At 55.7% G+C, this 57,671-nt stretch carries 44 protein-coding genes, 1 pseudogene and 1 riboswitch (2 of these 46 cut by a window edge); of the genes and pseudogenes, 37 read left to right on the top strand and 8 right to left on the bottom strand.

Annotation, left to right across the window (positions count from 1 at the left end; all coding sequences use genetic code 11):
• The 4 genes from PSTEL_RS22790 to PSTEL_RS22775 form a co-directional block, all read left to right on the top strand.
• Positions 1–948, top strand: the 3' portion of a protein-coding gene (locus PSTEL_RS22790; protein WP_038698919.1) for a WD40 repeat domain-containing protein. Its footprint begins 234 nt before the window's first position; only the last 948 of its 1,182 coding nucleotides appear in the window; its start codon lies beyond the left edge, outside the window; the stop codon is at positions 946–948.
• Positions 949–993: 45 nt separating this feature from the next.
• Positions 994–1,704: a stalk domain-containing protein gene (locus PSTEL_RS22785; RefSeq protein ID WP_038698917.1), complete on the top strand. Its 711-nt coding sequence runs from the start codon at positions 994–996 to the stop codon at positions 1,702–1,704.
• A 200-nt stretch (positions 1,705–1,904) separates the two neighbouring features.
• Positions 1,905–2,351 (top strand): MarR family winged helix-turn-helix transcriptional regulator, encoded by a 447-nt coding sequence (locus PSTEL_RS22780; protein WP_038698915.1) that lies wholly within the window; start codon positions 1,905–1,907, stop codon positions 2,349–2,351.
• A gap of 58 nt (positions 2,352–2,409) precedes the next feature.
• Complete coding sequence (locus PSTEL_RS22775) at positions 2,410–3,636, top strand: epoxide hydrolase family protein (protein WP_038698913.1); 1,227 nt, start codon at positions 2,410–2,412, stop codon at positions 3,634–3,636.
• Between the two features lie 140 nt (positions 3,637–3,776).
• Here the strand turns inward: PSTEL_RS22775 and PSTEL_RS22770 are convergent, their stop codons facing one another.
• The 3 genes from PSTEL_RS22770 to PSTEL_RS22760 form a co-directional block, all read right to left on the bottom strand.
• Positions 3,777–5,525: a methyl-accepting chemotaxis protein gene (locus tag PSTEL_RS22770; protein WP_038698911.1), complete on the bottom strand. Its 1,749-nt coding sequence runs from the start codon at positions 5,523–5,525 to the stop codon at positions 3,777–3,779.
• A gap of 162 nt (positions 5,526–5,687) precedes the next feature.
• Positions 5,688–6,266, bottom strand: coding sequence for a YdeI/OmpD-associated family protein (locus PSTEL_RS22765; RefSeq protein WP_245625010.1), 579 nt, complete (start codon positions 6,264–6,266; stop codon positions 5,688–5,690).
• A gap of 99 nt (positions 6,267–6,365) precedes the next feature.
• Positions 6,366–7,040: a FadR/GntR family transcriptional regulator gene (locus tag PSTEL_RS22760; protein ID WP_038698909.1), complete on the bottom strand. Its 675-nt coding sequence runs from the start codon at positions 7,038–7,040 to the stop codon at positions 6,366–6,368.
• Positions 7,041–7,331: 291 nt separating this feature from the next.
• Here PSTEL_RS22760 and PSTEL_RS22755 point away from each other — a divergent pair, with 291 nt between their 5' ends.
• The 13 genes and pseudogenes from PSTEL_RS22755 to PSTEL_RS22695 all read left to right on the top strand — a co-directional run bounded on the left by PSTEL_RS22755 (position 7,332) and on the right by PSTEL_RS22695 (position 25,638).
• Complete coding sequence (locus PSTEL_RS22755; protein ID WP_038698907.1) at positions 7,332–8,288, top strand: sugar kinase; 957 nt, start codon at positions 7,332–7,334, stop codon at positions 8,286–8,288.
• Between the two features lie 42 nt (positions 8,289–8,330).
• On the top strand, positions 8,331–8,993 hold the full coding sequence (locus tag PSTEL_RS22750) for a bifunctional 4-hydroxy-2-oxoglutarate aldolase/2-dehydro-3-deoxy-phosphogluconate aldolase (protein WP_038698905.1): 663 nt from the start codon (positions 8,331–8,333) through the stop codon (positions 8,991–8,993).
• A gap of 4 nt (positions 8,994–8,997) precedes the next feature.
• Positions 8,998–10,146, top strand: coding sequence for a galactonate dehydratase (gene dgoD, locus PSTEL_RS22745; RefSeq protein ID WP_038698904.1), 1,149 nt, complete (start codon positions 8,998–9,000; stop codon positions 10,144–10,146).
• A 125-nt stretch (positions 10,147–10,271) separates the two neighbouring features.
• Positions 10,272–13,274: a glycoside hydrolase family 2 TIM barrel-domain containing protein gene (locus tag PSTEL_RS22740; RefSeq protein WP_038698902.1), complete on the top strand. Its 3,003-nt coding sequence runs from the start codon at positions 10,272–10,274 to the stop codon at positions 13,272–13,274.
• Between the two features lie 246 nt (positions 13,275–13,520).
• On the top strand, positions 13,521–15,242 hold the full coding sequence (locus PSTEL_RS22735; protein WP_052098886.1) for a cache domain-containing sensor histidine kinase: 1,722 nt from the start codon (positions 13,521–13,523) through the stop codon (positions 15,240–15,242).
• Complete coding sequence (locus PSTEL_RS26505; protein ID WP_052098879.1) at positions 15,209–16,615, top strand: response regulator transcription factor; 1,407 nt, start codon at positions 15,209–15,211, stop codon at positions 16,613–16,615. The genes PSTEL_RS22735 and PSTEL_RS26505 overlap by 34 nt, the downstream gene beginning before the upstream one ends.
• Positions 16,616–16,768: 153 nt before the next feature.
• Positions 16,769–18,103 carry an ABC transporter substrate-binding protein gene (locus PSTEL_RS22725; RefSeq protein WP_052098875.1) on the top strand — a complete coding sequence of 445 codons (1,335 nt, stop codon included), beginning with the start codon at positions 16,769–16,771 and terminating at the stop codon, positions 18,101–18,103.
• Between the two features lie 42 nt (positions 18,104–18,145).
• Positions 18,146–19,027 carry a carbohydrate ABC transporter permease gene (locus PSTEL_RS22720; protein WP_038698900.1) on the top strand — a complete coding sequence of 294 codons (882 nt, stop codon included), beginning with the start codon at positions 18,146–18,148 and terminating at the stop codon, positions 19,025–19,027.
• A 14-nt stretch (positions 19,028–19,041) separates the two neighbouring features.
• Positions 19,042–19,920, top strand: a complete 879-nt coding sequence (locus tag PSTEL_RS22715) for a carbohydrate ABC transporter permease (RefSeq protein WP_245625009.1) — start codon at positions 19,042–19,044, stop codon at positions 19,918–19,920.
• A gap of 121 nt (positions 19,921–20,041) precedes the next feature.
• Positions 20,042–22,303, top strand: a complete 2,262-nt coding sequence (locus tag PSTEL_RS22710) for a beta-galactosidase (RefSeq protein ID WP_052098872.1) — start codon at positions 20,042–20,044, stop codon at positions 22,301–22,303.
• Positions 22,304–22,393: 90 nt separating this feature from the next.
• Positions 22,394–22,672 (top strand): hypothetical protein, encoded by a 279-nt coding sequence (locus PSTEL_RS22705; RefSeq protein ID WP_038698898.1) that lies wholly within the window; start codon positions 22,394–22,396, stop codon positions 22,670–22,672.
• 36 nt (positions 22,673–22,708) lie between these two features.
• A riboswitch (purine riboswitch) is annotated at positions 22,709–22,805 on the top strand.
• A 66-nt stretch (positions 22,806–22,871) separates the two neighbouring features.
• The gene (locus PSTEL_RS22700) at positions 22,872–24,278 is read left to right on the top strand and encodes an 8-oxoguanine deaminase (protein WP_038698896.1); all 1,407 of its coding nucleotides are present in this window, start codon (positions 22,872–22,874) and stop codon (positions 24,276–24,278) included.
• Between the two features lie 245 nt (positions 24,279–24,523).
• Positions 24,524–25,638: pseudogene (locus tag PSTEL_RS22695) on the top strand (MFS transporter).
• Positions 25,639–25,727: 89 nt separating this feature from the next.
• Here the strand turns inward: PSTEL_RS22695 and PSTEL_RS22690 are convergent.
• Positions 25,728–26,171 carry an Lrp/AsnC family transcriptional regulator gene (locus tag PSTEL_RS22690; protein ID WP_038698894.1) on the bottom strand — a complete coding sequence of 148 codons (444 nt, stop codon included), beginning with the start codon at positions 26,169–26,171 and terminating at the stop codon, positions 25,728–25,730.
• 326 nt (positions 26,172–26,497) lie between these two features.
• On the bottom strand, positions 26,498–26,866 hold the full coding sequence (locus tag PSTEL_RS22685; protein ID WP_038698892.1) for a DUF488 domain-containing protein: 369 nt from the start codon (positions 26,864–26,866) through the stop codon (positions 26,498–26,500).
• 262 nt (positions 26,867–27,128) lie between these two features.
• Here PSTEL_RS22685 and PSTEL_RS22680 point away from each other — a divergent pair, with 262 nt between their 5' ends.
• From PSTEL_RS22680 to gtfA, 6 genes are all read left to right on the top strand, one after another.
• Entirely contained in the window at positions 27,129–28,106 is a 978-nt protein-coding gene (locus PSTEL_RS22680) for a LacI family DNA-binding transcriptional regulator (RefSeq protein ID WP_038698890.1), read from the top strand.
• 132 nt (positions 28,107–28,238) lie between these two features.
• Positions 28,239–29,564: an ABC transporter substrate-binding protein gene (locus PSTEL_RS22675; protein WP_038698888.1), complete on the top strand. Its 1,326-nt coding sequence runs from the start codon at positions 28,239–28,241 to the stop codon at positions 29,562–29,564.
• 84 nt (positions 29,565–29,648) lie between these two features.
• Positions 29,649–30,533, top strand: a complete 885-nt coding sequence (locus PSTEL_RS22670) for a carbohydrate ABC transporter permease (protein WP_038698886.1) — start codon at positions 29,649–29,651, stop codon at positions 30,531–30,533.
• Positions 30,533–31,360: a carbohydrate ABC transporter permease gene (locus PSTEL_RS22665; RefSeq protein ID WP_038698884.1), complete on the top strand. Its 828-nt coding sequence runs from the start codon at positions 30,533–30,535 to the stop codon at positions 31,358–31,360. Before PSTEL_RS22670 ends, PSTEL_RS22665 begins: the two co-directional genes overlap by 1 nt.
• A 37-nt stretch (positions 31,361–31,397) precedes the next feature.
• Positions 31,398–32,354: a carbohydrate kinase family protein gene (locus PSTEL_RS22660; RefSeq protein ID WP_038698882.1), complete on the top strand. Its 957-nt coding sequence runs from the start codon at positions 31,398–31,400 to the stop codon at positions 32,352–32,354.
• 11 nt (positions 32,355–32,365) lie between these two features.
• Positions 32,366–33,835 (top strand): sucrose phosphorylase, encoded by a 1,470-nt coding sequence (gtfA, locus tag PSTEL_RS22655; RefSeq protein WP_038698880.1) that lies wholly within the window; start codon positions 32,366–32,368, stop codon positions 33,833–33,835.
• A gap of 291 nt (positions 33,836–34,126) precedes the next feature.
• On the opposite strand, the gene lacZ is transcribed toward gtfA, so the two are convergent.
• Positions 34,127–37,237, bottom strand: coding sequence for a beta-galactosidase, LacZ type (gene lacZ, locus PSTEL_RS22650; RefSeq protein ID WP_038698878.1), 3,111 nt, complete (start codon positions 37,235–37,237; stop codon positions 34,127–34,129).
• A gap of 118 nt (positions 37,238–37,355) precedes the next feature.
• Here lacZ and PSTEL_RS22645 point away from each other — a divergent pair, with 118 nt between their 5' ends.
• Positions 37,356–38,177 (top strand): AraC family transcriptional regulator, encoded by an 822-nt coding sequence (locus PSTEL_RS22645; protein ID WP_038698876.1) that lies wholly within the window; start codon positions 37,356–37,358, stop codon positions 38,175–38,177.
• A gap of 72 nt (positions 38,178–38,249) precedes the next feature.
• Here the strand turns inward: PSTEL_RS22645 and PSTEL_RS27760 are convergent, their stop codons facing one another.
• Positions 38,250–38,483 carry a hypothetical protein gene (locus PSTEL_RS27760; protein WP_156995942.1) on the bottom strand — a complete coding sequence of 78 codons (234 nt, stop codon included), beginning with the start codon at positions 38,481–38,483 and terminating at the stop codon, positions 38,250–38,252.
• On the opposite strand from PSTEL_RS27760, the gene PSTEL_RS22640 reads away from it, so the two are divergent.
• The 12 genes from PSTEL_RS22640 (at position 38,467) to PSTEL_RS22585 (ending at position 55,531) form a co-directional block, all read left to right on the top strand.
• Positions 38,467–39,114 carry a FusB/FusC family EF-G-binding protein gene (locus tag PSTEL_RS22640; RefSeq protein ID WP_038698874.1) on the top strand — a complete coding sequence of 216 codons (648 nt, stop codon included), beginning with the start codon at positions 38,467–38,469 and terminating at the stop codon, positions 39,112–39,114. The two genes, PSTEL_RS27760 and PSTEL_RS22640, sit on opposite strands and share 17 nt — an antisense overlap.
• 215 nt (positions 39,115–39,329) lie before the next feature.
• Positions 39,330–40,634, top strand: coding sequence for a diguanylate cyclase (locus PSTEL_RS22635; RefSeq protein ID WP_038698872.1), 1,305 nt, complete (start codon positions 39,330–39,332; stop codon positions 40,632–40,634).
• 46 nt (positions 40,635–40,680) lie between these two features.
• Entirely contained in the window at positions 40,681–41,916 is a 1,236-nt protein-coding gene (locus PSTEL_RS22630; RefSeq protein WP_038698870.1) for an extracellular solute-binding protein, read from the top strand.
• A 60-nt stretch (positions 41,917–41,976) separates the two neighbouring features.
• A complete protein-coding gene (locus PSTEL_RS22625) occupies positions 41,977–42,861 on the top strand; it encodes a proline iminopeptidase-family hydrolase (protein WP_038698868.1) in 885 nt (294 codons plus the stop codon).
• A gap of 89 nt (positions 42,862–42,950) precedes the next feature.
• Positions 42,951–43,298: a hypothetical protein gene (locus tag PSTEL_RS22620; RefSeq protein WP_038698866.1), complete on the top strand. Its 348-nt coding sequence runs from the start codon at positions 42,951–42,953 to the stop codon at positions 43,296–43,298.
• A gap of 180 nt (positions 43,299–43,478) precedes the next feature.
• Positions 43,479–44,084: a hypothetical protein gene (locus PSTEL_RS22615; RefSeq protein ID WP_038698864.1), complete on the top strand. Its 606-nt coding sequence runs from the start codon at positions 43,479–43,481 to the stop codon at positions 44,082–44,084.
• 220 nt (positions 44,085–44,304) lie between these two features.
• The gene (locus tag PSTEL_RS22610) at positions 44,305–45,312 is read left to right on the top strand and encodes a LacI family DNA-binding transcriptional regulator (RefSeq protein WP_038698862.1); all 1,008 of its coding nucleotides are present in this window, start codon (positions 44,305–44,307) and stop codon (positions 45,310–45,312) included.
• Between the two features lie 230 nt (positions 45,313–45,542).
• A complete protein-coding gene (locus PSTEL_RS22605) occupies positions 45,543–46,883 on the top strand; it encodes a glycoside hydrolase family 30 protein (protein WP_038698860.1) in 1,341 nt (446 codons plus the stop codon).
• 37 nt (positions 46,884–46,920) lie between these two features.
• Positions 46,921–50,184, top strand: coding sequence for a hypothetical protein (locus PSTEL_RS22600; RefSeq protein ID WP_038698858.1), 3,264 nt, complete (start codon positions 46,921–46,923; stop codon positions 50,182–50,184).
• A gap of 329 nt (positions 50,185–50,513) precedes the next feature.
• On the top strand, positions 50,514–53,252 hold the full coding sequence (locus tag PSTEL_RS22595; protein WP_038698856.1) for a GH36-type glycosyl hydrolase domain-containing protein: 2,739 nt from the start codon (positions 50,514–50,516) through the stop codon (positions 53,250–53,252).
• Between the two features lie 35 nt (positions 53,253–53,287).
• Positions 53,288–54,172 carry a hypothetical protein gene (locus PSTEL_RS22590; RefSeq protein WP_038698854.1) on the top strand — a complete coding sequence of 295 codons (885 nt, stop codon included), beginning with the start codon at positions 53,288–53,290 and terminating at the stop codon, positions 54,170–54,172.
• A gap of 159 nt (positions 54,173–54,331) precedes the next feature.
• Positions 54,332–55,531 carry an MFS transporter gene (locus PSTEL_RS22585; RefSeq protein ID WP_038698852.1) on the top strand — a complete coding sequence of 400 codons (1,200 nt, stop codon included), beginning with the start codon at positions 54,332–54,334 and terminating at the stop codon, positions 55,529–55,531.
• A gap of 39 nt (positions 55,532–55,570) precedes the next feature.
• On the opposite strand, the gene PSTEL_RS22580 is transcribed toward PSTEL_RS22585, so the two are convergent.
• Positions 55,571–56,407, bottom strand: coding sequence for a helix-turn-helix domain-containing protein (locus PSTEL_RS22580; protein ID WP_052098870.1), 837 nt, complete (start codon positions 56,405–56,407; stop codon positions 55,571–55,573).
• 584 nt (positions 56,408–56,991) lie between these two features.
• On the opposite strand from PSTEL_RS22580, the gene PSTEL_RS22575 reads away from it, so the two are divergent.
• Positions 56,992–57,671 carry the 5' portion of an NADH:flavin oxidoreductase/NADH oxidase gene (locus PSTEL_RS22575; RefSeq protein ID WP_038698848.1) on the top strand. 355 nt of this gene lie beyond the right edge of the window, so the window shows 680 of its 1,035 coding nt (coding positions 1–680); its start codon is at positions 56,992–56,994; the stop codon falls past the right edge of the window.

The following is a 57,671-nucleotide window of genomic DNA, read 5'->3' as shown; positions in this document are numbered from 1 at the left end:
CACCGGCTCGAAAGCGTCTCCCTCGACCATTGGAAGTCGGACGATCTCGTCCAGATTACGACCACGGAACTGGTCAAGCCCGGTACGGAGACACAAGAGCCGGAATTCGCCTATCTGTCCTCCACCTATGATGTGACCACGGGAGTTAAATCCGGCGAGGGCAAGAACGAAGAGACTGCCGCCGGGAGAGTGGCCAAGGAGGAAATTTCCCCGGACGGAGCATTCAGCTTTATCCAGGAGTGGCAGGACAAGTACACGGCCCGCAACTGGATCAAGAACCGGCAAACCGGCGAGAAGAGGGAAATCAAAGGGCCGACGTATCTGGAGACGGGAAGCTGGATGGACAACGATACTTATATTTTGGCGCCGGGTTCCAAGGAAGGCCGGGGAGAGCTTCTTTCCATCCAGACAGACGGCACGGTCTCCACGCTGCAGCTGAACGATCTGGAGGTCGAGGCGTTCGGGCAATTCGGAGCGGCGCAGGGACGGATCTATTACACCGACAACAACCGGACACTGAAATCATTCGATCCCAAAGAGACGAAGCCGGTCTCATTGCTGAAACAAGTAGACCGCTTCGATATATCGCCTGACCGGAAGTGGATCGCTGTCACTTTACGGACCTCGACGGGGTTGTCCGGAACCGAGCTGCGGCTCTTTGATCCCGCCGGAAGCCCGAAGGGCACCCTGATGGCCAAAGGCGACACCGTTACGTATACCGCCTGGTCGCCGGATTCCTCCAAGCTGGCATTCGCCGTATATACGGAGGAGACCAGCGGAATGAACGGCGTGTATGTCCTTGACACAGCTTCAGGCAAAGTATCGCTGGTGGGACCGGGCTATTATCCGACCTATCCGCTTAGCTGGAATCCTTCCGGCACACGGCTTGGCGTTACGTTCTCGGGAGATCAGAGCCTGCCGGTTACGGAGATCATCGATTTTAAGTAAGAAGAACAAGATATCAATCAAGAACAACCTGGGAGGAATATACAAATGAATAAGAAAATGAAGAAATCGGTAGCAGCTTTGATGGTGATGGGCATGACCCTCTCGGGAGCGGCGGGCGTGTACGCGGGCACGAATTTGCAGAAAATTTCGGCCTATCTCGATCGCCAGACTACCATTACGGTAAATGGGGCAGCTTTTACTCCGACGGACTCGAAAGGAACGAAGCTGGCACCGATTAACTATCAGAATATGCAGTATGTGCCGCTCCGGGCTTTTGCAGATGCGCTGAAGGTTCAGGTGCAGTTTGATGCCAAGACGCATACGGTGACCGTTGGTTCCAAGGGAGAAGCCCCAGCCGGGAATACCGCAGGCTATTCCACAGTCAGCTACAGCAAGTCGCAGCTTCAGGCCATCAAGGCGGAGTTTGCCAAGTTTCAGGGATTTGAATCAGCATATGCCCCTATGAAAATGGTTCAGGGCGACGCCTTCAAGCAGGCAGCAGCTTCGGATGACGGTGTAAGCCTGCTGTTCACTCACATGCGGGTCAGTGTTTCTCCGAGAGACTACTCCTATGAATACGACGGTACTTCGGTTACGCTGAAAAACGGGCTGAAGGGTAAATGGTACACGCCTAGCGACACACCGATGCTGACCTTCAAGCTGGATGACCGGTTCGTAACCTTGAGTTCAACCGATCAATCCGTCAGCAAGACGCAGCTGGAAGAGATCGCGGCTAGTGTTGCGAAAGTGAAGTAATGACGCAGTGAAGTGCCGAGAGTCAAATCATGCAGATCATGCAATGGAGTCTAGCAATAGAGTCAAGTACGAACAATTAAGCAGCTAAATTAACCTGGCAAGAGTGAAAGCGAAGAAGAGTGAGGGAGGCAGAGGCCCCCCGGGTCCCATAGCAGTATTTTATATTAGAAACTTATATAAGTTTGTGATATAATGTCGGCATGAATACTAAATCCGATTCCCACAATTACAATGCCGCCGATTTCGCACTAGTGCTGGAAGACCTGACCAGGATCATGATTCGTCTGCCATCCATTCAAAAATACAGCTTCACCACGCTGTCCGTCCTGCACACGCTGACCCTCAAGAGCCCGATGCGGCTGACCGAGCTTACCGCAACGGAGCAGGTGACCCAGTCGGGCATTACCCAACTCGTGACCCGGCTTGAACGGGACGGACTAGTGGAGCGGCGGTCCGATCCGAAGGACGGACGTGTGGTTCAGGTGCATATTACCGATGCGGGCAGAGAAGTTATTGATTCCCGGCGAAATGACAGAATCGTGCAGCTTTCGTCCTTTATGGAAGGACTCACTCCGGAGGAACGGCAGGCCATTTCATCCGCGATTCCTGCAATGCGGCGGCTCGCCAGGCTGGGAAAAGAATCCTAGCCCGAATTATGGCCGGGGCTGTCTGATTTGGCGGACTTCATAATAGGGAGGGAACCTAATGACAGCAGCCTCTTATGTGCTGGAGCCTTACTCCATTCACGTACCGGATGAAGTGCTTGACGATCTGAAGCATCGCCTGCGGGCCACCAGATGGCCGCTCGATGCCGGGAACGAAGACGGGTTCTATGGCGTGAAACGGAGCTATCTGCAGGAACTGGCCGATTATTGGATTCACAAGTATGATTGGCGCAAGGCCGAGAGGGCTATTAACGCCTATGAGCATTACCGAGTGAACATTGACGGCGTTCCCGTGCATTTCATGCGCAAGCCGGGCACGGGATCGAGTCCGATTCCCCTGATCCTGTCCCATGGCTGGCCCTGGACGTTCTGGCACTGGTCCAAGGTTATCGATCCGCTGGCGGACCCTGCCGCATTCGGGGGAGATCCAGCCGATGCCTTCGACGTTATCGTGCCGTCCCTGCCCGGGTTCGGATTCTCGGCGCCGATTCCGGGCCGTCCTGATATGAACTTCTGGAAAATCGCCGACCTTTGGCACACCCTTATGACGGAGGTTCTCGGGCATACAAAATACGCGGCGGGCGGATGCGATGTCGGCGCGCTCGTAACCGGTCAGCTGGGGCATAAATACAGCGATGAGCTGTATGCCATTCATATCGGCTCCGCCCTGAAGCTGGATTTCTTCAGTGGGGAGCGGGCATGGGATTACGCCGCGGGACGTCCCATCCCGGATACGGTTCCCGGTCCGATCCGGACAGGAATACTGGAGCTTGACCGGCGTTTTGCATCCCATCTTGCGGTTCATGTTCTGGACCCTGGCACTCTTGCCTATGGCTTAAGCGACTCCCCGATTGGCATGCTGGCCTGGATTCTGGAACGGTGGACGAGATGGAGCGACAACAAAGGGAATATCGAAAATGTTTTTTCGAAGGATGACATTCTGACACATGCCATGATCTTCTGGGCGAACAATACGATCGAAACGTCGATGCGAATCTATGCGAACGCAAACCGCTACCCGTGGGCGCCTTCCCACTCGCGCCGTCCTGCTATTGAATCTCCGGCCGGCATCACTTTTGTAGGCTACGAGAATCCGCCGGGGGTTACAACCGAAGGCCGCGTACAGAACTTTCTGGACAGTGAACGGGCATCCTGGTATAACCCTGTCAACATCACTGCCCATGAAGAGGGCGGGCATTTCATCCCGTGGGAAATTCCGGAGCTGTGGGTAGAAGACCTGCGCCGGACCTTCCGGGGATGCCGGTGACTGGGGCGGGCTCCGGAAAGCGGCTCGCAGCACGCTAGAAACGTCCAAACAGCCCAAAGAGGCCATTGAAGTGTACAGCTTCAATGGCCTCTTTTTTACCGTTGGCATTCACCCGGTCTTATGATGCACCACCGCACCAATTACAGCTTAAACTTGGACACCATGTCCTCCAGCAGCCGCGCGCCTTCGACGGAACGGTCCATATAAGCCGAGACCTCTTCGGTCTTCTCGACAATGACGCCGGACTTCTCGGCGATGTGGGTGGCTCCGGCGGCGCCTTCGTTAGCGGCGATGGAGACCTCCTGAATGACCTTCACGATGCTGTGGATCGAGGCCAGAAGCTCCTCGGAGGTGGCGCTCAGGCTGGTGACGAGCCCGTTGATCTGGTCCGCATCACTCCGGTACCGGTCGCTCGCCTGCAGCATCGTTCCGTAATCGCTGCGCACATCATGCTCCACATAATTCAGCAGCTTGGCGGACTGGCCTGACAGATGCGATACCGACTGGACGACGGCCCCCGCGACCTGCTGGATTTCGGCAGCCGTGTTCTTGGAGTCGTCCGCCAGCTTGCGGATCTCTCCGGCGACCACAGCGAAGCCCCGGCCCGCTTCTCCGGCGCGGGCGGCCTCGATGGAGGCGTTGAGCGCAAGCAAGTTCGTCTTGGCGGTAATGTCGAGAATCGCGCTCGCCAGCATGTCGATTTGCTCGACCGCTTTGGCTTCTTCGAGAGCCTTGCCCAGCGACTCCTTCATGTCCGAGAACAGGATCAGAGCCTGGGCGTTGGATGCTTCGAAGCTCTCTTTCAGGCGGCCGGCTCTTTCATTAATCTCCTCAACTGACTGGGCGCCTTCCTGGGCATGAACGGCGACGCTTTCGACCGCGTGTTCCATTTCATGAGAGGAAGCGTTCATTTCCTGCGTGGAAGCAGCCGTTTCTTCCATGCCTGCGGACAGCTGCTCCGTGGTGGAGGAAATGTCCTCGACTTCCCGGCCCAGCTCGTTCATGCTGGCTTTGGTGCTGCCAATCGCCTCCTTGAGACGGCCGGTCTCCTCGATCACGCTTGTGATCAGAGTGCGGAATTCCTGCCTTGCTCCCGCTTCCGCTGTGATGATGGAGGCAAATTCATCTTTTTCATTCAAATAGGAACCAAAGCTGTCGTCGTATTTCAGATCAAATTGCGCGGTCTTGCGGATCAGACCGAGAGCGGCTTGAGTGCGCCGGTTAACGTTGCGGATGATCCAGGCGCCCAGCAGCAGGGAGAGCAGCAGAGCGCCTCCTGTCAGCAGCAGGGTTTGCTTTTTCGCGTCCGCCACATCCGCTTGGTTCCGTGCGATAATATCCTGGCTGTAAACATCCAGAATCTCTTCCACCTGATTGATCGTGTTGCGCGTCAAGTCAAAAGCGATCTTGTAAGCGGCTGAATCAGTTAACGAATTCTGCTCGACATTGTAGAGGCCGGACCATGCTTTGAAGTTCTGGTCGAACTCGTCAAAAAGCTGAGTCACCGTCTTTCCGGACGTCTTGTGCTTGTAAGACATAATCGTACTGTCGCTGTGCTGTAAAATCTCTTTGGCTTTGCCCACCCGTTCCGCCGTCTGCTGAACATTCTCCTGATAGTCCGTTCTGGCCAGGTCTTGCTGCTGCCGGCTGCTCTCGGTCATCCGGGTTCGCAGGGCGGCATCGGCCTGATAAAAATCGCGGTCCGCATTAAGCAGCCAATAATCGCTTTGATGCGCTTCATTGTACAGGCGGTCTGTCAATTCCCCGTACACACGGGTTAACGAAGTGTTGGAGAATACGGCCAGCAGAGCAAGGGCCAGCAGTGGAGCGAGCAGGGGAATGCTCATTTTGATGCGAAGCTTCAGATTGCCTAGAGATAGACCTTTCAAATGGAACTCCTCCTTGATGAGTGACGGGGGACTGGTCGTCCCGCGCGCCTGCCGTTACGTTAATTAAACCTTGTAAAGCTCACATGGCTTATATCGGCACATCTCAGGGATTCCTTAACAAACGGACTCAGGTTCGCAAGTATCGGGGGTCGCGGCCAAGTGCTAAGGATACAGCTTCTCGCCCTTCGCCAGCATTTCAAGGAACTGCTGAATCCGTTTGTTTCTCGCTGCCGGCGTTCTCGACTGATGAAGCCGGTACAGGATGGCGTATTGATTTTGCCGGTTCAGCGAGTCAAAAAATGCCTTCGCTTGAGGCAGCTTGCTAAGCTCGGCAGCGAAATCCTCGGGAACTGAAGCGCTGCTGAACGACTCGTAGGCCTTGTCCCACTCACCGTTCTGCTTAGCCGCTTCAATTGCGGCCAAACCAGCCGGCTTCATCCGGCCTTCTCCGATTAACCGCTCGGCCTTCTCTTTATTCACCTTCGACCACACGCTTTTGGGCCCTCGGGGCGTGAAGCGCTGAAGCCAAGACCGCTCATCATGCTTCACCTTGTGGCTGTCGATCCAGCCGTAGCACAGCGCCGCTTCGAGCGCTTCAGCATAACTGACGGATGAGAGCCCGGAGTTCTTCTTCGCGATCTGCAGCCAAACTCCCGGCGAAATCGCGTGATGCTCCTCCAGCCAGCGCTCAAAGGCTTGAGAATCCCCGAACAGCATGATGAGCAATTCGTTATTCTTCACGGGCTTTGCCTCCTTGGGTATTACGTCTCGCGCCTTGGGTACCTGGCGCCCTGGGCGAATTGCGCTTTGCGATAGGCGGGGCTGCTCCGGTGTCTCTGCCTACTTCCGCAGGCTCGTCAGCATGCTGCGGATATGGCTGTCCATGAGCTGCCGGGCCGTCCCGCTATCATGCTCCTCGATCGCGATGGCGATCAGAATATGGTAGTTGGACGCTTTGGTCCGCATATGAGGCAGCGTATTCGTCTGCTTGCGGCCCTCCGCCAGCAGGGGGAGAACCGAACTCAGCATGCGGGCCAGTACCGGATTTGAAGCGCTCTCGGCGATCAGCTGGTGAAAAGCCAGGTCCGTCTCGAAGAAGGGCCCGCCTTCCTCCATCTGCCGCACCATCCGCTCCGCCAGATCACGCAGCCTGCGTACCTGCGCTTCATCGGCGCGCTGCGCCGCCAGGGCGGCCAGCTCCGGCTCGATCAGCAGCCGGGCCTCCAGAAGGTCGACGAGCGAGATATCCTCAAGTTCCTTGAGCGCCGCCGCCGGATCATCCAGGAGCAGCGGGTCGTTCCGCACATACATGCCACGCCCGTGTTCGATGCTGACATTGCCCTGGCTCTCCAGTATCCGCAGCGCTTCGCGGACGGTGGTGACGCTGACGGAGAAATCGGCGGCAAGCTGCTGCAGAGTGGGGAGGCGGTCGCCCGGCGCCCATTCTCCGTTCTGGATTTTCAGTTTCATAAGCTCCATCGTAGCCTGAAACGCGGTTTGTTTGGTCTGTTTCATATTTGTCCGCCCTTGTCTTGGAATGAATGCCCTTATTTTAGCACAGGTCCGATGAAGATAAGAGATTAGTATTGACTGCCTGCAGATAAGATAATATGATTGTAACACAAAGATCGTATCATTATAAATAAAACGACTAATAGCAGCGCTTAATTCTATGGTTTTTCGTAAAATAACTAGGAAATCATAAGTTTTTTCGAATATACGGGATGAGAATGCTGCTTTTTATAACTAAAGATATGATCTTTGATTTAGTGGACATCTATTCATTAACAGGTGAGGAGGAAGGAGATGGAGGTTGTTACCTTCGGCGAAACCATGGTTCAGCTTGCGGCGGACCGAATGGCTCCCCTGGAGTATGTGGACGGCTTTCACAAGCATGTGGCGGGCGCGGAGAGCAATGTGGCGATCGGGCTTGCCCGTATGGGACATCGCGCAGGATGGTTCAGCAAGCTCGGGAACGATCCGTTCGGACGCTATGTCCGGCAGTTCATCACAGGCCATGGCGTAGATACTTCAGAGGTGCGGACGACGGACGAGGCGCCGACGGGGGTGTTCTTCAAAGAACAAATCTCTCCGGACCGCATCCAGGTGTACTACTATCGCCGCCAATCGGCAGCCAGTCTGATGAATGAGCGCGAACTAAATGAAGCTTATGTGGCAAAAGCGCGCATTCTGCATGTCACCGGCATAACACCCGCGCTTAGTCCGGAGTGCCGTAAGCTGACCTTTCGGGCGATGGAAACGGCGAAGAAGCATGGAACAGCGATTGTATTTGACCCCAATATCCGCTGGAAGCTCTGGAACAGAGAAGAAGCCGGGGAGGTGCTCGGCGCAATGGCGGGGCTGGCCGATTATGTGCTGCCCGGCGTTGAGGAGGGCCGGTTCCTGACGGGAGGTCATACGCCGGAGGAGATCGCGGAGCGCCTTCTGGAAGGCGGCGCTGGAGCGGTTGTCATCAAGCTCGGCGGCGCTGGTGCGTATTACCGCAGCGGCGAGAGCTCCGGATATGAGCCGGGCTTCCCGGTAAGGCGGCTAATTGATCCGATGGGCGCCGGAGACGGCTTCGCCGCCGGATTTATAAGCGGCCTGCTGCTGGGCGAGAAGCTGCCGGCAGCCGTCCGGCGCGCCAATGCGGTCGGCTCCATTGTGGTGGGAGTCAGCGGCGATGTGGAGGGCCTGCCGACACGGCATGAAGTCGAGCGGCTCCTGGCAGGAGGAGCGGCCAGCGAAGATATAACCCGGTAAGGGGGATGCAATCGAGATCCATCAATCAGAAGGAGGAAGGACATGGACAAGGAGAGCCGGATTGAACAGCTTATCGCTTCGGGACTTGTGGCGGTCATCCGCCGCCCGGAGCTGGAGCATGTCGCGGGGATCGCGGAAGCGCTGGCCGCAGGCGGCGTGGGCGCGCTGGAGATAACGGCCGATACGCCGGAGGTGAACCGGCTGATAGCGGAGCTGAAGGCGAAGTACGGGGAACGGCTGCTGGTGGGAGCCGGAACGGTGCTGGAGGCGGCGCAGGCCGAGCGGGCAATTGCAGCGGGGGCCGACTTTATTTTTTCGCCCAATTTGAATGAGCATATTGTGGAGCTGACCGTAAATGCAGGGCGGATTGCCATTCCCGGCGTGATGACGCCGACGGAGATTGTCAGGGCGCATGAAGCGGGGGCTGATCTGCTGAAGCTGTTCCCCGGCAGTTCGCTGGGCGCTTCCTACATCAAGGAATTGCAGGGGCCGCTTGGGCATCTCAGGATGATGCCGACAGGAGGCGTGACGCTGGACAATGCTGGCTCGTATATTGCCGCCGGAGCGGTCGCGCTCGGTCTGGGAAGCGCTCTCGTGGACCGGCAGGCGGCAGCGCGGGGAGAGTACGGGAAGCTGACAGAGATGGCGCGCCGTTTTGCCGAAGAGGTTGACAAGGCCAGAAGAACAAGAGCCAAAGGAGCTTAATGCCATGAAAATTACAGGATATGAAACGTTTATCGTACCTCCGCGCTGGCTGTTTCTGAAGATAGACACGGACGAGGGCATCTCGGGCTGGGGTGAGCCGGTGGTCGAAGGCAAGGCGCATACGGTGCAGGCCGCCGTTGAGGAAATGATGGATTATTTGATCGGGCAGGACCCTCAGCGGATTGAGGATCTGTGGCAGACGATGTACCGGGGCGGATTTTACCGGGGCGGTCCGATTCTGATGAGCGCAATCGCCGGAATCGACCAGGCGCTGTGGGACATCAAAGGCAAGGCCTTCAACGCGCCCGTGTACCAGCTGCTCGGCGGCGCCTGCCGCAGCACGATGCGGGTCTATTCCTGGATCGGCGGCGACCGTCCGATCGATGTCGTCCAGGCGGCTCTGGAGAAGAAGGCCGCAGGCTTCACGGCGATCAAGATGAACGCCTCGGAGGAAATGCAGTTCATCGATACGCATGACAAGGTAAACGCCGTCGTCGAGCGGGTCGCCGCCATCCGCGAAGCCTGTGGGCCGGAGTTCGGCATAGCCGTTGATTTTCATGGACGGCTGCATAAGCCGATGGCCCGGGTGTTGGCCCGGGAGCTTGATCCCTACCGCCTGATGTTCATTGAAGAGCCGGTGCTGCCGGAGAATAATGAAGCGCTGCGGGACATCGCGGCTCATACGAGTGCGCCGATTGCGACAGGTGAGCGCATGTTCTCGCGCTGGGATTTCAAGCATCTGCTGATGGATGGGGTAGTCGATATCATTCAGCCCGATCTGTCCCATGCCGGAGGCATCACCGAGTGCAAAAAAATCTTCGCCATGGCCGAGGCGTTCGATGTGGCGGTCGCTCCGCACTGCCCGCTGGGGCCGATCGCGCTGGCTGCCTGCTTGCAGGTCGACGCGGCTTCATACAATGCCGTTATTCAGGAACAAAGCCTCGGCATCCATTATAATCAAGGCAATGATCTGCTGGATTATATCACCGACCCTTCGGTCTTTGCCTACAGCGACGGACATGTCCGGATTCCGGACGGACCAGGTCTGGGCATAACGGTCAATGAGGAATATGTCCGCGAGATGGCCAAGACGGGGCATCGCTGGCGAAATCCGGTGTGGCGTCACCGGGACGGCAGCATTGCGGAATGGTAGAAGCCGGTTAACAAGCCAGTGGGAAGGCAAGTCAAGAAGCCAGAAAGCCAATCAATCATAAGGCTAACAAGTGGGCGGCCAATAATTCAAAAAGCCAATAAGCCAACAAGCTCAGGAGGATGGTTATGTCATTTGTTCCAAAGTACTGGGAAGATCCCGAGTTGCTGCAAATCAACAGGGAAGCGGCGAGAGCTTACTATATCCCCTATGCATCCGCTGCGGATGCGCGAAGCCGGAAGCGGGGGCGCTCCCCGTATTATGTAACGCTGAACGGGCGCTGGAAGTTCAAATACCACAGCAGCGTCTCGGAAGTGAAGGAAGAATGCGTGACTACGGACTGCGACACCGGCGGCTGGGATGATCTGACCGTGCCTTCCTGCTGGCAGACGAACGGTTACGACCAGCTGCATTACACGAACATCAATTATCCGTTTCCGTTCGATCCTCCTTTCGTGCCGAACGAGAACCCCGCCGGCGTGTATGTCCGGGAGTTCTCGCTCCCGGACAAGTGGGAAGGCAAGGAGAAATACGCGGTGTTCGAAGGAGTCAACTCCTGCTTCTACCTGTGGGTGAACGGTCAGTTCATCGGCTACAGCCAAGGAAGCCGGATGCCCGCTGAATTCAATATTTCATCCTATGTGCGTCCCGGTGTGAACCGGATGACCGTCATGGTGCTGAAATGGTGCGACGGCAGTTATCTGGAGGATCAGGATCTGTGGAGATTCTCCGGCATTTTTCGGGATGTCTATCTGCTTGCCCGGGAATCCGCCCACATCACTGATGTATTCAACCGCACATCTCTGTCGGCGGGCTATGATGAAGCGGCGCTGGACTGCGAAATCGGGACAACCGGAAGTCTGGAAGTCGAAGCCGAACTTCGGGATGGAGACGGCGTCACGCTGGGAACCGCACAGGCAGTAATCGACGGCCTGGGAACGCTTAAGCTCCGCGTCAGCCATCCCGTGCTGTGGAATGCGGAGCATCCGTACCTGTACCACCTGTATGTGAGCGCAGGCGGGGAGGTGCTGCATTTTGCCGTGGGATTCCGGGAAATATCGATTCAAGGCGGCGTGTTCACCATCAACGGGCAGGCGGTGAAGCTGAAAGGGGTCAATCGGCATGATTCCCACCCGGAGCTTGGCCAGACAATTCCGGTCAATCATATGGTGAAGGATCTGCGGCTGATGAAGCAGCACAACATCAATACGATCCGCACCTCCCATTATCCGAACGACTCCCGGTTCCTGGAGCTGTGCGACGAATACGGCTTCTACGTGGTAGGCGAAGCTGATCTGGAATGCCACGGCGCGCTGCCGGCAGGAGACTTCAACTGGTTCACACGCCAGCCGGGATGGGAGAAGGCTTTTGTAGAGCGGGCATACCGGATGGTAGAGCGGGACAAGAACCACCCGTCCGTCATTATCTGGTCCATGGGGAATGAATCGGGCTATGGGGAGAATCATATGGCGATGGCCCGCTGGACCAAGGGCAGAGACGCTTCGCGCCCGATTCATTACGAAGGCTCCGACCCCCGGCACGGCGGCAGTCCGGACACGGAAGTGCTCGACATGGAGAGCCGGATGTACGCTTCGAGCGAAGCGATTGCGGCCTATGCATCCGACCCGGATACGAGCAAGCCGATGTTCCTGTGCGAGTACAGCCATGCCATGGGCAACGGGCCGGGCGATTTGCAGGATTACTGGGATGTTATCAACCGCTATCCGAAGCTGATGGGCGGCTGCGTCTGGGAATGGGTGGATCACGGCATCAAGATTATGAAGAACGGCCGCCCCTTCTACGCCTACGGAGGGGATTTCCGAGACAAGCCCAATGACGGCAATTTCTGCATCGACGGCCTGGTGTCGCCGGACCGGAAGCCGCATCCCGGGCTGCTGGAGCTGAAGCAGGTCATCGCTCCTGTAATCTTCGAGGCCGAAGATCTGGAGGCGGGTCTTATCAAGGTTCACAACCGATACGACTTCAGCGATCTCTCCGGCGTCAAAGTGTTGTGGAAGCTGGAGCGGGACGGCGAGACCGTCCGCCAGGGCGAAATCGGCGGGCTATCTGCCGGTCCGCACGGCTCGCAGACCCTTGAAGCCGATTTCGGCAAGCCGGATGGGCCGGGGAGGTACTATGTGACGCTGTCCTGCGTGACGGCGCAGGAGACTTGGTGGGCGGCTCCCGGCCACGAGATATCCTTCGGCCAGTTTAAGCTCCCGACTCCGCAGCCGGAGACGTTCAAGCCCGAGGCGCTTTCACCGCTGCATACGGAGATGCTGGACGGCCGGCTTGTCATCCGCGGCTTTGACTTTGAGTATGGCTTCAACCTGGAGACCGGATCGTTCGACAGCCTGGTCAAGAACGGAGTAGAGCTGCTGCAGACGCCGCTCTCTTTCTCGGTATGGCGCGCCCCGGCTGATAACGACCGGTTCGTGAAGGAGGAATGGATGAAGGAGGGCTACGAGCGGGCGAAAGCGCATATTTACGCCGTAGACATCATCCGGCAGGACGGCGAAGCCATCGAGGTGGAGACGGCGTTCTCGCTCGGAGGCTATCTGCGCCCGCCGATCCTGAAAGGAACGGCACGCTGGACGGCGGACGCGTCAGGCGGTCTTCACCTCCAAGCGGGCGTTAAGGTGAGGGATAATATTCCGTTTCTGCCGCGCTTCGGACTGTGCGCTGTAATGCCGGAGGGGAATGAAGAAGTGGAGTACTTCGGAAAAGGTCCCCATGAGAGCTATATCGACAAAGGACGCAGCACCAAAACGGGAAAATACTTGACTACTGTCGACGATTTGTTCGAAGATTATATTATGCCGCAGGAGAATGGCTCCCACAATGAAACGGAGTGGGTTATCGTCTCCAGCGAGCTCGGCATGGGGCTGAGATTCGACAGCAGCACACCGTTCTCATTCAACGCTTCGCATTATACACCGGAGGATTTGACCGAGGCCGGGCATAATTACGAGCTGTCCCGCAGACCGGAGACGATCGTTCATCTGGATTACCGGATGAGCGGCGTCGGCTCCAACTCCTGCGGTCCCGCGCTGCTTGCGCCGTACAGGCTGGATGAGAAGGAATTCGAATTCGGGCTGAGCATAGCGCCGGTATTCAAGGAGGATGAATAGGCAATAGGCAGGCTGGGCCAGATAGATGACGTCACGGCCGGATGTACGGATAGGCCAGGGAGACCGGATCGAGTCAGATCCGGTTTGCCCTTTTTCCGGCTGGCATTTTGCGTAATACGGCCGGCATCTGGCGTAATTGGAATACATGCAGGTTGATGGTATGCGGTTGGTTCAACTCGCTCCATGGATTTATGTTAAATGCTCGGTAAATAAGGCAATCGAAGCTATGGAGATGGAGGGGATCGTATGAAATGGCGCGCTTCGTATCGCGGAGACCGGCGCAGCCCTCCTGCGGTACCGGTCGGCCGGAGCATGTACGCCAAGCTGCTGATGTTCTTCATGGTCATTGCGCTGCTGCCGCTGGCAGTCATGGGGTACTTCTCCACCCACAAATCGTCGCAGATCGTGAATGCGCAGTTCGGAAGCTACGGGATGAACGCGATCGAGGAGCTGAAGCTGCTGCTGGACACCAGCGTGGCGCAGATGGACAATATTACGGGAAATCTGTTAAATTATTTGATCTCTACGCCGATTGTGATCGAAGAGGGCGAGACGCCGAGCTACAGCCGCTATCAGGAGGAGCAAGCGCTGCGGCGCTACCTGATGTCTTTTGAGACGGTCAATATTGTAAGCGTTTCAGTTGTGACTCCGTCGGGTAAAATTATCGGCAGCGGCGCGATCGATCCTATCCGGCTGGCGGATTCCTCCTTCTGGCACGGCGCTTCCGGCGACGGGGGACGGCAGGTCATCATCCATCGTTCAGATTACTATTACAGCTTCGTGGAAGAGAACACGGTCATCAGTCTCGTGGTGCCGGTTAAGGACCATTTCGGACTCCCTTCGGGCAGCCGGATTCTGATCGATACGAAGGCGGACCCTGTGGTCGATCTGCTGCGGGCGTTCCAGCATAACATGAACGCCCATCTGCAGATCCGCTCGGGAGACGGCGCTGTGCTGCTCCAGAGCTCTGAGGGATACGTCGGCGCGGAGGACGATGTGGTGTGGTCCGGCGTTATGGAGCGGGAGGGCTGGACCGTTGAAGCCCGGGTGCCGCATAGCGAGTTCTACCGGTCCTCCGGCGTGATCCTCAATTACACGCTGCTCGTTGCGGGCTGCACGCTCGTCTTCGTCATCCTGATAGCTCATTTCTTCTCGCTCCGCCTCACGCGGCCCATTCAGAAGCTTACCCAATCCATGCGGAGATTCGGCCAGGGAGAGCTGTTCATTCAGACGCCCGTGCTGTCCTCTGACGAGCTCGGCTATTTAAGCCGCTCGTTCAACCGGATGACCGGGCAGATTCAGGAGCTGGTACGCGAGATCAGCCGGACCGAGAAGCTGCGGGGCGAAGCGGAGCTGCGGGCGCTGCACTACCAGATCAATCCGCATCTGCTCTTTAACACCCTGAACACCATCCAGTGGAAGGCGAGACTGGCCGGCCGCCGTGATATTCAGAGGATGGTCGAGCATCTCGTCGCTGTGCTGGACAGCAGCCTGTCGGTATCAAGGACGCTGATCACGCTGGAAGAAGAGCTGGATGTCGTCCAGCATTTTATCGAGATCCAGCGGTTTCGCTACGACGACGCCTTTAAGTTCACGATGGAGGCGGCGCCGGAGCTGATGACTTGCCTTGTTCCGCGCATGGTGTTCCAGCCGCTGCTGGAGAACATCTTCTTTCACGGCTTTACGGACGGGGAAGGCGAAATCAGGCTGTCGCTGTCTTCCGGACCGGATGGAATTACGGCGGTGCTGACCGACAACGGGCTTGGCATCAAGCCGGAGCATTTGCAATATGTCAGAGACGGTCAAGTCGTTCCCGGCAAAAAGGGCGGGCTTGGCCTGCGGAACGTGATGGAGCGCTTTAGCATGCATTTTGGCGATAGCTGTACGTTTACGATTGAGTCAGAACGAAACCATGGAACGAAGGTGACGATACGATGGCCCAAGACTTACGGAGAGACCGCCCCCTGAAGGTATTGATCGTCGATGATGAACAGTTGGTCCGAAAAGGCCTGAAAATGACAGTGGATTGGGGCAGACATGATATGACCGTCGTTGATGACGCCCCGAACGGCGCTTTGGGTTGGGAGAAGGTAATCCGCCACGAGCCGGACGTTGTCATAACCGACATCGTAATGCCCGAAATGGACGGCATCGAGCTGGCACAGAAAATTCGTAACCGTTATCCCCATGTCAAAATATTGTTTCTGAGCTGTCACCGTGATTTCGCCTATGCGCAGCAGGGCATCCAGATCGGCATCTCCGACTATATCGTCAAGACCAGTATGGGCGAAGAAGAAGTAGAGCGCTGCCTGGATAAAATCCGGCGGGAATGCCTTTCCCGCCCGGTGACACAACTCCCGGAGGCGCCGGTCGCAGATGACGGGGACACCGTGACCGATTGGCTGCGGCGGCAGGATGCTCCGGCGGCTGCGAAGCTGTCGGCAAAGCTTGAGAAGGAATGGAGCTGGATGATCTTACAGAGCTGCATCCTTCACTTATACGATATTGGAAGCGTTACCAAAAATTCGGATACCGCTTCCGCTGAGAGAAGGAACCGTCTGAAAGACGTTTCACAGGAGCAGGTCGGCGGGTTTGTTCTGACGGAGCAGGCTGGCGGGCTTGTCCTGACAGAGAAATCGGGTCGGCTACCTCTGGAGGAACCGGAGCGGCGGCCTATGGAGGAATCGGAGCAGCGATCCCTTGAAGAATGGGGGCGTCAATCCGTGGAGGAGCCGGAGCGGCAGCTGTACCGGCTGCTTGCGCCGGATTTCGCAACGGGGATACCCGGACGGGCGCTCTTTCCCTGCCCGGACGGCTCGGTGCTGCTTCTCTGCCCCTGGGATGAGCGGGATCTGGCCGAGCATGAGCTGCTGAATGTGAAGCTCGCGCGCATTCCCGGACTGGAATGGAGGGAGGATGGCCCGGTCGAAGGCGTCATGCGCTGGACCGAGGGCGTGATGCGCCTTCTGCGCCTGCGGGCGATTGAACGGGAGACGCCTCTCTCAAGCCGCCAGCACAAGGAGGATATTTATCGCGCCATCGACTATATTAACCGGCATCTGCAGCTTGACCCGAGAGCGGGCGAAATCGCCGACCGGATCGGCGTCAGCCGCAGCTATTTCAGCACGGTGTTCAAGGAAGCAACCGGCTGCAGCCTGATTGATTTCATCACGCGCAAGAAGCTGGAGCGGGCGCAGAGCCTGCTGGAAATGACGGATTACCGGATCGAGGAAATTGCGGAGAAGGCCGGCATCGGCGACGTGAAGTATTTTGCCAAATGGTTCAAGAAGAGCACCGGTTTCGCTCCCGGACAATACCGCCAGCAGACAAAAAGACACTGAAATCCAATAAAAGAACCAATCGCCCGGAGAGCCGCCGGGCGTTTTTGCTACATTCCAATAAAAGTGAACCTTTTTCGAACGGCAATCGGCTGTGAAACCCCTTACATTTTTCTTATGATGAGATCAACCCACTAGAGGAGGTCAAAAAATCACATGCAGAACAAAAGAGGGAAAATGCTGCTTTCCGGGCTCTTCGCGGCTTCCATGCTGCTCAGCGCCTGCTCGGGTTCCAATTCGCAGAACGCTTCCGGTTCGGGCGGGACACAGCAGGGAGGAGGAGAGAAGGTCAAGCTGGTCGTCTGGATCTGGGAGCAGGCCAAAGCGGGAATCGATCTCAACATGGACCGCTTCAAGGAAGCCTATCCGAATATCGACGTCGAATTCCAGACCATGAAATCCACCGACCTCTATCAGAAATATCTGGTGTCTTCCAATACGGATGATGCGGTGCCGGATGTGCTGGCGCTGGAATCGACGAATCTCTCGCAGATGGTGCAGATCAACTCGCTGCTCGACATCACCGACCGTGTGGCGCCGTACAAGGATAAAATCGTGCCTTACAAATGGAAGGACGCCACCATGGACGACAAAGTCTACGCCATGCCATGGGACAGCGGCCCGGTGGTGATGTTCTACCGAAACGACCTGTTCGAGAAGGCCGGCCTGCCGACCGATCCGGATGAAGTCGCCTCGAAACTCAAGACATGGAACGATTATTACGAAGCCGCCAAGCTCGTGAAGGAGAAGACCGGAGCGTTCATGTACGGTGATTCCAAGACGAACTCCAGCAACCGCGTCTTCGAATCGATGATGTGGCAGCGCGGGCTCTGGTATTTCGACGAGAATGGCAAGGTCGCAGTGGACAGCCCGGAAGTGAAGGAGATCGCGGATTATCTCATCAAGATGCAGAAGGAAGGGCTCGTCTATGACGCCCGCGCGAACACCGATCCTTGGGGCAATGCCATCAGCCAAGGCCAAATCGCGACTGTCGTCGGGGGCTCCTGGCATGACGCGACGATCGAGAAGCAGTACTCCCCGCAGGATTCGGGCAAATGGTCGGTGACGACGATGCCGAAATGGTCTGCGGATGACCAGTACGGCGGAGCCAATCAGGGCGGTTCCAACCTCGCGATCAACAAGAACTCGAAGCATCCGGACGAAGCGTGGAAGTTCATCGAATTCATGCTGGGCAACGAAGAGTCGCAGACCAAGATGATGCTGGAAGCGGGATTGTTCCCGTCGCTGACCACCGTGTACACAACCTCGGCTATGGATAAGCAGTTCGACTATTTCAAAGGACAGCCTGTTCTGAAGACGTACGCCAAATCGCTGGAGAGTACGTATCCGCTGGCTTACACCTCCGATTTCCCGATGGCCAACAAGCTGATGACCGATGTGTGGGCGAAGGTCTTTCTGAACAATGCGTCTTCGGAAGACGCGCTTAAGGCCATGGCCGACGAGCTTCGCCAGAAGACCAAGAGAGAGTAGACCGCATACAGAAATCAAGGATTCAAGGAGGGGAGGATTTTCATGGAAAGGACAGGCTGGAACAGGCAGCTCCGCTATGCTCCGTATCTGTACATTTCCCCATACTTTATATTATTCGGCATCTTCTCGCTGTACCCGATCATCTATTCCTTCTATCTCAGTCTGACGGAGTGGAACGGATCGCGCGACAAGCTGTTCGTGGGGCTGGACAATTATGCGGCCCTGTTGAGAGATCATTACTTCTGGCTGTCGCTGTGGAACAGCGTCGTTATCTTCCTGATGTATGTGCCGCTGATGCTGTTTCTCGGCTTGATTTTTGCCAGCATGCTGAATTCGAACTGGATGGTGGGCAAGGGATTTTTCCGGATGGCCCTGTTCGTGCCGAACTTTGTGTCGGTGGTCGCCGTATCGTTCGTATTCGTGCTGCTGTTCAACACCCAGGACGGGCTGATCAATACGTTTCTTATGAATCTGGGCTGGATCAAGAACCCGCTTCCGTGGCTGGATTCCCCCTGGTGGGCGCGCTTCTCGGTGGCGTCGATGGTGCTGTACCGCTGGCTCGGCTACAATATGCTGCTCCTGATGACGGGACTTCAGAGCATTCCGAAGGATCTGTACGAAGCGGCCTATGTCGACGGGGCAACGAAGGTGAAGAGCTTCTTCCTGATCACGATTCCTCTGGTCAAAAAAATGCTGCTCTTCTGCACCGTACTCTCCACCATCGGCACCTTCTCGCTGTTCACCGAACCCTACATCCTCACCAAAGGCGGTCCGCTCAATTCGACGCTTACGCCGGTGCTGATGCTGTACAATGAAAGCTTTCAAAATTTCAACTTCGGCTACGCCTCATCGATCGCGGTCTGCTTCTTCATCCTGATGATGACCGTCTCGCTGATCCAGATGCGTCTGTTCGATGAGAAATAAGGAGGGAGATTCGCTTGACGATACTGACTCAGACGAAAATGAAGCCCACAGCGAAGAGGGCCAGCCGTTCAGGAGAAAAGAGCCTGACTTCCGGAGCAGCCTTCCTCCTGATGGCGGTCGTCTCCCTCGTGACCCTGTTCCCGCTGTTCTGGCTGTTCAGCTCGTCGCTTAAAGATATCAGCGAGATTTTCATCAATCCGCCGATCTGGATTCCGACGACGCTGCACTGGGAGAATTTCACCGAGCTGTTCGTGAACCGCAAATTCGGCATCATAACCTGGAACAGCCTGCTGCTGTCCACGACCATGACGGTTACCGCGCTGCTGTTCTGCAGTCTGGCGGGCTTCGCCTTTGCCAAATACAAGTTCCGGGGCAAGGACTTGCTGTTCATCTTCGTGCTTGCCTCGCTGATGATTCCGCATGAAGCGACGATGGTTCCGCTCTTCGTCATTTACAAAAATCTGCACCTGATCGACAACATCTGGGGCGTGATTTTGCCCGACCTGGCCAACGCATTCGGCATCTTCTTCATGCGGCAGTACTGCAGCACGATTCCCGATGAAATGATGGAGGCGGCCCGGATCGACGGCTGCAGCGAGATCAGCATGTTCCGCAAGATTATTTTGCCCAACCTGAAGTCCGCTTTCGCCGCGCTGGGAATTATCCTGTTCGTCAAGCAGTGGAACAACTTCCTGTGGCCGTCCGTCATTCTGCGCTCCCAGGAGCATATGACGCTCTCCGTGGCGCTGAAGGCGCTGGAGGACAGCAACAACACGCCGTATCATCTCATCATGGCCGGCTCGGTCGTCAGCGTGCTTCCGCTGCTTATTATCGTGTTGATCTTCCAGCGTCAGCTGATCTCCGGCATGATTGACGGGGCGGTCAAGGGATAGCAACGGGCAAAGGATAGATGTACGTGTGACAGGAAAGCGTTAATGATTCGGATGTGTCAATGATTCGAGTGATTGAAGATGTGAGAGCTTATGCCCGAAGAGGAAGGAGAGATGCTGGGCCATGAGATTTGGCGTTGATTATTACCCCGAGCACTGCCCGCCCGGGCTGTGGGAGCAGGATGCGGACATGATGCGGGAGCTGGGCATCGAGGTCGTGCGGATGGCGGAATTCTCCTGGGCGAAGATGGAGCCGGAGCCGGGAGTGTATGACTTCGGCTGGCTGGATGAAGCCATCGCCCTGCTGGGAGAGCGGGGGATCAAGACGGTGCTGGGCACGCCGACAGCAGCACCGCCGGTCTGGATGATGGAACTGCATCCCGATCTGTACCCGGTGAATGCGGAGGGACGAAGGGTGAGCTTCGGCGGGCGGCATCATGATTGCCAATCGCATCCGGCGTACCGGAAGCATATTGAAGATTTCGTACGCACGATGGCCTTGCGCTACCGGGACAACCCTCATGTCGCGGGCTGGCAGATCGACAATGAGCTGGGCAACAGCCACCGCAATCTGTGCTACTGCGACTACTGCCGGGGGCAGTTTCAGCGGTGGCTGGAGGAACGGCACGGCTCGATTGAGGCGCTGAACGAGGCATGGGGGACGGTGTTCTGGAGCCAGACCTACACCAGCTTCTCGCAGATTCCCGTCCCTCTGCCTACGCCTAACAGCCATAATCCGTCGCTTCTTCTGGACTGGAAACGCTTCTGCTCCAGCCTGGTCGTAAAGTTCCAGAAGTGGCAGGCCGATATTTTGCGCGAGGTATGTCCCGGGCATTTTCTTACCCATAACTTCATGGGCTTCTTTGACAAGACGGATTACTTCGAGCTGGCGAAGGATCTCGATTTCGTCTCCCATGACCAGTATCCGATGCTGTTCCTGGAGGAACGCATCCGCCGCAGCTCGCCTTCCCATCTCGGCATGGCGCTCGACCTCATGAGAGGTACGAAAGGCAAGCCGTTTTGGGTCATGGAACAGCTTGCCGGACCGACGGGCACGGAAATTCTCGGCTCGACGCCCCGACCGGGACAGATGCGGCTGTGGACGTACCAGTCCGTCGCCCACGGGGCGGATGCCATCGTCTATTTCCGGTGGGACACCTGCCTGTTCGGCAGCGAGCAGTACTGGCATGGCATTCTGCCGCACAGCCGCATTCCGGGCCGGCGCTATGCGGAGATTCGGCAGAGCATTGCCGAGCTGGCTCCCCATATGGAGGCGTTCCGGGGCGGTCTGCCCGAAGCCGAGGTCGCGATCGTGTTCAGCTATGACCAGGAATGGGCGCTGCAAATCCAGCCCCATCATCCCGATCTGAATTACGTTGCCCATCTGCACCGCTATTACAAGGCCTTCTTCGATCAGAGCGTCCCGGTTGATCTGATATCGGAGCATGACGATTTCAGCAAATATAAAGTGCTGATCTTTCCGCTTCTGTTCGTCACGGATTCTAAGCTTTGCCGCAAGCTCTATGATTATACGGAGGCAGGCGGCCATGTCCTGCTCGATATGCGGGCAGGCGTTAAGGACCGGAACAACGCCGTTATTCCACAGACGCTGCCGGGAGAGTACGCGGAGCTGCTGGGGCTGAGTATTTACGATTACGACTGCCTCCGCCAGTTCGGGCAAGGAGTGAAATGGCTGGAGGATGGCGGAAACGCCGTCTCCCCGGTCTCAGCCGCCTCCGGCATGGAGGATGATTTCGACAAGACGTACAAGGAAGCCGAGTTGCCCGGGCTCGCGGATGTGGCCGGTAATGAAGCGGGCTTGGCTGAAGCAGAGCCAGTCGGCGCGGTTGGCACGGATGGCGGCGAAGGCGAGGAAGAGGCGGAGCTGTGGTGTGACATCATCACGGCGGAAGGCGCGGAGGTTCTGGCCGTCTATACCCGGGATTTCTACGCCGGGACTCCGGCTGTAACCCGCCATGCCTACGGCCGGGGACTAGCTTATTACGCAGGCACGGAGCTGGGTCCCCGGATGATGGGTAAGCTGGTCCGGGAGCTCATGAAGAGTGCGGGTATCACCGGAATTGCCGCCGCCCCGGACGGCGTCGAGATCGACCGGAGACGGGGGAGAGACGGCAGCTATTACTTCGTTATGAACCATAACCGGACCACATGCGAGCTTGACATTCCGGCCGGATGGGAGCAGGTATCGGGAGATTTCGGGGGCGGTGACGGAAGCGCGCCCGGCAGGAAGAGCAGGGAGGCGGGGAACGCCGCAGATAAGCCAGGGATCGCCGCAGATAAGCCGGGGCTCTATGACGGATTAGCCGAATCCGTACGCATCGTCATGCAGCCCTTTGACTGTGCCTTGTTTGTGGAACGGGACTGAAGCCTTGATGATATGAAGTAGAACGAACCTTAAACTGGGCGGCTGCATATGGTGAAGCGACTAGATAATGATGTTAAGGAGTGAATCCAAATGGCCTACTTGCCGCCGTCGGGATCTCCCGGTCAGACGCTGCCTCCTCCGCCCAGCTACATTCCGCCAACACAAGGCGGATCATACCTCATTGATTGCTTGCACAGCTACACTTATGTATGGCTGTGGAATGGAGACAGCTTCTGGTATTATCCGACCCGGGTTGAATATGGAGAAGTTTCAGGTTACCGCTGGAGCGGACAATTCTGGTACTACTACGGCATAGATCCGCGGTTTATACGCGAGGTTTCCTGTCCGCCTGTTCCTACGCTGTATTAAGCTTATATTGACATTCAAATTTAAAGCATTATACTAAGAACCAATTAAACAGCAGTTCGTATAACCCTGATAATCGGTTCGGGGGCTCTACTAGGATCCGTAAAACCTAACTACGAACGCAATATGAACGATATTGCGTCCGTCCGGTTAGGTTTTTTATGTGGTCCTATTTGCGTTATCCAATAAGGAGGAGAAGAGAATGGGAACTCTGCTAATCAGGAATGCCAGAAACATCATAACCATGGATGAAGGCCGCACATGCTATCCCGGCGGCAGCCTCTATGCCGAGGGGCATGAAATCAAGGCGATCGGTTACGATCTGCCTTATGAAACGGCGGATACGGTGATCGACGCGATGGGCAAGATTGTCTATCCGGGGCTGATCAACACGCATCATCATCTGTACCAGACTTTTACCCGCAACATTCCCTGGGCCCAGGACTGCGAGCTGTTCGACTGGCTGGTCACGCTGTATGACATCTGGAGACATATGCAGCCGCGCGATGTGTACTTAAGCGCCAAGGTCGGGCTTGGCGAGCTGCTGAAGAACGGCTGCACGACGGCGTCGGATCATTTCTACTGCTTCCCGAACGGAATCAGCGGCGAGCTGATCGATGAGGAGATTCAGGCGGCGCGCGAGCTCGGCATCCGCTTCTTTCCGACGCGGGGCTCCATGGACTTGGGCAGGTCGGCCGGAGGGCTTCCGCCCGATGAGGTGACCCAGAGCATCAATGTCATTCTGAAGGACACGCAGCGGGTCATCGAGACCTATCACGATGCTTCCCCGTTCTCCATGCTTCGTGTTGGCGTGGCGCCCTGCTCGCCGTTCTCCGTCTCCGAGGACCTGCTGCGTGAATCCGCCAAGCTGGCCCGCAGCTACGGGGTGCGCATGCATACCCATCTGGCGGAGACGCAGGATGAGGAGAAATTCTGCTATGACAAGCTCGGACTCCGGCCTCTGGAATACATGGAGAAGACGGGATGGACGGGCAATGACGTGTGGTATGCGCACGGCATTTACTTCAATCACGACGAAATTCACCGGCTGGGAGCCTGCGGCTGCGGTGTCGCGCATTGCCCGAGCAGCAACATGAAGCTGTCCTCCGGCGTGCTTCCAGTCCGGCAAATGCTGAATGCCGGGGTGAAGCTGGGGCTCGGCGTTGACGGCTCCGCCTCCAACGACGGCTCGAATCTGCTGGCGGAGGTGCGCCAGGCGTACCTGCTTCACCGTCTCACCTCCGGCCTGAACGGGCTGTCGGCCGAGGAGAGCCTCTGGGTAGGCACCGTCGGCTCTTCCCGGGTGCTCGGCTGGGACGATGCCATCGGCTCCCTGGAGCCGGGCAAGGCCGCCGATCTGTTCATGATCGACGCCGGGCGGCTCGAATTCGCGGGGGCGCTGTTCGACGATGCGGCGCTGCCGGCCGCGGTCGGCAGCGGACGGCCCGTGGACATGACGATCGTCGGGGGAAAGGTTGTCGTCAAAGACGGAAGGCTGGTCGGCACGGATGAAGAGCAGCTTGCCCGGGAAGCGCAGGCCTCGGCCGCCCGGATGCTGGAGGTCGCCTCGAAGCGAACCGGAACGAACTACTACAAGCACCGACTTTAAAATTATAAGAATTATTAAGGAGATAACTGCACTATCATTCTAAATTGCCGTAATTCCCTTTAATCATGTATGCAATATTACGGATGATTTATATAAACTTATCCGTAAGTCATTTCAAACACATGATAAAGGGGACTTTTTCTTCATGAACTCTAATACAACTGTTCTTAACAAAGTTGGTGAAAGTGCTTGAAAGTGCTGAAGTTTCGCGACGGTTACCGTTAACTGGCCTGCTGGGATTAGCCATGGCTGGATTTATATGTATACTTACTGAAAGCCTGCCGGCCGGTTTGCTGCCGTACATGGCAGAGGACCTTGGAATAACAGAGGCGCTTGCCGGACAGTTCGTCACTCTTTATGCGGTCGGGCCACTATCGGCTGCCATACCGTTAACGGCCGCCATCCGCGGATGGAGACGGCGTCCACTTTTATTGGTGTGTATTATCGGTTTTCTTTTGTTTAACACCATAACCGCTGTATCTTCCGAGTATGCGCTGACCCTTGCAGCCCGTTTCTTTGCAGGGGTATCGGCCGGCGTGTTTTGGGGGATGACTGCTGGATACGCGCGTCGAATGGTGCCTGATTCTCAGAAAGGAAGAGCGATGGCTGTGGCCACGGTTGCACACCTTTGGCATTGGCGCTTGGCGTGCCGGTCGGTACCTTTTTCGGAAACCTTGTGGGCTGGCGCTTGATTTTCGGAACCGTGTCCATGCTGACAGCAGTCTTGATTGTTTGGGTGCTCTGGAAGCTGCCGGATTATGGAGGGGAACCTTCGGATGATCAACTTCCTCTTTATAAGGTCTTCTCGATTCCTGGAGTGAGGCCAATTCTATTCGTTGTCTTGACTTGGGTGTTGGCTCATAACATTCTATACACTTATATTTCTCCATATCTCGCCCGGACAGCGCTTGCCGGCAGGGTTGATTTGGTTTTGATGATTTTCGGTATAACTTCGGTCCTGGGCATTTGGATTGTCGGGTTGTTCATCGACCGTTTCATGAGGCTGCTCGTTTTAGTCGGCATTACAGTGTTTGCGTTGGCCTCCATAGCGATAGGGATTGGCGCCGGTCAACCTCCAGTTATTCTTTTAGGCGTGACGGCATGGGGACTTACGTTTGGAGGAGCGGCAACCTTACTGCAGACAGCCATTGCTCAAGCAGGGGGCAAGGGCGCGGATATTGCCCAATCGATGCTTGTTACCGTATGGAATCTGGCTATCGGCGGGGGAGGAATCATCGGCGCTATCCTTCTTGAGTGGTTCGGGGCGGAATACCTTCCGGCTTCCTTGTTCATCTTACTGCTTCCCGCTCTGATAATAGCTGGGTGGGCCCAAAAGCACGGGTTCCCTGGAAAAAAGTAAAGATACACCATAATATTTGGAACGCAAAAAGGAACCCGATCTTCCGGATTCCTTTTTTTATTTATTTTTCATTCGATACCGGACATGTTTTATGCCAGTAAATTCGCGCTTTCAATAAGGTCTTTATATGCGATAGGGGAAGACATCACAATTAGGGTTGTATAGGTCCCGAACGGATCACACCGATTTTCGAACTCTTCCAGTCCCAGCGTTGAATCGGTCATCACTTTCAATAAATAGTTGTGCTCTCCGCTGATCCGATAACATTCAGACACTTCAGGCGATTCACGGCAAAAATCAAGGAAAGCATAGCATTCCCGCGTCCGAAAAAGCATATAAGCTGTGCACTGCTTGCCCACTTTTTGCGGGGAAACCACAGTGCGGTATTTTTCAATAACCCCTTTTTCTTCCATTCGTTTCACGCGTTCCGTTACGGCCGCCTGAGACGAGCCAACCAGCTTCCCCAAGTCGGTCATGGATAATCTTGCCTGGTTTTGCAGGTGAAACAGAATGTGATGATCGATTTCATCCACAACATCCCCTCCTTATAAATTCAAATATATTTATTATAAATACCTTTATAATCCTTCTGATTGAATAAGCTAACCTTAAATCGCTTATGTAATGCCTCTGGCATTCCAGCGCCTGGTCGATCAAAAAAGAAAATGATCCCACCAGAACCGTAATATCGGTCTCTAGAGGCTGCTCAAGAATTCGGATGGCCAGCACCCCGTTGCATCCGCAATCCTCGGTATCAAAAAAAGCTTGAAGTAACCGGGTAGTCCCTCCAAACTTTCCGATAGCTTTTCTTCCGTGTGGTCATCGAGTTGAATAATTATCCTGAGGTCTCCTTTGACGGTTAATTTTCATCCCAAAACGATGACAGCCATTTGCTTAGTACGTTTGCATGATTGTACTGTGGGTCCTTGGCGGCATAGACCAGCGTAACTTTACCGGCTTCCGCCGCCTTATGGATTTGTTCGGCCAGTTCCAGCTTCACCGGGTCTGTTTCAAGTTCCTTTATATACAGTAATTGAAACTCTTCAAATAGCTCCGGCTGGTGACAAAACCACTTGCGCAGCTCGGGACTTGGCGCCAAATTCTTCATCCAGATGCCAACAGCCGCTCCTTGCTTGGAAACTCCCCTCGGCCACAGCCGGTCGATCAAGATTCGAAGGCCGTCTTCCGGAAGAGGCTGCTCATAGACTCTTTTCAGTTCAATATTCATATGGAACCTCCAGGCATATTGCGGTTAGTCTCTATGTTGCTCAGAAATTTTCCTCTGTAAAAAAAGTATATATCACTTCCCCTTGGCTTTGGGTATCATTCTTCAAATTACAAGGGGATAGATGTCAGCTTGATGCATAAGTTGCGGTTTGCCGTATAATACGGCAGACCCACTTGCTGCCAGCAGGCAAACAGCGGTAAAATAATGAGATATATTGGAGATCATTCAAGTAATCATATGCTGTTGAAAGTAGCGTGGAACGATGGCGACCATTCATGATGTGGCATTAAAAGCAGGGGTATCGGTAACAACCGTCTCCCGTGTTATGAATAATAGGGGATACATCAGCGAGACGACCCGCAGCAAGGTGTATCAGGCAATGAATGAACTGAACTATCAGCCCAATGAAATTGCGCGTTCCCTGCTTCGCAAGCAGTCGAATATTCTGGGATTGATCATTCCCAACGTCTCGCATCCCTTTTTCAGCCAGCTGGCGGATCGGGTGGAGTACTACGCGGATATGGAAGGATACAAGGTTCTGCTCTGCAATTCCCAAATGGATCCTTCCAAAGAACGGGATTATATCGAAATGCTGAAGCGGAACCGGGTGGATGGAATCATTATGGGCAGCCATACGCTTGAGATTGAAGAATACCAGAATCTTCGTTCTCCAATTGTTACGATTGACCGGAAAATCGACGAGGAGATCCCCTGTCTCAGCTCGGACAATTACCGGGGAGGACAACTGGCGGCCGAGCTTCTTGTGGCCAAAGGCTGTCGTAAGATCGCCCACATTTGCGGCAACCTGGATCTGAAGATGCTGTCCAATCAGCGGACCGACGCTTTCCTGGACGTAGTAGGCAGGGCGGGAGTGGGCCATCTGGTCGTTCAGACCGATATGAACGTGTTCAACGAATCGCTGTACAGTGAACTTCTGCATACGCTGCTGGAATCCAATCCGGACATCGACGGTATTTTTGCTACAAGCGATATCCTGGCCGCCTATGCGCTTAAGGAATGCATTAGGGCCGGCAAAAGAGTTCCGGAGGACGTGCGTATCGTTGGGTACGACGACGTCGGGGCGGCGCGCTGGCTGACACCAGAACTGACGACGATCCGGCAGCCGATCGATGAATTGGGCCATCAGGCGGTTCGGCTTCTTCACAGACAAATCGAAGGAGAACAAGTGAGCTTTAACAATGTGCTTTCCGTTGAGCTGGTCGAAAGAGAGACCACATGACAACGGAGAGTTTTTTTTCGAAAAAATATGTTAAAGGTTTGATATGTCAAACCATTGACATATGCTAAAGGTTTGACATATAATCGGTTTGTAAGTTGCAAACGATTACATTTTGAGGTTGGAGGAAGGTACATGAAAAAGACTAGATGGGTCAAAGGAATTGCCTGCACTGCAGCTCTCTCTCTCGTTCTTGCCGGTTGCGGCGGAAATGCCAACAGCGGAGACAGCGCTGAAAGCTCGGCCAAGGGTTCTGCGAAAGAGGTTAAGATCACCCTGCTAAACTCGAAGAGCGAAATACAAACCCAGCTGGAGGAGGCCGCCAAAACATTCCATCAGGACCACCCGGATATTACGCTGGAAATCATGGCTGCACCTAATGGCACATCTCCTTTTGAAAAGGCTTCCACGCTGTATGCATCCGGAAACCCGCCAACCATGATGATGCTGGATACAGCTGACGTTGAGAAATTCAAGGACCGCATTCTCGATCTGAGCGGCGAGAAATGGAATGCGGATGCGGTAGAGAATGCGACTTCCTACACTACTTATGACGGCAAAAATTACGGCTTTCCTTTCTCGATTGAAGGCTATGGCTTCATCTATAACAAGAAGGTGCTGGATCAAGCGGTAGGCGGTACCTTCGATCCGTCCACCGTTCAGACGACTGCAGACCTGGAGAAGCTGTTCAAGCAGATTGAAGCATCCGGCAAGAAGGCCCTGATCATCTCTCCGATGGACTGGTCGCTTGGCGCGCACTTCCTGCCTCTTGCCTATGCGGGCCAAAGCAAGGATATGGCCGAGGTCGACAAGTTCATTGAATCGCTCAAGGCGGGGAGCGTGGACCTCGCCCAGAACAAAGTCTTTAACGGCTTGATGGATACCTTCGACATCATGATGAAATACAACATCGACCAGAAATCGCCGCTGTCCGGCGCTTACGAGCGCGGAGGTGAAATGCTGGGCAAAGGCGAAGTCGGGCTCTGGTTCCAGGGCAACTGGGCATGGCCGCAAATCCAAAGCTTTGATACTACCAGTGGCGCTTACGCCTTCCTGCCGGTTCCGATTAGCAACAATCCGTCGGATTACGGCAACCAGGAAATCTCCTCGGCGGTCTCCAAACGCATCGTAATCGATAAAGAAGAGAGCACGCCGGAGCAGCAGGAGGCGGCCAAGGCCTTCCTCAACTGGATTGTGTATGAACAAAATGGCCAGGATTTCCTGGTGAACAAAGCCAGCATTATTCCGGCTTTCAAGAACATTACGCTTCCGGCGGCCGATCCGCTGGGCAAGTCCATCCAGGACTATATCGCCAAAGGCAAGTCGGAGCCGTCGATGAGCCTGATGCCGGCTGACCACTGGTCTGTTGTCGGCGCCTCTATGCAGAAATACCTGAGCGGAGCCGGCGACCGCGCGGCCCTGGCGAAAGAAATCGGAGATTACTGGAAGAATCTGAAGTAACCTTACTGCAATGCGGCAGACATGGTGGATAAGGCCGCAGGGCCTTATCCATTGTATTTATTTTACGGATAGCGAGGGATCCCAATGAATACAGAAAAGGGAAGGTGGAGCCGGCTTCGCGGCGGCCTGCTGTTTACCGGCCCCACCTTGTTTTGTTTCCTGACCGTCATGATCGTGCCTTTCTTCTACGGTTTATACCTGACGTTTACGAACTGGGACGGCATTTCGACTACGCAGTCGCTTGTGGGCTTTGACAATTATCTGGGTGTATTCAAGGACGCCGTCTTCTGGAAGTCCTTCGGTCTGACTTTGAAATATGTGTTGTTTACCGTGATCTTGGTGAATGCGGTGGCGTTTCTGCTGGCATTTGGATTAACCCGGGGAATGAAGGGACAGAACATTTTCCGCGCCGGCTTCTTTGTACCCAATCTGGTCGGCGGCATCGTTCTCGGTCTGATCTGGCAGTTTATTTTTTCCCAGGTGCTCGTGTATATCGGGACGAAGACCGGCATTCCATTCCTGGAAGCCTCCTGGCTCTCGGAGCCCGGCAAGGCGTTCTGGTCGCTGGTTCTTGTTACCGTATGGCAGTATGCCGGCTATATGATGGTTATCTACATCGCAGGACTTATGAGCGTGCCGAACGATATTCTCGAGGCGGCCAGCATCGACGGGGCAAACGGCTGGACCAAGCTGGGCCGAATCACTCTTCCGCTGATGGTTCCTTCTTTTGTCGTCTGCATTTTCCTTACGCTCCAGCGCGGCTTTATGGTGTATGACGTCAACCTGTCGCTGACCAAAGGAGGGCCGTTCAAGAGCACCGAAATGGTATCCATGCATGTATACGGCAAAGCTTTCTTATCCCGCGATTACGGTCTGGGCCAGGCCGAGGCGCTGGTGCTGTTCCTGCTCGTCACGGTCATTACGCTTCTCCAGGTGTATTTCAGCAAAAAGTTGGAGGTGGAGGCCTAATGGCAGGTACGAAAGCTTACTCCGGATGGGTTAAGACGGTGGTTCTCAGTCTGCTGCTGGTTCTCTTTGTGTTTCCGTTTCTCTTGCTCTTGCTTAACTCTTTCAAGGAAAATACCGCGATTACGTCCAATCCGCTGGGGCTTCCGGAGTCGTTCGATTTGGCGAACTACAGCAAAGCGTTTGATTATATGAACTATTTCGGTTCCTTTTTCAACTCGTTGATCATCACCGTGTGCTCGGTCCTGATCATCTCGCTGTTCGCAGCCATGACGGCGCATTATTTTGTCCGGAACAATACGAAATTCAGCCAGTACACGTTTCTGATGATGGTCGCTTCCATGATCATCCCGTTCCAGGCCATCATGATTCCGCTCGTGAAGATTTACGGTTCCCTTAACATGCTGGACAACAAATGGTCGCTGATCTATATGTATCTCGGTTTCGGCTGCTCGCTCGCGGTCTTTATCTATCATGGATTTGTCAAAGGGGTGCCCGCCGAGCTGGAGGAAGCCGCGCAAATCGACGGGTGCACGCGCACGCAGACCTTTTTCCGGATTGTCTTCCCGGTACTTGCCCCGACCACAGCGACCATTTCAATCCTGAATGTCCTGTGGATTTGGAACGATTATCTGCTGCCGTCGCTTGTGCTCATCAGTCCCGGCAACCGGACGCTGCCGCTGTCCACATATTCCTTCTACGGTACGTACTCCGTTGATTACGGACCTTTGATGGCCGGCCTGGTCTTAACGATATTGCCCATCATGATCGTCTATCTCTTCGCCCAGAAATACATTATCCAGGGAGTGATGCAGGGATCGATCAAATAACAGGAAAAGTCCAAGAAGAACCGTAGGGGGTATACCCGTGTTTGAATTTGAGGATAGAGTGGAGTTTCCAGAGAGAAACCTGGATATTTTAACCGTCGGCGAGATGCTCATCGATATGATCTCCGAGGAATACGGCGATTCGTTTGAAAGCCGGACATACGGTAAATTTTTTGGAGGGTCGCCCTCCAATATCGCTATGAATGTGAAGCGGCTCGGGGCTCGTCCGCTTGTCGCTTCGGCGGTGGGAGCCGACGGGCTCGGTCATTTCCTGATTGAGCATTTGAAGGAGGCCGGGATAGATACACGCTGTGTGCAGCAGGTGGAGGAGTCGACGAGCATGGTGGTGATCACCAAGAGCCGCGCGACGCCGATCCCGATCTTTTACCGGGGGGCCGATTATCAGCTGGCGTATACAACAGAGCTGAAGGAGGCGTTGGAGCGGACGAAGATTGTCCATTTTTCCTGCTGGCCCTTGTCGAGAAAGCCTGTGAGGCAGACGATGGAAGAGGTGATCCGGGATGCCGGGCGTAATGGGGTGCTCATCTGCTTTGATCCCAACTACCACCCGATGTTATGGGAGAAAGGGGAGGACGGCGCCCTTTATGTCAAATCCATCCTGCGTCACGTAGATATCGTCAAGCCGTCGGAGGACGATGCGCAGCGGTTATTCGGGCCCGATACGCCGGAGAACCAGCTCCGGAAGTTTCTGGACCTTGGCGTCAAGCTGGTGATCCTCACTCTGGGCAAGGACGGCGCTCTGGTCTCTAACGGAAAGGAGACGGTGAAATTCGACACCCTGGCCAAGGATGTGGCGGATACGACGGGCGCGGGTGACGCGTTCTGGTCCGGTTTTTATGCCGCGCTGGTCAAAGGTTATCCCATTCGCAGGGCGCTGAAGTTCGGGATGGCGGTAAGCGCCTATAAGCTGCAGTATATGGGGGCGGTCGTCGATTTGCCGAGGCTTGAGGAATTTGAACAACGTTATCAGATATAGGAGGTCAGGAAATGGCGGTCAACAACCAAGTACAGCTGATTACGTATCCCGACTCGATGGGCGGGGACTTAGAGCGGCTGAATCATGTGCTGGAGCGGTATTTTGCGGATATTTTCAAGGGCGGTGTCCACATTCTTCCCCCCTTTCCTTCGTCGGGAGACAGAGGGTTCGCTCCGCTGACGTATCTGGAGATCGAGCCAAGCTTCGGAACATGGGAAGAGATCAAAGCTATTGGGGAAAAGTACGATGTTCTGCTGGACCTGATGGTCAATCATATTTCGCGGCAGTCGGCATATTTTCAGGATTTTCTGCACCAAGGAAGACGTTCGCCTTATGCGGATCTGTTTCTGACGCTGGATAAAATATGGGAGGACGGAAGGCCGGTACCGGAGGACATCGCCAAAATGTTTCTGCGGCGGAGCCTGCCGTATTCCACCTTCACCATCAAGGAGACCGGAGAAGAGGAGAAGGTGTGGACCACCTTCGGAAAGACCGATCCGTCCGAGCAGATCGACCTCGATATTCATTCAGAGATGGTCAAGAGCCTGCTGAAGGAGATCTTCGAGAATTTCAAGCGAAACAAGGTCAAGATTGTCAGACTGGATGCCGTAGGTTATGTCATTAAAAAACTCGGTACCAGCTGCTTCTTCGTGGAACCGGATATTTATGAATTCCTGGACTGGATCAAGGAGCTGGCTGACTCGCTTGAAATCGAGCTTCTTCCGGAGGTTCATGCCCATTACAGCATTCAATACAAGTTGGCGGAGCACGGATTCTGGATTTATGACTTTATTCTGCCCTACCGCATCCTCGATACGCTGGTGAACAAGAACAGTGAAGCACTGCTTGATTATTTGCGGACGCGTCCGGCGAAGCAGTTCACCATGCTGGACTGCCATGACGGCATCCCCGTGAAGCCCGATCTCGATGATCTCATCGATACGAAGGAGGCGCGGAAGCTGGTCGATATTTGCGTGGAGCGCGGCGCCAACCTCAGCCTCATTCTATCCGATGAGCATAAAGACAGAGACGGGTTCGATGTCCACCAGATCCGCTGCTCGTTCTACTCGGTCCTGAACTGCGACGACGACGCCTATCTGGCGGCCCGGGCTATCCAGTTCTTTACGCCGGGCATTCCGCAGGTGTATTATGTAGGGCTTCTGGCCGGCGAGAATGATATGGACAGCGTGCGGCAGACGGGGGAAGGCCGGGAAATCAACCGGCATAACTTCAGCGTGGAGGAGATCGAGCGATCGCTGGAGAAGAAGGCCGTGCAGCGGCTGCTTCAGCTGATCCGGTTCCGTAACGGGTATGGGGCCTTTAACGGGGAGTTCCGGGTGCTGGACTCCGCCAAAGATGAAGTCCGGCTCGAATGGAGCAAAGGGAATCTGCGCTGCACCCTGAATGTAAATCTCTCCGCCAATCGGTCTGTCATCGAATATGCGGATGAGGAAGGCCAGAACGTACGATACGAGGTATAGGGGAAGTAACGAGGTATAGGGAAAAGTGACGAGGTATGGGGTAAGGTAATAGGGTACAGCCTCATGCCGAAGCATTGTATTCCAAAAAACAGGGCTGTCTCCGGGCGGATGATGAACCGCTCGGGAACAGCCCTGTTAATTTATAGATCAGAACGTAGAACATTTAAAGTTCAGGCATCCTGATCCTGCAAGAAAGATTACCACTAAAGAGGGATTCGGCAACATCTTCGATGAGACTTCGATAGGAGCCTTTCTTATCTTTTCTTACGCTGCGTCCCGTTTCCTGCTTTCTTAAGGACGCGGCGAGATCGTGAAGGTGAACAGATAAGGCCGGTTCGCTGGCAAGGTGAATTCATCATGGGTCGGCGCTCCCCAGCTGTCGTCTCCGCCGACGCCCATCTGTTTGTAATTGATTCTGACAACCGTCTTGTCGCTTGTCGGCAGCTTGTAGGCATGGTCATGGGCTTCCAGTTCCAGCGGCGACCACGGCAGGGCGCACAGCTCGAACGGTACATCCGCCTCGAACCGCAGGCCGGCTCCGCTGGCGCTCTGCGACATTTCGGCGAAGCGCACGTCCGTCTTGTTGCCGCATTCCTGCGGCTTCAGATACGGGACGAACTGGTCCCGGACAGCGCCGCTGTAGGAGCCGAGACGCGCCCCGGTCTGGCGGTCCCAGTAATTCTCATGCGGGCCTCTGCCGTACCAGGATACCGTGTCCAGCTGCTCTTTAAGCGGGAAGAGGTAACCGAATTCCGGAAGCTGGGCAAGGCCGGTTCCGGGGTTCAGCGCCTGCCGGATTTCGATGGCTCCATCCGCAGCGACGCGGTAGGTCAGCGACAGCGTGCAGGAAGGATGGCTCTCCCATGTGTAATCCGCCTGAACCACGGCGGTTCCGCCCTCCATGCGCTGGCTGAAGCCGGTGAGCCGCCGCTCCGACGGGGCGGACCGCCAGAAGGCGGAGCGCTCCGGCAGCTTGTTGCCGCAGTCGTTGTCGGTCATCGCTCTCCAGAAGTTCGGTCTTGCCGGACCTGCAAGCAGCTCGCTGTTCTCCCATTGATAGGAGACCAGATCGCCGGTGATCTTGCTGAAGCGAACGGCCGCCTTGCCGCAGTCAATAAGGAGCTCATCGCTGGAGCTTATCGTCTCGGCCGTTCCTTCCGCAAAGGCGGAAAGCGCGCGGCGGACACGGGGAGACAGAATAAACTGTTCCCAGGCAACCTCATGCCCGGCTTCGGCCCATGCCTGATCCTCTTTTGTCACGAGGGACACCGTCAATACGGCTTCTTGATCCGTCTCGAACGCAGTAGTGTATGGGATCTTCACGTCTGCCGTTTCGCCGGGAGCTGCTGCAATCTGCAGCGTACCGCTTTGAACGGTTGTTCCGTCATGCTCGACCTTCCAGGCTAACTCATAGACGCCAAGATCGGTGAACAGATACTGATTGCGGATGGTGATGAGCCCTTCACGCAGATCGGCCGCCTCGAAACGCACATCCTGATAGCATTTCTTCACTTCGTACAGCTTCGGCGAGATCGTCCGGTCGGCAAAAATCAGGCCATTGCCGCAGAAATCCCCGTCATGCGGCGATTCGCCGAAGTCTCCGCCGTAAGCGAGATACTCCACCCCGTCCGGAGTTGTCGTCCGGATCGCCTGATCGACCCAGTCCCAGATGAACGCGCCCTGCAAAATATCGTAGCGGTCGAACAGCTCCCAATACAGATGGAGTCCGCCCAGGGAGTTCCCCATGGCATGGGCGTATTCGCACAGAATGTAAGGCTTCTTCGGATTGCTGCGCGCGTATTTCTCAACCTCGCGGGGCTTGATATACATCGTCGATTCGATATCGCTCGCCGCTTCGGACGGTCTGTAATGATAGATGCCCTCATAGTGGACGAGTCTTGTCGGATCGGCTTCCTTCAGGAAGTCATGCATGGCGATGAAGCTGTCGCCCCCGAACGACTCGTTGCCGAGCGACCAGATGATAATGGACGGATGGTTCTTGTCCCGCTGGAACATCGAGTTGCAGCGATCCAGTACATTGGCGAGCCATTCGGGCCGGCTTGCCGGCACGTTGAATTCATTCAGCTCCTGCTGTCCGTATTTCCAGGAGCCGTGCGTCTCCAGGTTGGTCTCGTCAATGACATAGAGCCCGTATTCGTCGCAGAGCTCATACCAGATGGACTGATTTGGATAATGCGAGGTCCGGACCGCATTCACATTAAAGGACTTCATAAGCTCGATATCCCGGATCATCTCCGCCTTGCCGAGAGCACGGCCGGTATCCGCCGAGAATTCATGGCGGTTGACGCCTTTGAAGACAATCCGCTTGCCGTTGATCTTCATCAGGCCGTCCTTCAGCTCAAACTTGCGGAATCCGGTCCGGCAGCTGACAGCTTCCAGGACGCCGCCTTCGCGGTCCTTCAGCGTCAGCACCAGCGTATACAGATTCGGCGCTTCAGCGCTCCATTTCAGCGGATTCCTGATCTCGGCCGAAAGCTTGAATTTGAAGTCTTCTTCACCTGCGAGGGAAGCCGTCGCGGCAAGCGGACGCTCCAGTACGGCACTGCCATCGGCGCCGTACAGCTGGGCTTCCACTGTAACGGAATGTGCAGACTCATCCCAATAGTTCGTCAGCTCAACATCAAGCTGCAGCTCCGCATCCCGGTATTCGCTGTCCAGTTCAGTGCGGACGAAGAAGTCCGAAATATGAACGGAAGGGGGTGAATACAGGTACACGTCGCGGAAAATGCCGCTGAGCCGCCAGAAATCCTGATCCTCCAGCCAACTGGCGTCGCACCAGCGGTATACTTCGACCGCAAGCTTGTTCTCGCCGTCTCGCAGATAAGGCGTGAGGTCGAATTCCGAAGGGGTGAAGGTATCCTCGCCATAGCCGACAAGCTCCCCGTTCACCCAGACGTAGAAGGCGGACTCCACGCCCTGGAAGCTGATGAACACGGGACGGCCCTTCCAGTCATCGGGAACGGTGAACGTGCGGATGTAGGAGCCGACCGGATTGTAGCGGGTTGGAGCATACGGGGGCTTTAAGTCCGGCTCGGATTCCGCCCAGGGATACCGGACATTCGTATAATGGGGGTAATCATACCCCTGAAGCTGCCAGTGGGAGGGAACGGGCATATCACTCCAGCCGCTGGAGTCGTAATTCATTTCATAAAAGGATTGAATTCGCTGCTCCGGCGTCTCCGCAAAGGCGAACTTCCAGGTTCCGTTCAGGGACCGGTAGAACGGCGAAGATGACGCATCGCGGGCCAGCGCTTCCGGGACGCCGGGGAACGGCATCATGGAAGAATGAGCCTTAAGCCGTCCCAATTGGAAAATCTCCGGATTGTTGTTCCATTCCGGGTAGCCGTTAGCCGGCGCCGTGTAAGCCAGTTTGGTGCGCATAGTAGCAACTCCCTCTAATAGATCGTATAATATTAACATTATATGATTGAATAATATCTTAGAAAATAAAGAATATTAGCTGGAAATATCAAAATATGAAACTAAGGAGGAGCTGGAAATGGAGTCCAAAATGATCTTCGGAAAGTCGGATGAAACGTCCTTGCTGCCGCTCTATATGACGACGGCCGGATATTGGGAGCATCAGACGGAGACGGTCCGGACGTCGGGCTTTCCCGATTTTCAGCTCCATCAGGTGCTAAACGGACAGGGAAGACTCATCATCGGGGAGAAGGATCTGACGGTTGGTCCCGGGGATGTTTTTTTCCTGTTTCCGGAAATTCCGCACCGGTATACGCCAATCAGCGACCGCTGGGAACTCGCCTGGGTATCGTTTCAGGGCAGAGAAGCCCGGCAGCTGCTGGCGTATGCGGGACTGAACGAGTCGGGGGCTGCCAATCTTAGGCGGGGTTCCCTGCTGAACGAGCTGCAGCAAATGCTTGCGATGGAAGAGGGAGAGGACGAATTCGAAGCGGAATGCTCCAAGCTGCTGTACCAGCTGCTGCTGGATTTGAAGAAGCTTCTGCCCGCGCCGGTGAACCGGGATTACGGAATGGAGCGCATCCGGCCTGTCCTGCGGCATATCGCGGAGAATCTGGAGCGGCCCCTGCCGCTGGCCGAGCTGGGGGATATTGCAGGCGTTTCGCCGCAGTACCTGTGCAGGCTTTTTCAGAAGACGCTGAAGCTGCGGCCGCTTGCGTATATTAACCAGGAGCGCATCAACCGGAGCAAGAAGCTGATGTTCAGCGAAGCCGGGCGGAAAATCTACGAAATCGCCGGCCTGGTCGGCTACGAGAATCCCAGCTATTTCTGCGCGGTCTTTAAGCGTCATACCGGCATGAGCCCGGAGGATTTCAAGGAGCTGCACGGTCTGGGGCGGTAAATGCAAGCGTGTAGGGAGTATGTATTTTGTTGAACCATGCTGCGGATCAATTGTCGCCGGTGACCATTTTTGCTATACTTCTTCCATCTGTATGTGATAGGGGGTCTTACCGTTGGCAATACCGAATTGCTCATTGGCTAGGAAGTCCTCATGCAAAGCCTGATTTGGGGCGATACTTTGCGTGGGGTGCGGTGGAATGAATTCGATCGCCCAAACTGATTTTATCGTTTCTAATAACGGGCTTTGCACCTTATTGTCTTTTTCAATTATAATAAGGGGCTGAGAAGCTATGAATACACCATTCATTAGAAACCACCAGTTTAACGTTATTAAGAAGCAAGCGGAATTTCTTCAGAAAACGCTGCGCAGCGTCGCGGATCGGGGTGTCCTGGCGACTGTAAGACATCAGGCCGTCATGAACATTGTCGAAGCATTTCCCAGTCTATCCGAGGATCAGAAGGGGATGCTGGAACAAATTTCGGCCTTGGAGTCCGCATATGATTTCCAGAGATATCTTGCCGCATTGGAACCATACCTGGAGCCTTTTCCGCCGATTACGCTGAAGCAGATTCAGAAGCTATTCCCTAAAAATAAAAAGCTGAAAATTCCGGATCTGGTATCCATCGACTTCCGGTATGTGACTTATCTGGGCTGGACGGATATTGCCACGAACAAATTGTTCATCGTATATTCGTATGGCGGACAGTTCATCGGCATCGAGGGAAGGCTTACGCCGACCAACAAGAAAGGGTACTGCCTGTTCTGCAACCGGCATCACGAGCTTGCGTTCTTCTCGGTGCAGACCAAGTCTGCCAGCGCATCGCCGGATAATCTCTCCCGCTTTGGTCATTATGTATGTCTGGATAACCAGGTATGCAATGAGAGTATTACTGATACAGGTTCATTGGAGAAGTTCATTCTCACAGCTCGCAAATAACGCAATTGGAAAAAAAGAGGCTGCCGTCACCAAAGGCAGCCTCTTCAGCTACGCCCTGCTATTCACCGGCTCAATAACAATTTTGCGTTCCGTGTAATCCTCCGTTCCTAAATGATTTGGAAATAAGGTGAAACAGCATCTTCCGGCTTCATTACGACTAAAGTCCTACCGATATAGTAACTAACATACTGTTAAAGCAGCCGGGGTGCTGACCGATGAGATTATCCATTCGAAGCAAGCTATATCTTGGTTTCAGTATTAACATCGTGCTATTTCTGATTACCGCTGCCGTCTCCACCTATCTGTCGCAGCGGAACGTCAATCTGACGCGTTTCATTCTGGAGTCGGAGCAGCGGATGGAGAGCGTTCAGCGCCTGAACCTGTTCGCCAGAACGGCGAACGACAACCTGGCGCGCTATCTGATCGCGCCCATATATGTGGAGGATGAATTCAAGTCCAGCTTCGATTCCGGCGTTCAATACGTCAGCGACGAGCTGGTCCGTCTGAGCGCCATGATCCAGGAGACGGAAGACAGCTCCCAGATTAAGAGCTTTGAGCAGAAATGGGCGTCGTATATTAAGGAAAGCGATCAGCTCATCCAGATGAAGAAGGAGGGGCGCGTTGAGGAAGCACGCGAGATTTCCTCCAGGGACAGCTTTGATCCTATCGCTTTCTCTTTGCACAGCTTCTATGTGCGGGAGAAGGCCGATACGGAGACCTACAGGACGACGATTGAACGCAACGGAGAAATTATCCGGTTCATCAATGTCATGCTGACTACGCTTGCGGTTTTGCTGTCCATCGCCGTTGCGATCGTACTGTCGAGCCATCTTACCCGCCGAATCCGGCTGCTCAAGAACTCGGCGCAGGCTGTGGCCGGCGGCAATCTGCATGTTTCGGATCTGTCCTTCAAAGGCGGAGACGAGCTTGCCGAGCTGGCGGACTCCTTCAATACGATGAAGGAGTCGCTGCGGTCTGTCATCGACTCCAATCATTTTCTGTACCACTTGTCTCTGCTTGACGGCCTCACGGAGATGCCGAACCGGCGCTGCTATGACGAGACGCTGGTTCGGGAGTGGGAACTTCTGTCCCCGGGTAATCGCCTGCTGGCCCTGATCCTGCTGGATATCGATTACTTCAAGGATTACAACGATCTGTACGGGCATCAGGCCGGGGATGCCTGCCTCAAACGGGTAGCGGGCATTCTGCTGGAGCAGATCCGGGGGCAGGGCTTCGCCGCCCGCTACGGCGGGGAAGAGTTTGTCGTGCTGCTGCCGGACCGGACGCTGGAAGACGCCGCCGGCATCGCGGAGTCGCTCCGGCAGGCCGTTGCCGGGGAGCGCATTCCGCATGAAGGATCGAAGACTGATTCCTTCATTACGCTGAGCCTAGGAGTCGCGGCCATGCCGGCCGTGCTTGCGGCAAGCCCCGACAACCTGGTGAAGCAGGCGGATCTGGCGCTCTATCAGGCCAAGTCGGGAGGACGGAACCGGACCGTCGTCTACGGACCGGGCCATTAGCGGCCCGATTCAGTCTAACGCCGATGAAGAAAGGAAGCCCTGCTATATGAAGCTTAAAGCTGCTCTGCCGCTTCTGGCGGCGGCCCTATTGCTGCCATCCTGCAGCGCCGGCGGAAATACCGGCAACCCCGTGGAATTGGTGTTCTGGACGACGACTTCGGAATCGGAATCGCTCTTCTTCCGTCAGATGATCACGGAGTTCGAGAATACTCATCCCAATATCCGAGTGACCCTTTTGGAGAAAGCGTTATCATCTGCCGGTAATGAGTACAAGAACGCCATTCTGGGCGGACAGAGCATTGATGTGCTCCGCGCGGATAATACCTGGATTCCCGAATATGCCGATCTCGACATTATCATGCCGCTGGATCGGCTGGCGGCGGACCGGGAGCTGTCCCGATTCGTGCCGACCGCGCTGTCCGCCGTCACCTATCAGGGACAGGTATATGGTCTGCCCTCCGTAATGGAGGTTCCGGCGCTGATGTACAATAAAGCCCTGCTTAAGGAGGCGGGTTATGATAATCCGCCGCAGACGATGGATGAGCTGAAGACTATGGCACAAGCACTGTCCGGCCCGGACCGGTATGGTCTTTACGTCACCGAGGACTCCTATTTTGCGCTTCCCTTCGTATGGGCGTTCGGAGGAGATACGGTAACCGCGGACCGGAAGATTGAAATCTCCTCGGCCGCCTCGCAGATGGCCTTCGCTTTTATGCGGGAGCTGCGGACGGAGGGGGCTTCGCAGCCCTATGCCGGCTTCGACGGCTGGTACGACACAATGATGCATGACTTCGGCGTGGGCAAGGCGGCGATGGTTATCAACGGCCCCTGGGCGGTGGCCGATCTGCTGAAGACCAAGGAATTCGCCGATCCGAATAATCTTGGCGTCGCTCCTGTTCCGAAAGGCCCAGCCGGACAAGGTTCACCGATCGGCGGCCACAGTCTCGTCATCAACCGTTACAGCGAGCATCCGAAGGAGAGCTACGAGCTGATCTCCTTCCTGACGAGTGAAGAAGTCCAGGCCAGGCAGAGCCTGTCGCTCCGGACGCTGCCGACCCGCAGCGATGTGTACGAGGACCCAAGGCTGGCCTCGGAGTATTTGCTGCAGAGCTTCAAGGAGCCGTTATCGTTGGCGCGCAGCCAGCCCATGATACCGGAGAGCTCCAAGCTGTACCGCGATTTCACGAAGAATCTGAACGCGATGCTGCTTGGACGCGAGTCTCCCCGCGAGGGAGCGCAGCGGATTGAAGCCGCCTGGAAGAGCATACTGAAGCTGGAGTAGAATTGGGTAGAGAGTATAGGGACAGATGGAATCAAGAAAGGAAACGGGTGAGCATACAGAATGAGACAGCGTGAAGGGTATGTCGGCGTGCCGGGCGGAAAGGTCTGGTACAGTCTGATGGGAGAGGAGAAAGACGGAGTCCCGCTGATCGTTATACATGGCGGCCCCGGCGGGTCGCATCTGCTGCTGAAATCGGAGCTTCATGTGCTGGCCGATGAACGGCCGGTGCTGTTCTACGATCAGCTGGGATCGGGTAATTCGGAGAGACCGGACGAGCCTTCGCTCTGGACGACCGAGCGGTTCACCGAGGAGCTTGCCTGCATCAGGCAGCAGCTTGGCCTGGATGAGGTCCATCTGCTTGGACATTCATGGGGAACGATGCTGGCCGCTTCCTACTTGCTGGATTGCGCGCTACCCGGCGTTCGCAGCGTCATTTTCTCCAGCCCCTGCCTGAGCGCGGAGATGTGGAAGCGGGACGCCGACGCCTTCCTGGCCCTGTTGCCGGCGAAGACGCAGGCGGTTATCGGTCATCATGAGGCGAATGGGACGACCGATTCGGAGGAATACGAGGCCGCGATGAAGGAATATTACCGCAGGCATGTGAACCGGCTGGAACAGCCGTCTCCCCTGGCGGCGGAAAGCCGCGCCAAAGCGAACCGGGATGTGTACATGGCGATGTGGGGACCTTCCGAGTTCACCCCGACCGGCAGCCTGAAGACCTATGATTGCACGTCAAGGCTGCATGAGCTGGACCTCCCGGCGCTCTTTCTGTGCGGCCGTTACGATGAAGCATCGCCGGAGTCGACGGCCTACTACCGTTCGCTGGTTCCCGGAGCCTCGCTGCATATTTTGGAGAACAGCTCCCATTCAGGCTATTTGGAGGAACCGGAAGCCTACATCGGGACAGTGCGGGCATTTCTAAGGAAGGCGGAAGACATGCGCTAAGTCATATCCCCTTTTTCTGAAATACGATAAAATTTTCATAAATTTTTGGCATGATGCAGCCGGCGATTCAAGAAAAGGGGCGATGTGCAATGATTAACGCGGAGACACTCAGCAGCTATTACGAGAAGAAGGGCAGACTGCAGCAGAATTTTCTGTCCAAGCAGTTTCAGTCCGACCTTCCCAAGTTCTCGACACATGAAGAAGCGGCAGGCTGGTTCAGCGCGCTGTTCGGAGAGGACTTTATCTTTGTGGAGAAAATGAAGACCGCGACGGAAGACGAGTTCTATTATCTGTACGATATCATTCATGACCGCCCGAGATGGGAGCGCCGGGAGCAGGATATTAAGGAAAAGGGCTTTGCCAACGGACTTGGCATGCTGCTCTGCGCCCAGCGGGTCGATATTTACGAGGATGGTTCAGTCGAACTGGCGTTCTGATAGAGCTCTCCTTGGTACATGCGGCCGGCTCTGCGCGATTCTTCGCGCGGGGCCGGTTTTTTGCTGTTTTTTGCCGTTTTTTAGTGTTACTATTAGGTGAGTGTTTTCCTGTAAAAAGAAGAATCGGGACAAGCACACCGCTTATCCATTCTTATATATATTAAAAAGCAGGGGTCATACATGAAAAAACTACAAAGCATGGCAGTTCTCATTCTTCTCCTTGCCGTCACAGGCTGCGGCGGCGGAGCAATCGCTCCGCGGCAGGCGACCGGTTCGGCCGCGCCCGCTGTAACGGCGCCGCCTTCGGACGCCGCCAATGCTCCGGCGGCTTCCGCCGCGCCGGTCTTGCCTTCGGTTCCCGCCTCGCCGTCGCCGGAACCTTCGCCTTCGCCAGCCGTTTCGGCGAAGCCGCAGGCCCAGCCGTCCGCCAAGCCCTCGGGAACGAGCGGCCAAGACAACAAGCAGCTGTGGGCGAAGATCGACAAGGCGCTGCAGGATGAGGACTATGAGACAATCGCTGCGCTGGTGAAGGCTGTTTCGAATCCGGACGAAGATTTGAAGGCTATGTATCTGTTCGCCCAGTACAATATTTACGGACAGGACGGGGATGACGCGAAGTCGGTGCAGGCCCTGTACCAGATTCCGGACGATTATCAGGGAAGACATGCGGATCTGATCGCGTACTGGAAATATGTCCATAAATCGTTTGAGGCGGGCAAGACGGATAATATCACGTTCGATGAGTTCAAGGAGAAGTACTACAAACCGGGGAAGAGCGCGGAGTAACGGGGTCGCAGATATCGGTTTGATAGGCAGGGACCTGTCATGCAGGTCCGAAGATCAAGACGCCGCCGACAGGTGCGCGGCCGCCAGAGGGCGGCCCGTGTCGGGCGGTGTTTTGCTGTTGGGGTAATCGTGATCTCGGCATTTTGATCATTGACTTTTGAGATGGAAGCCGTTACACTTCATTCGAACGAAATAGATTTCGAAAAGGAGGTGACAAGGCTTGACTACCATTTACGACATCGCCAAGGCAACCGGCTATTCACCGACTACCGTCTCCAAGGTGTTCAACCACTATAGCGATGTGAGCGAGAAGACCAAGAACAAAATTTTGGACGCCGCGAAGGAAATGGGGTATTTGCCCAATTCCCACGCGCGGACGCTGATGACCAAGAAATCCTGGACCATCGGTATTCTGTTCAATGAATTTTCTGGAATGGGCATCCGGCATCCGTTCTTTAATGGCGTTCTCGACAGCTTCAAGCGGGCGGCGGAAGCCCAGGGCTATGACCTCATGTTCATCTCCGACAACATCGGGGGGAAGAGCAGCAGCTATTTGGAGCACTGCCGGTTCAGAAGTGTTGACGGCGTCGTAATTGTGCTGGCGGACGCCCTGGACCCCGGGGTGGAGGAGCTGGTGGACAGCGGGCTTCCCTGCGTCATTCTGGATTACGAATCAAGGAAGGCGGGAACGGTCTGCTCCGATAACGTCAACGGCAGCTTTCTGGCCGTTCAGTATTTGTATGAATTGGGCCACCGTCATATCGCCCATATATCCGGAGGGGAAGTGACGTTTGCGGGACGCCATCGGAGGCTTGGCTACGAAATGGCTGTCAGCAGGCTGAAGCTGGGGAAGAGGGAGGATTATATCGTTACAGGAGGAGTGCATTTCTCCACCCGTGACGGCTATGCGGCGATGAGCCTGCTGCTGGATCTGGATCAGCCGCCGACCGCCGTGCTGGCGGCAGGGGACAATCTGGCCCTCGGAGCCATCAAAGCCGCGCAGGACCGGGGCCTGAAGGTTCCGGAGGATCTGTCCGTCATCGGCTTCGACGATATCGAAGCGGCGGGACTGGTAACGCCGGCCTTGACTACGATCCGTCAGGATATATCCAGCATTGGCAAGAGAGCAGCGGATATGCTGATCCAGTCGATCGAGACGGTCCGCGCACCGGAAGCGGTCGTGCTGCCTGTGGAGCTGGTCGTCCGCGATTCCTGCAAGCCCCTGTAAGGAGAAATTTGGCCGGCGACCGCGGGCTAATCAGCCTTTCACCCGCATACTCATATTTGAGGGCGGCATTCAACAAGTGAGAGCAGCGTTCAACAAGTGAAGGCGAAACTTAACAAGACATCCTCGGGATGTCTCACCGCCATTTTCGAAACCGATTTCGATTCGTTCATCACCTCCTTGATTCAACGTTTTCTCTCTTATTTTTAGATACTCAGAAAGGAGCGTTACTTATGACAAGCGGAACCATTATTTTGACCAGCCGGGACACGAATGACCGTCTCTCCAACCTCGGGAGGCTGGATTTTAAAGACAAGACACCGGGTCAGGCCGCTGATCTGGAGCTGATTCCATCGGTTTCCTACCAGACAATCCTTGGTTTTGGAGGAGCTTTTACAGAAGCGGCGGCGTATACGCTCTTGCGGATCGGCGAGGAGAAGCGCCGGGAAATCATCGGCCGGTATTTCGATCCAGTGAACGGGCTTGGCTATACCTTGGGCCGGGTCCATATCCACAGCTGCGATTTCGCGCTTGGCAATTATACCTATGTGAAGGATAACGATATGGAGCTTGAGAGCTTCGACATTTCCCATGACCGTCAGTGGGTGCTGCCGCTGATTAAGGATGCGATGGCTGTAAAAGGCGGCGCCTTCACGCTGCTGGCCTCTCCTTGGAGTCCTCCAGCCTGGATGAAGACGAATGGCGAAATGAACAACGGAGGCAAGTTGAAGCCCGAATACCGCCAGGCATGGGCCAATTACTACACCAAGTTCATCCGGGCTTATGAGGCTGAGGGAGTGCCGATCTGGGGCATCACGGTGCAGAACGAGCCGGCCGCCAAGCAGACTTGGGATTCCTGCGAATATACGGCGGCGGAAGAGCGCGATTTTGTCAGAGACTATCTGGGGCCGACCATGCACCTAGAGGGGCTGGAGAACGTCAACATTCTGGTCTGGGACCATAACCGCGACATTGTCGTGGAGCGCGCCTCGACCGTCCTGAGTGATCCGGAAGCAGCCAAATACGTATGGGGAACCGGCCTCCACTGGTATGTCAGCGAAGCCTTCGATCAGGTGGGCAAGGTCCATGAGCTGTTCCCGGATAAACATCTGCTGTTCACGGAAGGCTGCCAGGAGGGCGGTGTACATCTCGGTTCCTGGGAGACCGGTGAACGCTACGGCCGGAATATGATCGGCGACTTCAACAACTGGATGGAGGGCTATCTGGACTGGAATCTGGTGCTCGATGAAACGGGTGGCCCAAATCATGTGAACAATCTATGCGACGCGCCGGTCATTGCGGATACCCGAACGGGAGAAATCCACTACAACAGTTCCTATTACTATATCGGGCATTTCAGCAAATTCGTTGCCCCGGGCGCGGTGCGGATCGGGCAGGCACTCTCCAGGAGCAATCTGCAGTCCGTCTCCTTCCGCAACCCGGATGACACGCTGGCAGTGATCGTCATGAATGAGAGCGACGAGCCGCAGACGTTCACGCTGGGATACGGCGGCGAATTGGCTGAAGCGAGCCTGCCCGCCCGCTCGATCGCGACGTATGTGCTTGGAAACTGACGCCCGCCGGCGGTCCATACGAAAGAGAGGTTAACGAATGCCAGCCTATTATATGGATAATCAGTATTTTGTCATAGAGGAATTCGATAAAGCCAAGACCTTCGCCAGCTTCCTGCCCGGCCTAGCCGGACCGAAGGGCATCCCGATGTGGACGTTCTACGTCAACCGGGGCCAGGGAATTGCAAGCTTCGGCATCCGGGACAAGAATTCGCCCATCATGGAGTTCTCCCCGGCTAACATCAGCTACAAAAATGTGCCGCTCAGCGGCTTCCGGACATTCATCAAGCTTGGCGGCGCCGTCTACGAACCGTTCCAGGATCAAGGCGAGGACTCTTCTATCCGGCGGACGATGTCAATCGGGTTAAACGAGCTAGTGATTGAAGAGACGAACCATACTCTGAATCTTCAGGTGAAAATCGTGTACTTCAACGTTCCGGGCGACGGGTTCGCCGCGCTGGCCAGGCACACGGAAATCACGAACCTGTCGGCATCGCCGATGCCGCTCGAGGTGCTGGACGGCCTGCCCGAGCTTCTTCCCTATGGAATCGACAATGCCGGATACAAGGAAATGGGCAATCTGCTTCGCAGCTGGATGGAGGTCTACAATCTGGAGAACGCCGTGCCATTTTTCAAGCTCCGCTCCAGTACCAAGGATGAGGCCGAAGTCAGCGAGATTAAGGGAGGGCATTTCTATCTTTCGTTCAGCGACGAGGAAGAGCTTCTTCCGCCGATCGTCGATTATGAAGTCATCTTCGGACATAATACTTCTCTCGTGTATCCGGCCTCATTTGCGCGCGCTTCCCTAGAACAACTCGGAGCGATGCCGCAGATTACCGCGAACAAGGTTCCGTGCGCCTTTAGCGGCGCGGCGGGCAAGCTGGGACCGGGCGAGAGCCTGAACCTGTACGCGATGATCGGACATACACGCGATATCGGAAGCATCCAGTCGCAGACCGGACGTCTCTGCCGGGCGGAATACTTCCGAACCAAACGGGAGGAGGCTGCCAGAATGGCGGAACAACTTACCGGCGATATCGCGACTTCCACTTCGTCAACGATGTTCGACGCTTACTGCCGGCAGAGCTATCTCGACAATATGCTGCGCGGCGGCTATCCCGTGGTATTCGGCCAAGGGCAGGAGACCAAGATCTATCATTTATTTTCCCGGAAGCATGGGGATCTGGAGCGCGATTATAACTTTTTCTCACTGGCTCCGGAATATTATTCCCAAGGCAACGGCAATTTCCGGGATATGAACCAGAACCGCCGCAACGACGTCTTGTTCCATCCGGAAGCGGGCGCATTCAATATTTATATGTTCTTCAGCCTTATTCAGGCGGACGGCTATAATCCGCTGCAGGTCAAGGGCAGCACCTTCCAAGTGCCGGAGGAACGGGCAGCGGAGCTCGCCAGCTTACTGGAACAAGCGGTAGGCAGCCACCGCCGGGAACTGTCCGCTATAGCGGCCAAACCGTTTACCCCGGGGCAGATCATTCATTACCTCTGCGATCATGAGATTATGCTTAACGTGAGCGAAGAGGAGTTTCTGGATAAGCTGCTGGGTCTGTCCGCGCAAAATATTGAAGCAAGCTTTGGAGAAGGCTACTGGATTGATCACTGGACCTACAATATGGATCTGGTGGACAGCTACCGTTCTGTTTTTCCGGATAAAATGGAGGAGCTGCTGTATACGCCTGGAACCTGCCGCTTCTTCGACAGCCCCGTTCGCGTGCTGCCGCGCAGCGAAAAGACGGTGCTTAAGGATGGCAAGGTACGCCAATATGGCTCTGCCGTGCATGATGAAGAGAAGCTGGAGCGCCTTGGCGGCGGAATGTCCGACACCCGCTGGCTGAGAACGCAGCATGGAACAGGCGAGGTCTACCGTACCGATCTGTTCGCCAAAATGCTGTCCCTGGCCCTGATCAAAATGACGACGCTGGACCCTTACGGCATGGGCATTGAGATGGAAGGGGATAAGCCGGGCTGGAATGATGCGATGAACGGGCTTCCCGGTCTGTTCGGCTCCGGTATGGGGGAGACCTATGAACTGAAGCGTCTAGTGCTGTTCATACTGGAAGCGCTATCCGGAATGCCGGGAGGGGCAGTTGTCTCCGGGGACCCGGGAGATTCAGGGCTTGCCGGACGGAAGGTCCGCCTGCCTTTGGAAATGGCGGAGCTGCTGTCGGAGACGGACTCGGTTCTATCCCGCCGGGAGAGCGGGGACATCTCCGACCTGGAATGCTGGGATCTGCTGGCGACGGCGCGCGAGCGTTACCGCGAGAGTATCCGGTTCGGCCTGTCCGGCGACGAGCAGGAGATTGTCTTTGCGGCATTGGAGCCGGTCTTCAAGCGGTTTCTGGGGCGGCTGAATGAGGGGATCGCGAAGGCCGTCAAGCTTGGCGGGGGCCTTGTTCCCACCTACTTCCGCTTCGAGGCAGAGGACTACGAGCCTCTAAAGGGCGGTGACGGAGGCCCGGTTATCAGCTCTTACGGACTTCCGGTAGTATCGGTGAGTCGGTTCCGCGCCGAAGCGCTTCCGGCGTTTCTGGAAGGGCCGGTGCATGGGCTGAAGCTTGCGGAAAGCAAGGAGGAAGCACAGGGTATTTACCGGGCGGTGCGAAGCAGCGGCCTGTACGACGAGAAGCTCGGCATGTACAAAACCTCCGTCAGCCTGGAGCAGCAGCCGCAGGAAATCGGCCGCATCCGCGCGTTCACCCCGGGCTGGCTGGAGCGGGAATCGATATTCCTGCACATGTCCTACAAATATGTCCTTGAGCTGCTGAAGACCGGGCTGACCGGGACGTTCTATGAAGAATTCAAGCGCGCGCTGATCCCGTTCCAGGACCCCGCCGTCTACGGGCGCAGCACGCTGGAGAATTCCTCCTTCCTCGCCAGCAGCGTCAACCCCGACCCCGGCGTGCACGGCCGCGGCTTTGTCGCCCGCCTGAGCGGCTCGACTGCGGAGTTCCTGAGCATGTGGTCGCTCATGATGGCGGGAAGCCGTCCCTTCCGGTTGAGTGGAGACGGAGACCTTGTGCTGGAGCTTGCACCGGCGCTTCCGGGCTGGCTGTTCAAGGATGACGGCCGTCTCTCGTTCCGGTTCCTTGGCTCGGTCCGCGTGACTTACCTCAATGAGCGGCGGGCCGATACGTTCGGAGAGAACTGCGCCGCTATCCGGCGAATTAGCGTCAAAGACGGCGCCGGGAACACGCTGACCGTTGAGGGAAGCGTACTGTCCGGCAAGCTGGCTGAAGACATCCGGGCCGGACGGTACACGGAGCTTGAGGTTGTGCTGGAATAGCTTGAGTCAGGCGTTCCAATATGGACCCGCCTGCCGCACTCGTCAGGTCATGGGGGAAACACCTGCCGCTCAAGAAGACAGCGATCCCGTGAAGCGGAGTAGCACATTCATGGCGCAAGAACACCGTGATCCCCGCAAGAGAGACCGCCGCAGCCAATCACCCCGCATTAGGCAAACGCGTCGCTTCCGGTCAGCTATAAGCTGGTCGGAAGCGGCCGCAGCAAGAAGCTCGCGAAAGCAACAGGGGGGCGCTGTGCATTGTGTCCGAGAAACAGCGTCCCTATTTTCGAAATGGGTTTCGATAATCAAAACGGAAAGAAGGTCGGTTTATGTCAACGCAAACTCAAACCTGGACATTCAAAGGATCGGAAGGAGACTTCGAGCTTAAGGACCCTCATTTGACGAGCTATTTGTATTTTCCGCTCGTCAATGAAGCCGGCATGATGTCCTCCATTACTCCTTCTCTGCATGGAGATATCAAATCCGGCCATAACACCTTCCTGTCCGAGCCGGTATCTGCGGAGAGTCTTCACAATTCCCGGGCTGCCCGGAATTTTTGGGTACATAATCAGGAATTCGGGCCTTGGTCCTGCACGGGAAATTCTGCCGTTCAGCATGCGAGTCGATTGGATAAAGAGACAGAAGGCGGAGACAAGGTAACGCTGGAGGCAGGGCTGCTCTGGCACAAGGTCATTCGCAACAATACGCGAATCGGCCTGCGGGCGGAAACGGTCAGCTTTGTTCCGGCAGGCGCGGATCGGGTGGAGCTGATGAAGGTGACGCTGACGAACACCGGCAACCGCAAGCTAACCCTGACGCCGACGGCGGCGGTTCCGCTCTATGCCCGTTCCGCCGACGATCTGCGGGATCACCGGCATGTGACGTCCCTGCTGCACCGGATCTATACCTCCGCAGGAGGCATTGAGGTTCAGCCCTCTCTGTCCTTTGACGAGCGAGGCCACCGGGTCAACAAGACCGCCTATTCCGTGCTGGGAAGCGAAGGAGACGGCGGGAAGCCGGCCGGATTTTTCCCAATAGCAGAACGCTTTATCGGAGAAGGCGGCAATTATGACTGGCCGGAGGCCATAGTGCGGAATGATGTTCCGCATAGCGGACCCGGAGAGGCTCTCGAGGGTTTTGAAGCCGTCGGGGCTATCCGGTTTGCGGAAGCTGTGCTGCAGCCGGGAGAGAGCAAGTCGTACATCGTAGCCATGGCCATCACGGATGACCGAATGGATGAAGACCGTCTGTGGAAGACCTATATGTCCGAGGCTTCGTTCGATCACCTGCTGGGGGCATGCAAGGCTTACTGGAGAGAGAAGGCGGACGCCGTCCAGTTCCATTCCGCGAACAAGGAATTCGATCTATGGATGAAGTGGGTGACGCTTCAGCCGATCCTTCGGCGGCTCTGCGGCAACTCCTTCATGCCCCATCATGATTACGGCCGGGGAGGCCGGGGCTGGCGTGATTTGTGGCAGGACTGCCTGGCGCTCATGATCATGGAGCCGGAGGAGGTCCGGCAGCTGCTGTCGGACAATTTCGCCGGCGTAAGAATCGACGGCAGCAACGCCACAATCATCGGCAGGCTTCCCGGCGAGTTCGTGGCGGACCGCAATAACATCCCGCGCGTCTGGATGGATCACGGCGCCTGGCCGTTTCTGACGGTGCTGCTCTACCTGAATCAGAGCGGTGATCTCAACTTTCTGCTTCAAGAGCAGACCTACTTCAGGGATGCCTTCGTGAACCGCTGCCGGGAACGCGATGATTCTTGGACTCCGGAAAGCGGGAACCTGCTGAGGACCACCAACGGCGAGATCTACCGCGGCACGATTCTGGAGCATATGCTGCTCCAGCATTTGACGCCTTTTTATCTGGTCGGGGAGCATAACCATATGAGACTGGAGGGCGCCGACTGGAACGATGGGCTGGATATGGCTGCGGACCGCGGGGAGAGCGTGGCGTTTACGGCTTTCTATGCGGGCAATCTGCGGGATCTGGCGTCCGTGCTGCGGAAGCTGGAGCGTCGCACCGGAACCGCAGCCGCCAAATTGGCGGAGGAAATGCTGGTGCTGCTGGACAGCCTGGGAGAGCCGGCCGATTATGATTCCGTCTCCGCGAAGCACGAGCTGCTGAACCGGTATTTCGAGCGGATTGCCGGAGGGGTAAGCGGGCGCAAGACCGCTATCTCCCTGGTCTCGCTTGCCGAGGATCTGGAGCGCAAAGCCTCCTGGATAGAGAACCATATCCGCACCAGCGAGTGGGTGACTTCAGAGAGCGGCAGCTCATGGTTCAATGGCTATTACAACAACGATGGCGAGCGGGTGGAAGGGGACCATCCGGAGGGCGTGAGGATGACGCTCACCGGCCAGGTCTTCCCGATCATGAGCGGAGTTGCGGCGGAAGAGCAGATTCCGTCCGTCATTCAGGCGGTTGACCGCCATCTGCTTGATGAGGAGATCGGCTACCGACTGAATTCCCGGTTCGGCGGCATCCAGCAGAATTTGGGCCGGGCATTTGGCTTCGCCTTCGGCCACAAAGAGAATGGAGCCATGTTCAGTCACATGACCGTGATGTACGCCAACGCTTTGTATAAGCGAGGCTTTGTGAAGGAAGGCAAAGCCGTGCTGGATTCCATCTACTCGCTCTGCGCCGACTTCCCGAAGAGCCGGATTTATCCGGGAATCCCGGAGTACATCAACGAGCAGGGCCGTGGCATGTACCACTATCTTACCGGCTCGGCGAGCTGGCTGCTGCTGACCGAGCTGATGGAAGTGTACGGCGTCAAAGGCGATCTGGGAGACCTGCTGCTTCAGCCCAAGCTGTCGGGCGAGCAGTTCGACGAGGCGGGGAAGGCTGCGGTCGTTACCCAATTTGCCGGACGGCGACTGCGGGTTGTCTACATCAACGAAGAGCGCAAGGAGTATGGAGACCGCCAGGCCGGTTCCTGTCTGCTGAACGGCAAACCGGCAAGAGTTGAACCGGCGGCGGGAGGCTGCCTTCTGTCGCGGGCGCTCATCAAGAGCCTTCCGGAGGAAGGCGTGCATGAGCTGTGCTTGAAGCTCATCTGATGCCGGGCTATTTTCATAAAAGGAGCCAGTTAAGTATGGGAGTCGTGCTGGATAACGGCGTTCTTGAAGCCGAGGTGAAAATGCCGGAGGAGGCAGCGGGAAGCCGCTTTGACCGTACCGGCTGGATTGCTTGCGTAAGGCTGAAGGGGCGGCGGAGACATGAGTTCGGCGTTCCGGAGAGTTTCGCGCCCGGCCGCGGAACGGGAGGAAGCGGCCTGTGCGCCGAGTTCGGCATCAGCGGCCCGAACGGCTACGATGATGCGGGTGTCGGAGAAGACTTCCCCAAAATCGGTGTCGGCCTGCTGACGAGGCAGGGAGTCAGAGCATATTCTTTTTTCGAGGATTATCCGGTGGTTCCCTATCAAGTGGTGACCGAGACGGGGATAGACCGCATCACGTTCACCGTCCTGCCCGCCGACTGCCGGGGGTACGCCTTCCGGTTGACCAAGAGCATTACTCTGCGCGACGCCCGGATTCATATCGAATATATGCTGGAGAATACGGGAAGCCGGACGCTGGAAAGTGATGAATACGTGCATAATTTCCTCGCTGTGAACCGTCAGCCGGCAGGCCCAGGCTATGTGCTGCGTTTCCCCGTCCCGGCGGTTTTCAGCGAGGTGGAGTCCGGTTATACAGCGAAGCTTCTCTCGGCAGCGGGGAACGAGGTTCTTTGGAACGCTGTGCCGGAGCGGGAGTTCTACGCCCGCCTTCCCGGCTGGCCGGCCTCCATGCCCTGGAACTGGGAGCTCATTCATCTTCCAAGCGGTGCCGGAGTCCGGGAGTCGGGGGATTTTGCGGTGGCCGCCTGCGCGCTTTGGGGGAAAAGACATGTCATATCGCCCGAAATCTTTATATCGCTGCATATTCCTCCGGGACAAACGGGACGCTGGAGCCGGACTTATGAATTTTTTGAGATTTGAGTCGTGATGGGTCTTGCTCGGGGAGGGGAGTGCCGGGGCTTAGGACAATATAGTGAATGATTCCGGCAGATTGAACAAGATGCTGAATGGCTATTTGAGCCGGCTTCCGGTAGGCTTGTATAGCATACAGAATGTTCAAGCCGCTGGAGGAATGAAGACGTGAAAATCAGCAAAGAACAAGCCCTGACACTGGCCTTTACCTTTTTGGCATTTATATTGGGCACGACAGAATATGTAATCGTGGGACTGCTGGATCAGGTGGCGGCTGGTCTCGGCGTATCGATTGCGGAAGCAGGAGCCTTCGTGTCGGGCTTTGCCGTTGCTTATGCCTGCGGAACACCGTTTGCAATGGCGCTGGCTGGCCGCTTCTCCAAGCCTGCCTCTCTGATGACGGGAACAGTGCTGGTTGTGCTCCTGAACATTTGCAGCGCCTTTGCCTCAACATATGTGCTGCTGCTTGTGTTCCGGATTATGACGGCGGTGTGCTGCGGGCTGTGCGTATCCTTGTCCATCTCGATCAGCACGGATGTCGTCCCGATAGAGAAGAGGGGAAGGGCGATCTCGTACATCATGGGCGGCTTCTCCCTCGCCAACGTGTTGGGCGTTCCGATCGGCACCTTCGTCGGCATGCATTTTGAGTGGCCGGCGGCCTTTATACTGGTCGGTATACTTGGGGCATTCTGCCTGGTTCTGCTATACCGGGTCGTACCGCGCGATCTGCCCAACGCTCAGAGCAGGATGAGTGACCAATTCCGCTTATTGACCCACCCCCGGGTGCTGCTGGCTATTCTGATTCCGGTTCTGGGCGTGGCGGCGATCTTCGTGAATTACACCTACATCGTGCCGCTGATGACCGAGGTCATGCGCATTCCTGCCGACCGGACCGGCTATGTACTCATCGTGTATGGAGCGGCAACGATCTTCAGCAACATCATCAGCGGAGTCATCGCTTCGGGGAATTATATGGCGAAGCTGAAGGTCCTGTTCCTCATTCAGGCCGTTATATTCGCAATTTATGGGATAACCGTGTCGGTCCCCTGGCTCGGTATCCTGGGCTTAATCGCCATTGCCTGTATCTCTTTCTCGATAAACGCCGCGGTTCCCATCTATTTCATCCATCTAGCGGAACGCTTCGTCCCGGCGGCGAAGGATTTCGCCTCTTCCCTGATGCCGATAGGCGCGAACATCGGGATTGCAGTCGGTTCCGCGTCAGGTGCGCTCGTGATGGGGCATTTCGGCTTGCGATTTCTTCCATGGGCTGCCGTCGGGTTCGCTCTAGTCAGCTGTTGTGTGACAGCTCTCAGCCTGAGTCTCGATGAGGGCAAGGGCAGAAGCCGGACAAGGGACGCAAGCCTGTAATTTCATCTCGTCGTATTCCTTCACTATTTGCAGTGTTCCTTAATCCGGACGCTGCGGATAGTGGAGGTTTTTTCTATGATTGTGCTTGAAATAGCTCGGTGTCTCCCCCATAAATTTGGCGAACAGCATGGAGAAATAGTTGGCGTTCTCATACCCGACCAGCTTGGAGATTTCCCAAATCTTCATCTCGGTTGAAGCGAGAAGCCGCTTGGCTTCGCCCATCCGCCGGTTGATCAGATAGTTGATAGGAGAGTCGTTGTACTGCTTCTTGAACACATGGGAGAGATAGTAGCGGTCGACATGAAAATGCTCGGCAATCACCTGCAGGCTGATGGAACTCGCGAAGTTCCGGTCCAAATATTCCTTGATCGAGAGCGCCAACGAATCGCCGGTTTGTTCTTCCTGTGGACGGCCGTTTCCGGCGATGCGCTGAATAAGCGTAAGGATCGAAACCAGCAAGCCCCGACATATCGTCTGATAGCCTTCATCCTGCATGGAGGATTCCTCAAACAGCACGGACATCAGCGCCTCCATCTCGGTGGCGTACCTCCCGCTGTTAATGACAGGCGCGGCATCGTCCGGAAGAACCCGATCCAGGGGAAGTCCCTCAATCTCTATATTGGTGAATCCACAGCAATAATGGCTGAAAGGAAAGCCCGGAGAGGAACGCTCTTCGTGAAGAACCCCTCTGTTGTAGACGACGATGTCCCCTTTTCGGGTGGCGTAAGTCCGGTCTCCGATCGTAAAATACCCTGTCCCTTCCCGGATGTACAAGATCTCGAGCAGATCGTCATGCTTGTGGCTTGGAAAATACCAGGCCGGACTGCTGCTGATGTGTCCGGCGTACAGCAGCTTCGGCTCACTTAGGATTCGCAATGGAATACCGACCTTTCTGGGTTCGATGTTGTAAATTTAATCTCAAAGCAAGATATGAAAGGATAATGAAGAATGAAACAATATTCTTGATTGTATGAAGTATGCAAAATAATTAAGATGAAATCAAGGGTTAACGGCATGGGGAAGAGGGAGAGGCGGCTTTAATAATTTGTTCAGTCTTTGATTTGAGGGATGATTCAGACAATATATTTAAGGATTTGCTGGGGCTTCCGGCTGAATGAGAGGTTGTGCGTTCCTTCCTCTAGTATTCACGAAACTATTCGTTAAAATGCTTATAACAAGGAAAGAAGGGTATTTGATTATGTGGCTGATAGAAGGATTGCTGATTCTGGTTTTGCTGTGCGTGATCGTTGTAGGCTCGGCATCGGCATCGCTTTCATTGGATAAACACCGGTCTTTCGGAAAGATGTCTTCATTTAACCCCCGGGACAAGGACCCGTTCCGTTTCATGTTTGAAGAACACGGAGATTGAACAGACCGCAAGCCGAATAACATTTGACTTCAATACAGGGGGTGAGCTACTATATGCATGAACATGCATTTTGGATGGAGGAGAGATACCCGTGATTGATTTGTTTACCCCTTATACCCTGAAAAATCTGGAGCTGAAGAACCGGATCGTGTTGCCGCCGATGTGCCAGTACTCGGTAACAGCCAAGGACGGAATAGCCAATGAATGGCATCATACCCATTATGTCAGCCGGGCCGTTGGCGGAACGGGTCTGATTATCATCGAGATGACTGATGTCGAGCCGGACGGACGGATCAGCGATTATGACCTGGGGCTGTGGTCCGACGAGCAGATTCCGCCGCTTGCCCGGATCGTCAGCGACTGCCACACTTACGGAGCGAAGGTGGGCATTCAGATCGCCCATGCCGGACGCAAGGCCGAGGATGCTCCGCAGCCGGTGTCTTCCTCGCCGATTCCGTTCAACGAACAGTCGAAGACGCCTCGTGAGCTTACAACTGAAGAAGTGAAGGGCATGGTCGAGAAATTCCGGCTCGCCGCGCGCCGGGCGGTGCAGGCAGGCTTTGATACGATCGAGCTTCATGGAGCGCATGGTTATCTGATCCATCAGTTCACTTCGCCTTACACCAACAAGCGAAGCGACGAATACGGTCAGGACCGCACGCTCTTCGGACGCGAAGTCATTGCGGCGGTTAAGGACGAAATGCCGGAAGGCATGCCGCTCATTATGCGGATTTCCGCAAGGGAATACGTTGAAGGCGGCTACGGCATTGA

The organism is Paenibacillus stellifer, from assembly GCF_000758685.1.
GTDB lineage: Bacteria > Bacillota > Bacilli > Paenibacillales > Paenibacillaceae > Paenibacillus_AQ > Paenibacillus_AQ stellifer.
Note: the sequence above shows the minus strand (reverse complement) of the source record. Positions and strands in the feature narration are given on the sequence as shown.

Coding starts and splice junctions, on each gene's coding strand:
- PSTEL_RS22785 (WP_038698917.1), top strand. CDS start 994: ATGAATAAGAAAATGAAGAAATCGGTAGCAGCTTTGATGGTGATGGGC.
- PSTEL_RS22780 (WP_038698915.1), top strand. CDS start 1,905: ATGAATACTAAATCCGATTCCCACAATTACAATGCCGCCGATTTCGCA.
- PSTEL_RS22775 (WP_038698913.1), top strand. CDS start 2,410: ATGACAGCAGCCTCTTATGTGCTGGAGCCTTACTCCATTCACGTACCG.
- PSTEL_RS22760 (WP_038698909.1), bottom strand. CDS start 7,040: ATGAAACAGACCAAACAAACCGCGTTTCAGGCTACGATGGAGCTTATG.
- PSTEL_RS22755 (WP_038698907.1), top strand. CDS start 7,332: ATGGAGGTTGTTACCTTCGGCGAAACCATGGTTCAGCTTGCGGCGGAC.
- PSTEL_RS22750 (WP_038698905.1), top strand. CDS start 8,331: ATGGACAAGGAGAGCCGGATTGAACAGCTTATCGCTTCGGGACTTGTG.
- dgoD (WP_038698904.1), top strand. CDS start 8,998: ATGAAAATTACAGGATATGAAACGTTTATCGTACCTCCGCGCTGGCTG.
- PSTEL_RS22740 (WP_038698902.1), top strand. CDS start 10,272: ATGTCATTTGTTCCAAAGTACTGGGAAGATCCCGAGTTGCTGCAAATC.
- PSTEL_RS22735 (WP_052098886.1), top strand. CDS start 13,521: ATGAAATGGCGCGCTTCGTATCGCGGAGACCGGCGCAGCCCTCCTGCG.
- PSTEL_RS26505 (WP_052098879.1), top strand. CDS start 15,209: ATGGCCCAAGACTTACGGAGAGACCGCCCCCTGAAGGTATTGATCGTC.
- PSTEL_RS22725 (WP_052098875.1), top strand. CDS start 16,769: ATGCAGAACAAAAGAGGGAAAATGCTGCTTTCCGGGCTCTTCGCGGCT.
- PSTEL_RS22720 (WP_038698900.1), top strand. CDS start 18,146: ATGGAAAGGACAGGCTGGAACAGGCAGCTCCGCTATGCTCCGTATCTG.
- PSTEL_RS22710 (WP_052098872.1), top strand. CDS start 20,042: ATGAGATTTGGCGTTGATTATTACCCCGAGCACTGCCCGCCCGGGCTG.
- PSTEL_RS22705 (WP_038698898.1), top strand. CDS start 22,394: ATGGCCTACTTGCCGCCGTCGGGATCTCCCGGTCAGACGCTGCCTCCT.
- PSTEL_RS22700 (WP_038698896.1), top strand. CDS start 22,872: ATGGGAACTCTGCTAATCAGGAATGCCAGAAACATCATAACCATGGAT.
- PSTEL_RS22685 (WP_038698892.1), bottom strand. CDS start 26,866: ATGAATATTGAACTGAAAAGAGTCTATGAGCAGCCTCTTCCGGAAGAC.
- PSTEL_RS22680 (WP_038698890.1), top strand. CDS start 27,129: ATGGCGACCATTCATGATGTGGCATTAAAAGCAGGGGTATCGGTAACA.
- PSTEL_RS22675 (WP_038698888.1), top strand. CDS start 28,239: ATGAAAAAGACTAGATGGGTCAAAGGAATTGCCTGCACTGCAGCTCTC.
- PSTEL_RS22670 (WP_038698886.1), top strand. CDS start 29,649: ATGAATACAGAAAAGGGAAGGTGGAGCCGGCTTCGCGGCGGCCTGCTG.
- PSTEL_RS22665 (WP_038698884.1), top strand. CDS start 30,533: ATGGCAGGTACGAAAGCTTACTCCGGATGGGTTAAGACGGTGGTTCTC.
- gtfA (WP_038698880.1), top strand. CDS start 32,366: ATGGCGGTCAACAACCAAGTACAGCTGATTACGTATCCCGACTCGATG.
- lacZ (WP_038698878.1), bottom strand. CDS start 37,237: ATGCGCACCAAACTGGCTTACACGGCGCCGGCTAACGGCTACCCGGAA.
- PSTEL_RS22645 (WP_038698876.1), top strand. CDS start 37,356: ATGGAGTCCAAAATGATCTTCGGAAAGTCGGATGAAACGTCCTTGCTG.
- PSTEL_RS22640 (WP_038698874.1), top strand. CDS start 38,467: ATGAATACACCATTCATTAGAAACCACCAGTTTAACGTTATTAAGAAG.
- PSTEL_RS27760 (WP_156995942.1), bottom strand. CDS start 38,483: ATGAATGGTGTATTCATAGCTTCTCAGCCCCTTATTATAATTGAAAAA.
- PSTEL_RS22635 (WP_038698872.1), top strand. CDS start 39,330: ATGAGATTATCCATTCGAAGCAAGCTATATCTTGGTTTCAGTATTAAC.
- PSTEL_RS22630 (WP_038698870.1), top strand. CDS start 40,681: ATGAAGCTTAAAGCTGCTCTGCCGCTTCTGGCGGCGGCCCTATTGCTG.
- PSTEL_RS22625 (WP_038698868.1), top strand. CDS start 41,977: ATGAGACAGCGTGAAGGGTATGTCGGCGTGCCGGGCGGAAAGGTCTGG.
- PSTEL_RS22620 (WP_038698866.1), top strand. CDS start 42,951: ATGATTAACGCGGAGACACTCAGCAGCTATTACGAGAAGAAGGGCAGA.
- PSTEL_RS22615 (WP_038698864.1), top strand. CDS start 43,479: ATGAAAAAACTACAAAGCATGGCAGTTCTCATTCTTCTCCTTGCCGTC.
- PSTEL_RS22605 (WP_038698860.1), top strand. CDS start 45,543: ATGACAAGCGGAACCATTATTTTGACCAGCCGGGACACGAATGACCGT.
- PSTEL_RS22600 (WP_038698858.1), top strand. CDS start 46,921: ATGCCAGCCTATTATATGGATAATCAGTATTTTGTCATAGAGGAATTC.
- PSTEL_RS22595 (WP_038698856.1), top strand. CDS start 50,514: ATGTCAACGCAAACTCAAACCTGGACATTCAAAGGATCGGAAGGAGAC.
- PSTEL_RS22590 (WP_038698854.1), top strand. CDS start 53,288: ATGGGAGTCGTGCTGGATAACGGCGTTCTTGAAGCCGAGGTGAAAATG.